At 68.4% G+C, this 57671-nt stretch carries 47 protein-coding genes and 1 pseudogene (2 of these 48 running past the window's edge); 26 read left to right on the top strand and 22 right to left on the bottom strand.

Features of this window, described 5'->3' with window-relative positions:
• On the top strand, nt 1-1461 hold the 3' portion of the coding sequence (locus ACFYO0_RS36150; RefSeq protein WP_388684773.1) for an ABC transporter permease. The gene continues 153 nt to the left of window position 1, outside the view; the window shows 1461 of its 1614 coding nt (coding positions 154-1614); its start codon lies off the left edge, out of view; its stop codon occupies nt 1459-1461.
• A gap of 236 nt (nt 1462-1697) precedes the next feature.
• Nucleotides 1698-1868, top strand: coding sequence for a hypothetical protein (locus ACFYO0_RS36145; RefSeq protein WP_388684770.1), 171 nt, complete (start codon nt 1698-1700; stop codon nt 1866-1868).
• Here the strand turns inward: ACFYO0_RS36145 and ACFYO0_RS36140 are convergent.
• The 7 genes from ACFYO0_RS36140 to ACFYO0_RS36110 all read right to left on the bottom strand — a co-directional run bounded on the left by ACFYO0_RS36140 (nt 1851) and on the right by ACFYO0_RS36110 (nt 9934).
• Nucleotides 1851-3083: a cytochrome P450 gene (locus ACFYO0_RS36140; protein WP_388684768.1), complete on the bottom strand. Its 1233-nt coding sequence runs from the start codon at nt 3081-3083 to the stop codon at nt 1851-1853. The two genes, ACFYO0_RS36145 and ACFYO0_RS36140, sit on opposite strands and share 18 nt — an antisense overlap.
• A 104-nt stretch (nt 3084-3187) precedes the next feature.
• Nucleotides 3188-3853, bottom strand: a complete 666-nt coding sequence (locus ACFYO0_RS36135) for a response regulator (RefSeq protein WP_388684766.1) — start codon at nt 3851-3853, stop codon at nt 3188-3190.
• On the bottom strand, nt 3850-5229 hold the full coding sequence (locus ACFYO0_RS36130; RefSeq protein WP_388684764.1) for a sensor histidine kinase: 1380 nt from the start codon (nt 5227-5229) through the stop codon (nt 3850-3852). Before ACFYO0_RS36130 ends, ACFYO0_RS36135 begins: the two co-directional genes overlap by 4 nt.
• A gap of 102 nt (nt 5230-5331) precedes the next feature.
• Nucleotides 5332-6006: a response regulator gene (locus tag ACFYO0_RS36125; protein ID WP_388684762.1), complete on the bottom strand. Its 675-nt coding sequence runs from the start codon at nt 6004-6006 to the stop codon at nt 5332-5334.
• The gene (locus tag ACFYO0_RS36120; protein WP_388684760.1) at nt 6003-7385 is read right to left on the bottom strand and encodes a sensor histidine kinase; all 1383 of its coding nucleotides are present in this window, start codon (nt 7383-7385) and stop codon (nt 6003-6005) included. The genes ACFYO0_RS36125 and ACFYO0_RS36120 overlap by 4 nt, the downstream gene beginning before the upstream one ends.
• 10 nt (nt 7386-7395) lie before the next feature.
• On the bottom strand, nt 7396-8544 hold the full coding sequence (locus ACFYO0_RS36115) for an acyltransferase (RefSeq protein WP_388684886.1): 1149 nt from the start codon (nt 8542-8544) through the stop codon (nt 7396-7398).
• Between the two features lie 148 nt (nt 8545-8692).
• A complete protein-coding gene (locus ACFYO0_RS36110; RefSeq protein WP_388684757.1) occupies nt 8693-9934 on the bottom strand; it encodes an alpha/beta hydrolase in 1242 nt (413 codons plus the stop codon).
• Between the two features lie 313 nt (nt 9935-10247).
• On the opposite strand from ACFYO0_RS36110, the gene ACFYO0_RS36105 reads away from it, so the two are divergent.
• The gene (locus ACFYO0_RS36105) at nt 10248-11153 is read left to right on the top strand and encodes an alpha/beta hydrolase family protein (protein WP_388684755.1); all 906 of its coding nucleotides are present in this window, start codon (nt 10248-10250) and stop codon (nt 11151-11153) included.
• 309 nt (nt 11154-11462) lie between these two features.
• A complete protein-coding gene (locus ACFYO0_RS36100; RefSeq protein ID WP_388684752.1) occupies nt 11463-11789 on the top strand; it encodes an SCO4225 family membrane protein in 327 nt (108 codons plus the stop codon).
• A gap of 100 nt (nt 11790-11889) precedes the next feature.
• Here ACFYO0_RS36100 and kynU read toward each other — a convergent pair whose 3' ends face one another.
• A complete protein-coding gene (gene kynU, locus ACFYO0_RS36095) occupies nt 11890-13101 on the bottom strand; it encodes a kynureninase (protein ID WP_388684749.1) in 1212 nt (403 codons plus the stop codon).
• Nucleotides 13094-13924: a tryptophan 2,3-dioxygenase family protein gene (locus tag ACFYO0_RS36090; protein WP_388684747.1), complete on the bottom strand. Its 831-nt coding sequence runs from the start codon at nt 13922-13924 to the stop codon at nt 13094-13096. Before ACFYO0_RS36090 ends, kynU begins: the two co-directional genes overlap by 8 nt.
• Before the next feature lie 266 nt (nt 13925-14190).
• Between ACFYO0_RS36090 and ACFYO0_RS36085 the strand changes: the two genes are divergently transcribed.
• The gene (locus tag ACFYO0_RS36085; RefSeq protein WP_388684745.1) at nt 14191-15162 is read left to right on the top strand and encodes a hypothetical protein; all 972 of its coding nucleotides are present in this window, start codon (nt 14191-14193) and stop codon (nt 15160-15162) included.
• Complete coding sequence (locus ACFYO0_RS36080) at nt 15128-15547, top strand: DUF3151 domain-containing protein (protein ID WP_388684742.1); 420 nt, start codon at nt 15128-15130, stop codon at nt 15545-15547. Before ACFYO0_RS36085 ends, ACFYO0_RS36080 begins: the two co-directional genes overlap by 35 nt.
• A gap of 227 nt (nt 15548-15774) precedes the next feature.
• Here the strand turns inward: ACFYO0_RS36080 and ACFYO0_RS36075 are convergent, their stop codons facing one another.
• The 8 genes from ACFYO0_RS36075 to ACFYO0_RS36040 form a co-directional block, all read right to left on the bottom strand.
• Nucleotides 15775-17292 carry an MFS transporter gene (locus tag ACFYO0_RS36075; protein ID WP_388684739.1) on the bottom strand — a complete coding sequence of 506 codons (1518 nt, stop codon included), beginning with the start codon at nt 17290-17292 and terminating at the stop codon, nt 15775-15777.
• 102 nt (nt 17293-17394) lie between these two features.
• The gene (gene fbaA, locus ACFYO0_RS36070; protein WP_388684736.1) at nt 17395-18417 is read right to left on the bottom strand and encodes a class II fructose-bisphosphate aldolase; all 1023 of its coding nucleotides are present in this window, start codon (nt 18415-18417) and stop codon (nt 17395-17397) included.
• A gap of 184 nt (nt 18418-18601) precedes the next feature.
• Entirely contained in the window at nt 18602-19150 is a 549-nt protein-coding gene (gene pyrE, locus ACFYO0_RS36065) for an orotate phosphoribosyltransferase (protein WP_388684734.1), read from the bottom strand.
• Between the two features lie 46 nt (nt 19151-19196).
• On the bottom strand, nt 19197-19985 hold the full coding sequence (locus ACFYO0_RS36060) for an aldose 1-epimerase (protein WP_388684733.1): 789 nt from the start codon (nt 19983-19985) through the stop codon (nt 19197-19199).
• A gap of 229 nt (nt 19986-20214) precedes the next feature.
• On the bottom strand, nt 20215-21180 hold the full coding sequence (locus ACFYO0_RS36055) for an SRPBCC domain-containing protein (RefSeq protein ID WP_388684730.1): 966 nt from the start codon (nt 21178-21180) through the stop codon (nt 20215-20217).
• A 57-nt stretch (nt 21181-21237) separates the two neighbouring features.
• Nucleotides 21238-22842 carry a polyamine aminopropyltransferase gene (locus ACFYO0_RS36050; RefSeq protein WP_388684727.1) on the bottom strand — a complete coding sequence of 535 codons (1605 nt, stop codon included), beginning with the start codon at nt 22840-22842 and terminating at the stop codon, nt 21238-21240.
• A 74-nt stretch (nt 22843-22916) separates the two neighbouring features.
• Nucleotides 22917-23435 (bottom strand): DUF2617 family protein, encoded by a 519-nt coding sequence (locus ACFYO0_RS36045; protein ID WP_388684724.1) that lies wholly within the window; start codon nt 23433-23435, stop codon nt 22917-22919.
• Nucleotides 23436-23846: 411 nt separating this feature from the next.
• Entirely contained in the window at nt 23847-24083 is a 237-nt protein-coding gene (locus ACFYO0_RS36040) for a hypothetical protein (RefSeq protein ID WP_388684723.1), read from the bottom strand.
• A 184-nt stretch (nt 24084-24267) separates the two neighbouring features.
• Here ACFYO0_RS36040 and ACFYO0_RS36035 point away from each other — a divergent pair.
• The 10 genes and pseudogenes from ACFYO0_RS36035 to ACFYO0_RS35990 all read left to right on the top strand — a co-directional run.
• Nucleotides 24268-25056 (top strand): annotated as a pseudogene (locus ACFYO0_RS36035) (aminotransferase class I/II-fold pyridoxal phosphate-dependent enzyme); the annotation flags it as partial.
• Between the two features lie 275 nt (nt 25057-25331).
• Entirely contained in the window at nt 25332-25502 is a 171-nt protein-coding gene (locus ACFYO0_RS36030) for a hypothetical protein (protein ID WP_388684721.1), read from the top strand.
• Between the two features lie 317 nt (nt 25503-25819).
• Nucleotides 25820-27004, top strand: a complete 1185-nt coding sequence (locus ACFYO0_RS36025) for an N-6 DNA methylase (RefSeq protein WP_388684719.1) — start codon at nt 25820-25822, stop codon at nt 27002-27004.
• Nucleotides 27004-28248, top strand: a complete 1245-nt coding sequence (locus ACFYO0_RS36020; protein ID WP_388684716.1) for a hypothetical protein — start codon at nt 27004-27006, stop codon at nt 28246-28248. The genes ACFYO0_RS36025 and ACFYO0_RS36020 overlap by 1 nt, the downstream gene beginning before the upstream one ends.
• A 65-nt stretch (nt 28249-28313) precedes the next feature.
• On the top strand, nt 28314-29480 hold the full coding sequence (locus tag ACFYO0_RS36015; protein ID WP_388684714.1) for a pyridoxal phosphate-dependent aminotransferase: 1167 nt from the start codon (nt 28314-28316) through the stop codon (nt 29478-29480).
• A 522-nt stretch (nt 29481-30002) separates the two neighbouring features.
• Nucleotides 30003-34724 carry a sacsin N-terminal ATP-binding-like domain-containing protein gene (locus tag ACFYO0_RS36010; RefSeq protein ID WP_388684712.1) on the top strand — a complete coding sequence of 1574 codons (4722 nt, stop codon included), beginning with the start codon at nt 30003-30005 and terminating at the stop codon, nt 34722-34724.
• Nucleotides 34721-36238 (top strand): NERD domain-containing protein, encoded by a 1518-nt coding sequence (locus ACFYO0_RS36005; protein WP_388684709.1) that lies wholly within the window; start codon nt 34721-34723, stop codon nt 36236-36238. Before ACFYO0_RS36010 ends, ACFYO0_RS36005 begins: the two co-directional genes overlap by 4 nt.
• Complete coding sequence (locus tag ACFYO0_RS36000; protein WP_388684706.1) at nt 36235-39408, top strand: helicase-related protein; 3174 nt, start codon at nt 36235-36237, stop codon at nt 39406-39408. Before ACFYO0_RS36005 ends, ACFYO0_RS36000 begins: the two co-directional genes overlap by 4 nt.
• Entirely contained in the window at nt 39389-41191 is a 1803-nt protein-coding gene (drmB, locus tag ACFYO0_RS35995; protein WP_388684703.1) for a DrmB family protein, read from the top strand. The genes ACFYO0_RS36000 and drmB overlap by 20 nt, the downstream gene beginning before the upstream one ends.
• Nucleotides 41192-41363: 172 nt before the next feature.
• On the top strand, nt 41364-41552 hold the full coding sequence (locus ACFYO0_RS35990; RefSeq protein ID WP_266682749.1) for a hypothetical protein: 189 nt from the start codon (nt 41364-41366) through the stop codon (nt 41550-41552).
• Here ACFYO0_RS35990 and ACFYO0_RS35985 read toward each other — a convergent pair.
• Complete coding sequence (locus ACFYO0_RS35985) at nt 41533-42261, bottom strand: very short patch repair endonuclease (RefSeq protein WP_388684700.1); 729 nt, start codon at nt 42259-42261, stop codon at nt 41533-41535. The two genes, ACFYO0_RS35990 and ACFYO0_RS35985, sit on opposite strands and share 20 nt — an antisense overlap.
• Before the next feature lie 237 nt (nt 42262-42498).
• On the opposite strand from ACFYO0_RS35985, the gene ACFYO0_RS35980 reads away from it, so the two are divergent.
• The 6 genes from ACFYO0_RS35980 (at nt 42499) to ACFYO0_RS35955 (ending at nt 51185) form a co-directional block, all read left to right on the top strand.
• Nucleotides 42499-43782, top strand: coding sequence for a DNA cytosine methyltransferase (locus ACFYO0_RS35980; RefSeq protein ID WP_388684698.1), 1284 nt, complete (start codon nt 42499-42501; stop codon nt 43780-43782).
• A gap of 270 nt (nt 43783-44052) precedes the next feature.
• A complete protein-coding gene (locus ACFYO0_RS35975) occupies nt 44053-46635 on the top strand; it encodes a Z1 domain-containing protein (protein ID WP_388684696.1) in 2583 nt (860 codons plus the stop codon).
• The gene (locus tag ACFYO0_RS35970; RefSeq protein WP_388684695.1) at nt 46632-47648 is read left to right on the top strand and encodes a PD-(D/E)XK motif protein; all 1017 of its coding nucleotides are present in this window, start codon (nt 46632-46634) and stop codon (nt 47646-47648) included. Before ACFYO0_RS35975 ends, ACFYO0_RS35970 begins: the two co-directional genes overlap by 4 nt.
• Before the next feature lie 2 nt (nt 47649-47650).
• On the top strand, nt 47651-49525 hold the full coding sequence (locus tag ACFYO0_RS35965) for a hypothetical protein (RefSeq protein WP_388684693.1): 1875 nt from the start codon (nt 47651-47653) through the stop codon (nt 49523-49525).
• The gene (locus tag ACFYO0_RS35960; protein ID WP_388684690.1) at nt 49522-50424 is read left to right on the top strand and encodes a hypothetical protein; all 903 of its coding nucleotides are present in this window, start codon (nt 49522-49524) and stop codon (nt 50422-50424) included. The genes ACFYO0_RS35965 and ACFYO0_RS35960 overlap by 4 nt, the downstream gene beginning before the upstream one ends.
• On the top strand, nt 50424-51185 hold the full coding sequence (locus tag ACFYO0_RS35955) for a DUF6339 family protein (RefSeq protein ID WP_388684689.1): 762 nt from the start codon (nt 50424-50426) through the stop codon (nt 51183-51185). Before ACFYO0_RS35960 ends, ACFYO0_RS35955 begins: the two co-directional genes overlap by 1 nt.
• A 79-nt stretch (nt 51186-51264) precedes the next feature.
• Here the strand turns inward: ACFYO0_RS35955 and ACFYO0_RS35950 are convergent, their stop codons facing one another.
• The 3 genes from ACFYO0_RS35950 to ACFYO0_RS35940 form a co-directional block, all read right to left on the bottom strand.
• On the bottom strand, nt 51265-52476 hold the full coding sequence (locus tag ACFYO0_RS35950; RefSeq protein ID WP_388684688.1) for a restriction endonuclease: 1212 nt from the start codon (nt 52474-52476) through the stop codon (nt 51265-51267).
• A 560-nt stretch (nt 52477-53036) separates the two neighbouring features.
• Nucleotides 53037-53294 (bottom strand): DUF397 domain-containing protein, encoded by a 258-nt coding sequence (locus ACFYO0_RS35945; RefSeq protein WP_388684687.1) that lies wholly within the window; start codon nt 53292-53294, stop codon nt 53037-53039.
• On the bottom strand, nt 53291-54172 hold the full coding sequence (locus ACFYO0_RS35940) for a helix-turn-helix domain-containing protein (RefSeq protein WP_388684686.1): 882 nt from the start codon (nt 54170-54172) through the stop codon (nt 53291-53293). The genes ACFYO0_RS35945 and ACFYO0_RS35940 overlap by 4 nt, the downstream gene beginning before the upstream one ends.
• A gap of 221 nt (nt 54173-54393) precedes the next feature.
• Here ACFYO0_RS35940 and ACFYO0_RS35935 point away from each other — a divergent pair, with 221 nt between their 5' ends.
• Together ACFYO0_RS35935 and ACFYO0_RS35930 are read left to right on the top strand one after the other, a co-directional pair.
• Nucleotides 54394-55734: a tetratricopeptide repeat protein gene (locus ACFYO0_RS35935; protein WP_388684684.1), complete on the top strand. Its 1341-nt coding sequence runs from the start codon at nt 54394-54396 to the stop codon at nt 55732-55734.
• 55 nt (nt 55735-55789) lie between these two features.
• Nucleotides 55790-56494 carry a 2'-5' RNA ligase family protein gene (locus ACFYO0_RS35930; RefSeq protein ID WP_388684681.1) on the top strand — a complete coding sequence of 235 codons (705 nt, stop codon included), beginning with the start codon at nt 55790-55792 and terminating at the stop codon, nt 56492-56494.
• Here ACFYO0_RS35930 and ACFYO0_RS35925 read toward each other — a convergent pair.
• On the bottom strand, nt 56375-56935 hold the full coding sequence (locus ACFYO0_RS35925; RefSeq protein ID WP_388684680.1) for an ATP-binding protein: 561 nt from the start codon (nt 56933-56935) through the stop codon (nt 56375-56377). The genes ACFYO0_RS35930 and ACFYO0_RS35925 overlap by 120 nt on opposite strands.
• Before the next feature lie 212 nt (nt 56936-57147).
• Here ACFYO0_RS35925 and ACFYO0_RS35920 point away from each other — a divergent pair, with 212 nt between their 5' ends.
• Both ACFYO0_RS35920 and ACFYO0_RS35915 read left to right on the top strand, forming a co-directional pair.
• On the top strand, nt 57148-57555 hold the full coding sequence (locus tag ACFYO0_RS35920) for a hypothetical protein (protein ID WP_388684678.1): 408 nt from the start codon (nt 57148-57150) through the stop codon (nt 57553-57555).
• An 8-nt stretch (nt 57556-57563) separates the two neighbouring features.
• Nucleotides 57564-57671, top strand: the 5' portion of a protein-coding gene (locus tag ACFYO0_RS35915; RefSeq protein ID WP_167526229.1) for a hypothetical protein. Its footprint extends 60 nt past the window's final position; only the first 108 of its 168 coding nucleotides appear in the window; the start codon lies at nt 57564-57566; its stop codon lies beyond the right edge, outside the window.

Raw genomic sequence — 57671 nt, 5'->3', positions numbered from 1 at the left:
CCGAACACCCTGAAGGGCTTGTACGGCACGGCGGCCGAACGGGCCGATCTGGTCCGGCAGATGGAGACGAACACCTCGCTGCGCGCCATGGTCGGGCCGATCTTCGACGACTCGATCGGCGGGCTCACCGCCTGGCGCGTCGGCGTCTTCGCCGGGCTGCTCGCGGCGGTCATGAGCCTGCTCGTCGTCGTACGGCACACCCGCGACGAGGAGGAGAGCGGGCGCCAGGAACTCATCTCGTCGGCGATGGTGGGGCGGCGCGCCCCGCTGACGGCGGCCCTGCTGGCGGCGGCGGTCGCCAATGGCGTGCTCGCCGTGATCGTCGCGGGCGGGCTCGCGGGCCAAGGGGGCGTCGGGGCGCTGGTGTTCGGGCTCGGGATCGCCGGGGTCGGGATGGTGTTCGCCACGATGGCCGCGATCGTCGTCCAGTTGACGGAGAGCGCACGGCTGGCACGGGGGCTGACCTCGGCGGTGCTCGGCGCGGCGTTCGTGCTGCGCGCGGCGGGCGACTCCGCGGCGGACGACGGTTCGTCGGTGCTCACCTGGCTCTCGCCGAGCGGCTGGCTGGAGAACCTGCGCCCGTACGGGCAGGAGCGGTGGTGGGTGCTGCTGCTGTTCGCGGGGGCCGCGCTGATCCAGGGCGCGATCGCGTACGAGCTGGCCGGGCGGCGTGACGTCGGTATGAGCTTCCTGCCGACCCGGCCGGGACCGGCGGAAGGCAGGCTCGCGACGGCCGGCGCGCTGGCGTGGCGGCTTCAGCGCGGCAGCGTGTTCGGCTGGAGCATCGGCTTCTTCCTCGCCGGAGTCGTCTACGGCGCGATGACGGAGGGAGCGGCCGACCTGGTCGGCGACAACGCCGACGCCCGCGAGATCTTCCAGCGGATGGGCGGGCAGTCCGGTCTGACCGACGCGTTCCTCGCCTCGATGATCGGCATCATGGGGCTGATCGCCGCCCTCTACATCGTCGCATCGGTGCTGCGGCTGCACGGCGAGGAGACCTCGCAGCGGGCCGAACCGATCCTGGCGAACGCGGTCGGCCGGCTGCGCTGGGCCTCGGGCCACCTGTTGATCGCCTTCGGCGGAGCCGCCCTGATCATGCTCCTCAGCGGCCTCGGCTTCGCCGTCGGCTACGGCCAGGAGCTCGGCCCCATCCTCGTCGCCTGCCTGATCCAACTCCCCGCGATCTGGACCATCGGCGGCCTCGCGGTCCTCCTGCACGGCGTCTCGGCGCGGGCAGCCGTGGCGGCCTGGGCGGTCGCGGGTGCGGCCCTCCTCATCGGCTGGATCGGCCCGGCGCTCGATCTTCCTCCAGCTGTGCTGGACATGTCTCCCTTCGGACACCTCCCGAAGCTGCCGGGAGGCGAGATGGCCTGGACACCGGTACTGGTCCTGACGGCGATCGCGGTCGCGCTGGTCGCGGGAGGGCTGGCGGCGCTGCGGCGACGGGACATGAGTACGTGACGGTGGTCGGCAGGGACGTACGGATCCCCGGGCTCATGACTTGGCCCGGGGATCCGTACGGGATCCCGTTGCACCGGGATCCCCTTGCACCGGGAACCCGTGGCTCGCGTGGCGCGTCCCTTGCGGGCATGGAGCGAGGGGAAAGCGCGGCGTCCTGTGGGGGATGTGTGCTTGCGGCGGCCGGGGCGTCGGTGGCCGTGCTGGTCTGGGCCTCATCGGAACGTACGCAACGGCACATGGGCGGCGGATTCGAGGGCGAGGGCACGGACTACAGCGTGCTGCTCACCGAGCTGCCGCTCGTCGTGGCAGCCGGAGCCGCCCTCCCTTCGCTCGCCTGTGCGTTGCTGATACGCCTGGTGCGCAGACGCCGCCGGGCCACGGCCACGGAGTCAGAGCTCCACGAGTAGCTCCTCCAGGCCGCGGATGACGAAGTTCGGCTTGCGCTCGGGCTCGGCGGACAGGCGGAGTGTCGGTGCCCGGTCGAGCAACGCGCCCAGGGAGGCGGCCAGTTCGATACGGGCCAGGGGAGCGCCGATGCAGTAGTGGATCCCCGCGCTGAACGAGATGTGCGGGTTCTCCTGCCGGGCGAGATCGAGTTCCTCGGGCCGGGTGAACACCGCCGGGTCGTGGTTGGCGGAACCGAAGAGCAGAGCCACCTCGCTCCCCCGCGGGATCACCGTGCCGTCGATCTCGATCTCGTCCAGCACCCAGCGCTCGAAGAGCTGGAGCGGGGTGTCGTAGCGCATCAGCTCTTCCACAGCTGTGGACAACAGTCCGCGGTCGGCGCGCAGAGCGGCCAGCTGGTCGGGGTTGCGGAACAGCGCCCACCAGCCGTTTACCGTGGCGTTCACCGTCGCCTCGTGCCCCGCGTTGAGGAGCAGGACGCAGGTGGAGATCATCTCCTGCTCCGTCAGCCGGTCGCCCTCCTCGTACGCCACGATCAGGCCGGAGATCAGATCGTCCCCCGGCTCCTTGCGCCGAACCGCGATCAACTCCCGCAGATACTCGGTGAATTCGACCGACGCCCGAACCGCCTTCGCCGCCGTCTCCTGCGAGGGGTTCAGCTCGTACATCCCGCAGATGTCCGCCGACCAGGGCCGCAGCGGCGCCCGGTCGGACTCCGGGATACCCAGCATTTCGGCGATCACAGCGACCGGCAGCGGCTCGGCGACCGCCGTCAGCAGATCGCCCCCGCCGTCCGCGACAAGGCCCGCGACCAGCTCGTTCGCCAGCTTGTGGACGTACGGGCGCAGGCCCTCGACGGTACGCGGCGTGAACGCCTTCGACACCAGGCGCCGGATCCGCGTGTGGTCCGGCGGCTCCAGATCGAGCATGCCGTGATCGTTGAGCACGTGAAACGGCTCATGCTCGGCCGGCGGCGCCGTCCGCCCGAAGTCCTCATGCGTGAACCGGTGCTGATACGTCCGCCCCAACCGCCGGTCCCTGAGCAGGGCCGACACATCCGCATGACGCGGCACGAGCCACTGGTTCGTGGGCTCGAAGTAGTTCACCCGCCCGCGGGCACGCAGCTCGGCATACGCGGGGTAGGGATCGGCGACGAACCCGGGATCCCAGGGGTCGAACGCGTCGAGGGCACGGTCGGAGTCGGAAAGGTCTGCCATGTCGGGACGCTAACCTGCCGCGTCTCGGCCCGCCAGAGCCGCCCCCTCCGTCGAACGGCCCGCCCGCCTCTGAACGACACACGCCCTCATCCCCGGATGACTCCTCACCCCGGAGTGACCAGCCTCGCCTCGTACGCGAACACCGCCGCCTGGGTCCGGTCCCGCAGGCCCAGCTTCACCAGGATCCGGCTCACATGGGTCTTGATCGTCGACTCGGCGACCACGAGACGCTCGGCTATCTCACCGTTGGACAGCCCCTGCGCGATAAGCACCAGCACCTCCGTCTCCCGCTCGGTCAGATCGCCGTACGCCGCCCGCGCGGTGGCCGACAGCCGCGGGGCCTCCGACAGCTTCGAGAACTCCGTGATCAACCGCCTGGTGACGGAGGGCGCGAGCAGGGCCTCGCCGGCCGCCACCACCCTTACACCGTCCGCGAGTTGGCGGGCCGAGGCGTCCTTCAGGAGGAAGCCCGACGCCCCGGCGCGCAGCGCCTGGTACACGTACTCGTCGAGATCGAACGTGGTCAGCACCAGCACCTTTGCCCCGTCGTCCGCGGCGACTATCTCCCGGGTCGCCTCGATACCGTTGAGCTCGGGCATACGGATGTCCATCAGGACCACGTCAGGAGCCAGCTCCCGCACCCGGTCCACCGCATCCCGCCCGTTGACCGCCTCGCCGACGACCTCGATGTCCGGCATCGCGCCGAGCAGCACCGAGAACCCTTCGCGGACCATCATCTGGTCATCGGCGATCAACACCCGGATGGTCATGCGGAGCCCTCCGAGTTCCCGGCGTTCTCAGCCTTCTCAGCGGTCCCCGTGTCGGAGACGGGCACCGGCAGGAAGACCGTCACCTCGTGCCCCCCGTCGTCCGTCGCGCCCGCCGTCATCTCGCCGTTCAGCATCGACACCCGCTCCCGCATGCCCGTGATCCCGTGCCCAGCGCCGGGCGATGGCTTCACCAGCCCCGTGGCCGGTCCGTTGACGATCCTGAGCCCGAGGCCGCCCAACACATAGCCGATCTCGACGCGGGCCGAGGCGCCCGGCGCATGCCGCAGGCTGTTGCTGAGCGCCTCCTGGACTATCCGGTACGCGGACAGCTCGATGCCCTGCGGGAGTTCACGCACCGCGCCGGTGACCACCTTCTCGACGGTCAGGCCCGCGTCCCGCACATTGGCAAGCAGCCCGTCCAGGTCGGCGAGGGTCGGCTGCGGGGCGTCGGGAGCCTCGTAGTCCTCCGCACGTACGACGCCGAGAACCCGGCGCAGTTCGGAGAGTGCGATCACCGCGTTCTCCCGTATCACCGCGAACGCGTGCTCCAGCTCCGGCGGCGGGTTCTCCACCCGGTACGGCGCGGCCTCCGCCTGGATCGCGACCACCGACATGTGATGGGCGACCACGTCGTGCAACTCGCGGGCGATGGTGGTGCGCTCTTCGAGGAGAGTGCGCTTGGAACGTTCGTGCGCTGTGACGGTCTGCTGGGCGGTGACCTCCCGCTCGGCCGCGTTGCGTATCTGGCGGACGGCCACGACCAGGAGGATCATGCCTGAGGTCACCAGCATCGCCGGAGTGTTGCTGCCGCCGTAGCCACCCCCGAAGAGACCCACGGCGAAGATCCCGTAGACCCCGGTCAGAGCCCACATCCACAAGGCGGTGCGGGGCCGCGTGCGGATCGCCACGACCGTGAGGACCACCAGGTGAGTCGCGAAAGCGCCGGGCAGCCACGGCCACTCGCCCCAGGTGCTGCCGAGCGCCGCGGTGATCGGTGTCACCGCGCAGGAGACCCAGAAGGCGCCGGCCGGCCTGACGAGGGTCAGCAGGACCGCGGTCAGCGAGAGGAGGCCGGTGAGCAGTCCCCCGAAATCCCCTGCGTCGTTCTTGGTGTCCGCGACGAGCCACGCCAGGACGCCGGCGAACGCCACCCCGGCGTGCGGGGCCCACCCCGCGTACTCCCGCAGGCGCCCGGGCAGCCGCCGGGCGATCCGGCCGTCCACGCTCATGCGCGGCAGCGGGCGATAGGCGAACGCGTCCTGGAACAGGTCCTGCCGCAGCCCGCGCAGGGCGTCCACGGCCAGCCGGTACTCAGGACTGTGCGGCTTGTCTCCGCCCTGCGAGGGCGTCGAGTGCGTCTGGGTCGTCTCGGTCACGTACAAAACGGTAAGTGGGCACCAGGGTCGCGGTCGTCACCAGTGAGATGGGTTCTTCGGCATCCGCCTCAGGTACTACGGGTAGCTCCCTGACCTCCACGATCAGTACCCGGAGGGCCGTACCAGACCCGACTCGTACGCGAACACCGCCGCCTGCGTCCGGTCCCGCAGCCCCAACTTCACCAGGATCCGGCCCACATGGGTCTTCACCGTCTGCTCGGCGACCACCAGCCGCTCGGCGATCTCGGCGTTCGACAGACCCTGCGCGATCAGGGCGAGGACCTCCGTCTCGCGCTCCGTCAGCTCACCGACGCGCTCCTTGAGCGGGGCGCGGGGAGCCCCGTCGAGCTGGGAGAACCGGGCGATCAGGCGTCTCGTGATCCCGGGCGCGAGCAGCGCGTCCCCCGCGGCGACCACCCTGATCGCCTCCGCCAGCTTGTCCGCGGACGCGTCCTTCAGCAGAAACCCGGAGGCACCCGCGCGCAGCGCGTCATACACGTACTCGTCGAGATCGAACGTGGTCAGCACCAGCACCTTGATCTGCGGATTCTTGCCGACGATGCGGCGGGTGGCCTCGATGCCGCCGAGTTCTGGCATGCGGATGTCCATCAGGACGACGTCCGGGGCGAGTTCGGCGACCTGGGCGACCGCGTCCAGGCCGTCGACCGCCTGGCCGATCACATCGATGTCGGGCTGGGTGTTGAGCAGCACCGAGAAGCCCTGCCGGACCATCTGCTGGTCGTCGGCGATGAGTACGCGGATGGTGCCGCTCGTCATGGTCGTTCTCCTGGGGAGTCTGTGGAGTTGTCGGAGGTGAGGTGGTCGGGCGTGGGGTCGTCGTGAGCGGAGGCGTCGAGGATGGCGGTTCCGGCGCGGGGCAGGAAGGCCGCCACCGTGAAGCCGCCGCAGGGCGTCTCCGTCGCCATGAGGGTGCCACCGAGCATCGCCGCGCGCTCCCGCATACCGAGAAGACCGTGTCCCGCGCCCGGGGACGGCGGAGCGGGGCGCCGGGGCGCGGAGTTGACGACCCGGATCTGCAGACCGCGCGGGGAGTGCGTGAGTTCCACACGCACCTCCGAACCGGGCGCGTGCCGCAGCGCGTTGCTCAGCCCCTCCTGGATGATCCGGTACGCGGACAGCTCCACACCCGGTGGCAACGGAAGCGCCTCGCCGCTGATCTCGGTGTTCACCTTCAGACCTGCGGCACGCGTGTTCTCGACGAGCACGTCGAGGCGGTCGAGGGTGGGCTGCGGGGCGTCAGGGGCCGCTCCGGTACCGGGAGCGCCGAGGCCGTACGGGTCCTCGGGGTTCTCCGAGCGCAGTACGCCAAGGACGCGGCGCAGTTCGGTGAGCGCCTCCAGTGCGTTCTGCCGGATGCCGTCGAGGTTCTCCTTGAGCTCGTCGGAAGGGTTCTCGACCAGGTGAGGGGCGACTTGCGCCTGGATGGAGATGACCGACATGTGGTGGGCGACCACGTCGTGCAGCTCGCGGGCTATGCGGTTGCGCTCCTCCAGGACCGTACGGCGGGCGCGCTCCTCGGCGGTGATACCGGCCTGCTCGACGAGCTGGGTGCGGGCTTCACGGCGACCGCGCTGGGCGCTGCCGAGGAGGACGACTCCGCCGAACACGGCCACGGCCAGCGTGCCCGTCGAGGAGTAGTTCGCTGCACCAATGAGGCCCTGCACCACCCACGTGACCAGCGCGGTCACGACCAGGACCTGGGCGGCGACGCGGGTGGGTACCCGCAGCGCGAGCAGGAACAGCACCATGGCGTGCGCGACCAGACCGGGCGGGCCCCACGGCCAGGGGCTGTCGAAGGCAGTGTGATCGGCGAGCAGTTGGGTACGGGCCCCCATGGCCACCACGACCGTGGCCACCATCGACAGCTGCCACGCCGGGACCGGCCACCGCAGCGCCATCGCCACCGCGGCACCCTGGGCCAGCGCGCACACCAGGGCGTACTCCGTACCCAGGTTGTAGCCGTCACCGAACTGGTCCGTGTTGGCGAGGGTCGTGCCGATCGCGACCAGAACCACGAGCCCATGCGGCAGCCGGCGCAACCACACCGAGGGCGGCAACGGATCCGCCTTCCCGGTCCACAGATCCTCGCGCAGCACCCGCAGTCCCCGGGCCAGCCGCTTCTCCACCGCGCTCATCGGGACAACCCTAAACACGGCGAACCCCCTTGGACCCCGCCCTGCCACGGTGTATGTGAACCACGCGTGACAGGCGCCCACCGCGGCGGCGGTGTCCCTGTTCGTAGGAGCGAAAGGCGGCCCAGCACACCATGAGGGCGAGGGCGAAGACCGGGAGCCAGGCGAGGCGGGCCAGGACCCACGCGAGATTGTCGGGGCTCGTGTGCAGTCCCGGGAGACGGCCCGCGAACAGGCCCGTCGCGGTGACCGACATCAGCGCCGTCTGGTGCCACAGGAAGATCGTCATCGCGGAGAGGTTGACGAACGCCACCGCCGCCCACGCCGCGGGCCGCCGCATCGCCCGGCGCAACGACTCCCGGAGCAGCAACGCCAGACCGCACTGGGCCAGACCGAAGGTGACGGCCGCCAGGGTCGGCGGGTTGAGGTTGGAGACCGCGGAGCCGGGGACGCCGACCATCGACGCCGGGTAACCGGCCCACGCGATGAGCACCGCGGTCGTCGCCGCACCGCCGATCAGCAGCACCCACCCGGAACGCCGGGTCAGCTCACCCCGCATCCAGGCCGCGCCCAGCGTGTACGGGACGAGCCAGCCCGCCGCCACATTGATCCAGCCCAGGCAGGCCGGACCGCCGAACCCGAAGCGTATGAGGTCCACATGGAGGACGACGGCCAGCGGCCACAGCGGGTTGACCCGCGCCACCAGCGGGGTCAGCGCCGTCAGCACCGCGAAGACCAGCAGGAACCACAAGGGCGACAGGACGAGCTTCAGCAACGCATGCACCGTCGACATGCCCGTCCCCGTCAGGAGCAGACAGACCGCGGCCACCGTCCACAGGGCCGGCACGGCGGCCACCGGCCCGAAGAGGCGCGACAGCCGCGTACGCAGCCACTTCCCGTATGTCGTGCCACGAGCCCGCGCGGACTCGTAACTCCTGCACGCCACATGCCCGCCCACCAGGAAGAACACCGCGAGCGTCTGGAAGACCCAGGAGACCGGGGCCAGCCATGGCATGTACGCCAGTGGGCTCGACGTACGGAGCGCGCCGCCGTCCGCGACCAGCGCCGTGACCAGCCAGTGGCCCAGCACTATGCCCAATATCGCGAAGGCGCGCAGGGCGTCGAGGGAGCGGTCGCGGTGGGGCGGGGTGGCGGCGTCGATCTGGTGGGTGGCTCGGCGGAGGTGGCGGAGGCCTTCCTGGAGGAGCGGGTGTGGGCTGGTGCTCGGCGAGCTGCCGGGCTGGGCAGCGTTCCGCGTGGAACCCTTCGGGGGGCCCTCCCCCTCCCCCACCCTCCCCCTCAACTTCAGCTCACGCACGGGTCACCTCCGAAGTCTCGCCGAGGACGATCCGGGCGAGGTTGTCCAGGGACACCGAGCCCGGCTTGAGGTAGTCGCTGTGGCCGCCTTCGCCCGCCGCGAAGACGCGCGCGCCGAAGTCCGGCGACACGGGGTCGGTACCGAAACCGACGGTGGTGCCGAAGAGGTCGGCCTTGGCGTGCGGGATGTCCGCGATCCAGTCGCCGGCGCCTCGGCCCGCCCAGACGCGGGCGTCCGTGTGCAGCCCGGCGACGGAGTCGGCGCCGGTTCCGGGGCTGCCGAAGAGCGCGATGTCGGAGACGTCGAGGTCGCCTTCGCCGCCCTCGCCGCCCTCGCCGCTCTCGCCGCTCTCGCCGCTTGCGGCACGCGCGGCACGCGCGGCACCGGCGGCTCCTGACGAACTGGCGGACTCGGCAGACCCGACGGACCCGACGGACCGTACGGAACCGGCGGCCCGGAAGGCGCTCTCGGCCGCCTCTGCACACACGACGGTTCCGTACGAGTGGCACAGGAGGGAGACCTGGGCCCGCGGGTTCAAGGCCTCCAACTCCCGTATGAAATCTCTCAGTTCAGGCGCCGCGTCCGTCGCCCGCCCCGTGGTGAGGACCTCGGGGCTCATGGTTCCGGGCGTCTCATAGCCGAGCCAGGCGACGACCGCGCCACGTATGCCGAGCCGTTTGTGCAGGGCGTCTGCACCTGCGCGGAAGCGTTCGTACGTGTCCAGGTTCGTGTCGGAGCCGGGTACGAGTACGGCCACGCGCTCGGCTTTCGCCAGGTCGCCGAAGATCTCGACGGCTCGGCCGGAGCCGCGGGCGTCGAAGGAGAGGAAGTGCCGATCGGGGTCCGCCATGGAGCGAACCGCTGCCGCGCGGCCGTGGTCGCCATGGTCGGCGGCCATACGCGCCGCCTCGGCGGCGTTCGCCCGGTTCGCGGCGTACGCCTCATCCAGGTTGGCCGGGGGCACCGCCGTGAGGCGGGCCGGTGCGGGGGCCGGGATCTCCGGGTGTGCGGCAGCGGCCGATATGGGAACGACGACGGCGGCGGTGACCAGCGCGGCGAGCAGACCGCGCGACAGCCGGGCGCGCCGCCCGAGCCGCCCCGGCCAACCCGCCCTGGCAGAACCAGCATCCGGACCAGCCGAACGAGCCGACCCAGTCGCCTCCTCCTCCGCCCCCGCCGCCGAATCCGGCCTCGCTCCAGGCTCCGGCAGCCTCAGCCTCCCCCGCACCCCCATGACGCCCGTGCCCCCACTCCCAGCTCGTCGACCCGCTCATCGGGCCTTACGGGAAAGGAAGTTACGGACGCGGCCTCGTGGTCGGCGTCCCGCCAGGGAGCTCACCTGGGACGTAGCTCTCAGGTATTACGGGTATCACCGGGCGGCTGGATCGGAGCAAGGCAATGTGACCGGGATGGCTGCTGTGCTCGTACATGGACTGGCCGGTCACCGTTCGCTGCCGCCCGCAACAGCGCGACAGCCCCGTGTCGGCCCACGTCACGGGGCTGGTACCGTCCCGGCCAACGGTCGAACAGCGCTGAGAGGTTGGAGCATGCCGGAGGACGACGCAGCACGCCCAGCCGCGGAACCGGACGCCGTCGCTGCCCGTGCCGCGGCCGAGGAGCAGTCGGCTTTCTCGCATCCGCCTGTCGATCCCGACATCACCGCCGCATACGGTGACCATCCCGACCAGGTGATCGACTTCTATGCGCCGCACGGGGGCGAGGAGTCGGCCCCGTTCGTCGTCGTTCTGCACGGGGGAGCCTGGCGGGCCGCGTACGACCGTCGGCACATCACCCCGTTCGCGGACTTCCTGGCCCGACGCGGTTTCGCCGTGGCCAATGTCGAGTACCGGCGTGGCGGTGGCGGGTCGGGAGAGGACGCTGACGGTTCCGTCGCGGGTCGTTGGCCGGACACCTTCGACGACGTCGCCGCCGCGCTCGACGCGCTCCCCGGTCTCGTACGGGAGGCCCTGCCGCAGGCCGATGCGCGCCGTACGGTGATCACCGGGCACTCGGCGGGCGGGCAGCTCGCCCTGTGGGCCGCCGCCCGGCATCTGCTGCCGGCAGACGCACCCTGGCGAACGGAGCGGCCGGCGCCGCTGCGGGGCGTCGTCGCGCTCGCACCGATCGCGGACTTCGCCGTCGCCGAGAAGCTGGACGTATGCGCCGGCGCGGCTCTTCAGCTCCTGGGTGGGGAGGGGCAGTTCGCGGAGCGGCAGCCGTACGCCGATCCCGCTCTTCTGCTGCCGACCGGAATTGCCACGACCTTGGTGCAGGGCCGGACCGATGTCGTCGTGCCTCAGGCTGTCGCCGAGTCGTACGCGGACGCGGCGGCGAAGGCCGGGGAGGTGGTGGGGCTTACCCTCCTCGAGGACGTGGGGCACTTCCCGCTGATCGATCCGGCCGCGGACGCGTGTGCGGTGGTGGCGGAGGAGATCGCGCAGCTGGGTTGGTGAGCCGGGTGGGCGACGGCGGACGTCCACGGCCTCGGTCTGGGTCAGCCGGGCCGCGTCCGCAAGTGGGCCGGGCGTCTCGTCGGCGTCGACATGGGCGACGTGTGCGCCCAGGCGCACAACGCGGTCGACTCCATCGCCGTGCGGCTCAACCGGGACACGGGTAGCGGGCGCGAGTGGCAACGACCACACGAAACACGTCCGATCGCGGAGACAACGTAGGTACGGCTACTCAGGTGGCAGCCGCTCCCGAACGACATGGTTGACCTCAACAAGCCAAGCAACACCGTGTCGTCTCGAAGGAGTTCGGAAATGGCTGCCTCTTCGCTTTCCCTGGCCCAGACCCTTCGCCACAACCTGGCGAACCCTGCCGCCCTCGGCTATCTGGCCGTCGTGGCCGCCGTCGGTGTCTGGGTCGGGGTGGACGCACTGTTCGTCGAGCACGCGGACGCCAGTCTCGCGGCGGTCTGGCTGTTCGTCGTCACCGCTCCGACCTCCTTCCTGTTCCTGGCCCTTCCTGGCGCGCTGTCCTTCGTCGGAGTCGCTGTCGGAGCTGTCGCCCAGGCATTCGTGCTCGGCGCCGCGTACCGCTGGTTCCGTAACCGGCCCACGCAGCGTGCGGGCATCAGCAACGCCTGAGGACCATCAACTTCGGACATGGCTGTGCGCGCAGCCACAGGCCGACGGCGGAGCCACACGGATGCGGCCCCGCCGTCCCTGCAGGCGCAGGCAGTACGACTCAGCCCACCAGCCCCGCCAACACCCGCGCCGCCCTCTCCACATCCCCGAACCCCACGTACAACGGCGTGAAGCCGAAGCGCAGGATGTCCGGTTCGCGGAAGTCGCCGACCACGCCCTGTGCGATCAGGCGGCGCATCACCTCGCGCGCGTCATCGCAGCGCAGCGCGACCTGGCTCCCCCGGTCCGCATGGGCCGACGGAGTCACGGACTGCACGCGGCCCTCGGGGACGTACGCCGCGACGCAGTCCAGGAAGAAATCCGTGAGCGCGAGGGACTTGGTGCGGACCTTCTCGATCGACACCTCTTCCCACACCTCCAGGGCCGCCTCCAGGGCCAGCATGGAGAGGATGTCCGGGGTGCCGACGCGGCCTCGCGGTGCGCCTCCCGCCGGTTCGTACTCCGACCGCATGCCGAAGGGGTCCACGTGGGAGTTCCAGCCGGGGAGTGGGGAGTCGAAGCGGTCCTGGAGGTCGCGGCGTACGTACAAGAAGGCCGGTGAACCGGGGCCGCCGTTCAGGTACTTGTACGTGCAGCCGACCGCCAGATCCACTCCGTGCTCGTCGAGCCCCACCGGCAGGGCGCCCGCGCTGTGGCACAGGTCCCAGACGGCGACCGCTCCCGCCTCGTGGATCGCCGATGTCAGGGACGGGAGGTCGTGCAGGCGGCCCGTGCGGTAGTCGACGTGGTTCAGAAGCACCGCCGCGGTACGCGGGCCGAGTGCCGACGGTACGTCGCGGGGGGTCACCGCACGCACCGTACAGCCGGTCATACGCGCCGCCGACTGGGCGATGTAACCGTCCGTGGGGAAGGTCGTGGCATCCACCAGGATCTCGTCCCGGCCTTCTCCGGCCAGCCGCACCGCCCCGACAACCGCCTTGAAGACGTTGACGCTTGTCGAGTCGCCCACCACGATCTGCCCGGCCGCCGCGCCCACCAGCGGAGCGATCCGGTCGCCGATCCGTTCGGGGGCCGTCCACCAGCCGCTCTCGTCCCAGGAGCGGATCCGCAGCTCACCCCACTGCCGCCGTACGACGTCCTCGACCCGGCCGGGCACGGCCGCCGGCAGCGCGCCGAGCGAGTTCCCGTCCAGGTACACGACGTCGTCCAGCACGAACTGCGAACGCAGCTTGGCCAGTTCGTCCGCCGCGTCCGACTCCGCGGCCCTGATGCTCAGTTCAGACCGTTCAAACCGTTCAGTCAGTTCAGACATAGGACCGCGCCGTCCACAGCTCGGGGAACACGTTCTTCCGCGCCCGCTTCTCCAGCCAGGCCACACCCGCCGAACCCCCGGTCCCGGCCTTCGCGCCCATCGCGCGCCGCGTCGCGACCAGGTGATCGTTGCGCCATCGCCACACCAGCTCGGCGACGTCGGTCAACGCCTCGCCGAGGCGGGCCAGGTCGGAGGTGTCGTCGCCCGCGTACAGGGACGCCCACACCTGCTCGACCTCGGTCGACGGCTCGTACCTGAGCGAGACGTCGCGCTCGAGCACGGCGGCGGGAATCGCGTACCCGCGCCGGGCCAGGAGCCTCAGCACCTCGTCGTACAGGCTCGGTTCATGCAGCGCCTTCTCCAGCTCGGCGTGTACGCGAGGCGCACCCCGGTGCGGTACGAGCATGGACGAGGACTTCTCGCCGAGCAGGAACTCCATCCGCCGGTACATCGCGGACTGGAAGCCAGAGCCTTCCCCGAGGGCGTTGCGGTACGAGTTGAACTGGGCCGGGGTCAGCTGGCCCAGGGGCTTCCAGGAGGCGTTCAGCGCCTCCAGCTCCCGTACGGACCGCTTCAGCGCCGCCACCGCGACCGGCACGTCGTCCTCGCGCAGCGCCTTTGTCGCGGTCTCCCACTCGTGGACGATGACCGTGAACCACAGCTCCATCACCTGGGTCGTGACCAGGAAGACCATCTCTCCGGGATCGTCGGAGAGGGTGTGCTGGAGGTGGGTGAGCACATCCGCCTGTACGTAGTCCTCGTACGGGGTCGTGCCCTGGAAGTCGAGATGCGGGGTCTCGGGCTCTTCAGCCTCGTGGGACATCGCTGTCTCCTGTTGTGTACTCCGGGTAGCGGTCCGCCCCTGCCGTTTTCGACACGGTGGCCCCGGTCCCCACCTCGCATCTTCCGGGTCGCGTCGCGGGTCCGCAAGGGCGACCTGGTCACACCGGTAGGTGCGCAGGGTCTTCAACTGTTGGCGGTTTTGCTGCGTTTTTCTGCGCGAATCGGGTGTTGTCGCCGGGTGCGTGTCTTTGTGCGGGGGTCGGTCGTTAGGTCGATCGGAGGCGGGGATGTGCCTGGTTCGGGGCCATGGGGGTGGTGGGTGTGGGCCGGTTGGTGGCGACGGCCACGTGTAGCGCCTTTCGTGGTGTGGTCGAGGGCAGCGGTGAACAGGTGGGTCAGCGGCTGCTGTTGGAGCGGGTGTCCTTCCTGGCCTCCTTGTGCCAGGAGCTGACCTGGTCTCTGGTGGCTTCCCGGTGGGACGAGGCATCGCTGGATGTGCTGGCCGCCGGTGTCGACGGGCGGGGTGAGAAGCTGCCGTCCAAGGGGTGGATGGCCCTGCGCCGCCTGGGCTGGGCGGGGGCTGCCGCGCCTGCCGAGGGGGTGTATGTGTCGGACCGGGTGCGCCGGGCGGCCGAGGAGTACGCGGCACGCACCCGCGCCTGCTGGCTGCTCGGCTTCGCCCACCAGGACGGTTCGCTGGACGCGCTGCGCGCCCGCAGCGTGTGCGCGGCCTCGGCCCTGCTGCTGGCGGCCGGCGGCTGGTTCACGTTCACGCACCCCACGGACGAGGGTTACGACCTGGGCTCGATCCCGCTCGGCCAGGCCCTGTGGTCGCTGGGCTTCGTCCTCCTCCTGATGCGGTTCCGGCCGCGCTCGCTGCCCCGATGGCCGTGGCTCGACGGACTGGTCCGGCTCTTCAACGCCCGTGCCGTCACGATCTACCTGTGGCACGAGGTGGCGCTGATCCTCGCCGTGGCGCTGACCGACCGCATGTGGCAGGTGCCGTTCCTGGAGCAGTATCTGCCGCTGGGCTCGGACTGGTTCCTGTTCCTGCTGGTCTGGCCGCTGATCGCGGCGGCGATCCTGGCGGTCGGCTGGACCGAGGATCTCGCCTCCCGGAAACGGCCCCACCCTTGGCCCACAAAACCACCGAAGAAGGCCCCGGTCGCCGCCCCCGTGCGATCGTCGGCCGCCGCAGAGAACGCTGCCCGAACGCCTGCCCGCAAAGTGGCAGACTGCATGCATGACGACTCACAAGAACCTGCTCGGCGGCCCTGAACCGACGCACCTGCCGGAGAACGAAGACGCGTACCGCATGCTGGGCGAGGAGTCCCTGGCGCCCGCCGAAGTCGCGGCGAAGCACCCCACGTTCTCACTGGCCTGGGCCATGCTCGCCGATGACGCCTTCGAGGCGGGACGCGTGGTCGAGTCGTACGCGTACGCACGCACCGGCTACCACCGCGGCCTCGACCAACTCCGCCGCTCCGGCTGGAAGGGCCACGGCCCCATCCCCTGGGACCACCGCGCCAATCGCGGTTTCCTGCGGTGCCTGGCCGCGCTGGCCCGCGCGGCAGGCGAGATCAACGAGAAGGACGAGGCGGAGAGGTGCTGGCAGTTCCTGCAGGACAGCAGCACTGAGGCGTACGCCGCGCTCAGGCGGTAACAGTCGCTTGAAGGTGCCCTTTGCCTGCCTGGTCACCCGGCGTCGGTGCGGACGTCGCTGAGGGTTGCGCCCCCGAACCCCTTGGGGGGGGCGTACCTCGGCCGCGGGTCGTTTGTGGCTGGTCGCTCCCCCACTCTCGGCTCCGCTCGAGCGGGGGACCCCCATCGCGGCGGAGCCGCAAATTTACTCAGCCCCGCGCCCCTGAAAGGGCGCGGTTGGCGCCGTCCTCATGCAGCGGAGCCGAACGTGCCGGAACCCCGCTCCCCCTCCAGCGGCGGAGCCGTCACGCTCCCGTGCGTCCGGCACTCGGGCCGTCGGCAGTGCGGCGTCGGCCGCCGCACGGTCGTGAACGCGACGACCGCGCCCACCACGAGGATCCCGGCGCACAGTGGCATCGCCCGTGTGAAGGCGTCGTCGAAGGCGCTCGCCGAGCGGTAGGCCTCCGATCCCATCCCCGCGAGCAGCGGTAGCGCGGCGACCGCGACGAGGCCGGCCGCGCGGGCCGCCGCGTTGTTGATGCCGCTGGCCAGACCCGCCCGCGAGTTGTCCACGGAGGCGAGCACGGTGGCGGTGAGCGGTGCGACCAGGGTGACCATGCCCAGGCCCAGCACGAGGAGTGCGGGCAGGACGTCCAGAACGTACGACGCGTCCATGCCCACCCGCAGCATCAGCAGCATTCCGGCCGCGCACAGCAGCGGGCCGACGGTGAGGGGGATGCGGGGGCCGATGCGCCGGGCCAGGTCGCCGGAGCGGGCCGAGAGCAGCAGCATGAGGGCGGTGGTGGGGAGCAGGGCCGTACCAGCCTCCAACGCCGAGTAGCCGGAGACGACCTGGAGCTGGAGCGCGGCAAGGAAGAAGAAGCCGCTGAAGGCCGCGTACACGCACAGGGTCACCACATTGACCGCCGTGAACTGGCGGGACGCGAAGATGTCGAGCGGCATCATCGGATCGGCCCGTCGCCGCTCGACGTACACGAAGGCGATGCCCGCAACCACACCGACGCCGGCCGTCACGGTGACGACCAGCGTGCCGCTCCGGGCCTCGATCAGGGCGTACGTCACCAGGGCGAGGGCGAGCGCGCCGAGGGCAGCACCGAGTACGTCGAAGCCGCGGCCGTGCTCCCGCCCGTCCTTCGACTCCGGTACGTGGCGCAGGGCGATCGGCGCGCACAGCAGGGCGAGCGGGACGTTGAGCAGGAACACCCAGCGCCAGCCGGGGCCGTCCACCAGCCAGCCGCCGACGAAGGGGCCGATCGCGGCGCCGATACCGCCGAACCCCGACCACAGGCCGACGGCCTTTCCCCGGTCGTCGGGATGGAAGGAGGCCTGGATGAGGGCGAGCGAGCCGGGGGTGAGCAGCGCGCCGCCGATGCCCTGGAGGGCGCGGGCCGCGATGAGCACGGGGGCGTTCGGTGCGATGCCGCAGAGCAGGGACGCCGCCGCGAACCAGATCACGCCGACGACGAAGACCTTCCGCCGCCCGAAGCGGTCGCCCAGGGCGCCGCCCAGGAGGATCAGACCCGCGAGGGTCACCATGTACGCGTTGACGGTCCACTGGAGGGCGGCGAGATCGGCGTCCAGGTCACGGCCGATGCGCGGCAGCGCGACGTTCACCACCGTCGAGTCCAGCAAGGCCATGCTCGAACCGAGCACCGTGGTCAGCAGGATCCATCGCCCCGTGGGGGTGCCGATCCTGACGCCCGGACCCTGCTGGTTCTCCTGGTTCTCCTGCTCAAGGGCAGTCATACCCCGGAGCATACGGAACGGCCCGGCGCCCCACAGGGTGCCGGACCGTCCGAGAAGGGCGCCTACTTGGCCGACGCGCGCCCTACTTGATCTCCGTGCGCCTTACTTGATCTTCGTGCCGGTCGACCGGAGGTTGTTGCAGGCCTCCAGCACACGCGCCGCCATCGACGCCTCGGCGGCCTTGCCCCACGTCCGCGGGTCGTACAGCTTCTTGGAGCCGACCTCGCCGTCGACCTTCAGGACGCCGTCGTAGTTCCTGAACATGTGGTCGGCGACGGGGCGCGTGAAGGCGTACTGCGTGTCCGTGTCGATGTTCATCTTGACCACGCCGTTCTCCAGCGCGGTCGCGATCTCCTGCTCCGTGGAGCCGGAACCGCCGTGGAAGACGAAGTCGAACGGGGAGGCCTTGCCGTACTTGGCGCCGACGCCCTCGTTCAGCTCCTTCAGGAGCTCGGGACGCAGCACGACATTGCCCGGCTTGTACACGCCGTGCACGTTGCCGAACGACGCGGCCAGCAGGTAACGGCCCTTCTCGCCCAGGCCCAGGGCCTCGGCCGTACGGATCGCGTCGTCGACCGTCGTGTACAGGGAGTCGTTGATCTCGTGCGAGACGCCGTCCTCCTCGCCGCCCGTCGGGGTGATCTCCACCTCGAGGATGATCTTGGCGGCGCGGGCGCGCTCCAGGAGCTCCTGGCCGATCGTGAGGTTGTCGGCGAGGGTCTCGGCCGAGCCGTCCCACATGTGGGACTGGAACAGCGGGTTCTCGCCGCGTGCCACGCGCTCCTCGGAGACGGCCAGCAGCGGGCGTACGTACCCGTCGAGCTTGTCCTTCGGGCAGTGGTCCGTGTGCAGGGCGACCGTGATGTCGTACTTCTTGGCGACGATGTGCGCGAACTCGGCCAGCGCGACCGCGCCGGTGACCATGTCCTTGCTGTGCTGGCCGCCCAGGAACTCCGCACCACCCGTGGACATCTGGATGATGCCGTCGCTCTCGGCCTCCGCGAAGCCGCGCAGCGCAGCGTGCAGGGTCTGCGACGAGGTCACGTTGATGGCCGGGTAGGCGAACTTGCCTGCCTTCGCCCGGTCGAGCATCTCGTTATAGACCTCGGGGGTTGCGATGGGCATTATCCGCTCCTTGTATGTGCGGGTGGAGTTCTGCTTTACGGCCCTGACCTAGGGGGCGACGTCATCGTCGTCCCCATCTTTCCAGACTTGGCCGGACGATCCAGCCACGCCGCCCCAGCATGTGGACAACTCCTGACGCGGGCCTCGGGAACCTGTGGACAACTCCCCGTGGACACCTCTCAGTTCAGTCCAGGCCCAGTTCGTCCTTCGAGTACGCGAAGAGATACGGCACCCCGGCGCCCTCCTGGATCTTCTCGGCGGCGCCCGTGGCCCGGTCGACGATCGTCGCGACGGCGACCACCTCGGCCCCGGCCTCCCGCACCGCCTCGACGGCGGTCAGCGGGGAGCCGCCGGTGGTGGAGGTGTCCTCGACGACCAGCACCCGCCGGCCCTTGATGTCCGGCCCTTCCACCCGCCGCTGAAGACCGTGCGCCTTGGCCGCCTTCCGTACGACGTAGGCGTCCAGCCGCCTGCCGCGCGCGGCGGCGGCGTGCAGCATCGCGGCCGCGACCGGGTCGGCACCCATGGTCAGCCCGCCCACGGCGTCGAACTCGAGGCCGTCGGTGAGGTCGAGCAGCACCTGACCCACCAGCGGGGCGGCCTCCCCGTCGAGGGTGACGCGTCGCAGGTCGACGTAGTAGTCGGCCTCCAGACCCGAGGAGAGGGTCACCCTGCCGTGCACCACGGCCTTGTCCTTGATCTGCTGCAGCAGTGCGCCGCGTACGTCCGTCATGCCCGCCAGCTTAGAGCCGCCCGCCACCGGGTCCGGATGCCCTGGCTCAGAGCCGCCGCCAGGACCACGTGGTCGTGGCTTCCAGGGGCTCGATCGGCGTGACCAGGCGGGGCAGGGTGTTGAGCCCGTTGGGCGGACCGGTCTGCGGCTCCACGCACACGGCCGCCTCCTGCTCGTCGTACACGACGACCCACTCCTCGCGGCTGGCCACCTTCAGCTCCAGCTGCCCCGGCCAGGTCAGGGTCACGTCGACGCCACCCGGCATCCCGAAGCAGTCGTCCCACGGCCCCGGCTTCGGGTCGAGCCGCCGCCCCGTGGGCAGATGGTCGTCACCACGCTCCTCCTGCCAGGCGGCCGAGAAGTCGACACGTACGTCGTCACCGCGCAGGTTCCGGTTGAACCACGGATGCCACCCGATCTGCGCCGGAAAGGAGTCGTCGTACGTCTCCACGGACATGGTCAGCGTCAGCGCGTCCTCGCCCAGCGAGAAGACCTGCGTGACGCGTCCCGCGTAAGGCCAGGGTTCGACGAGGTCGTACGTGATGACGGCCTCGTCCGCGCTCGTACGAGCCGTCCGCCAGGCCGCGTCGCGGGTGGTCCCGTGGATGGCGTGCGGCGGGGAGTTGAGAGGCAGTTGATGCACGGTGGCCCCGTTGAGGAACCGCCCGTCCCTCAGGCGTCCACACCAGGGCACCATCGGAAAGCTCCCGAACTTCCCGCCCTGGCGCAGCAGTTCAAGCCCGCCGACCCGCAGCCCACCGACCCGCCCGCCGTTCCCCGGCCGCACGGTCACCTCCGCGTCACCCGCGGTCAGCGTGATGTCTTCGTTATGCACGGCATGACCTTACTGGCAGGAGGATCAGCGGAGGGGGCGGGGAGGTCCCGGGAGCGCAGCCCGCAGGGGCGCGGGGCCGTATCGATTTGTGGCTCCGCCGCGCGGGCGCGACCAGCCACATCGCACCCGCGGCCGAAACCGACCTGTCAAGGGGGCGGCTGGGGGCGCGGCCCCCGGGAACGCCCACACCCCACCGGGTGACGAGGTACCCAACGGCCACACCCGGTGATCAGCGCCGCCTGCGCAGCACTCGGCGGCCCAGCACGATGGCCGAGGCCACCACAAGCGCGGCAGCCGGCGCGGCCCAGCGCAGCGCCGCGCTGCCGGACACCGCCTCAGGCGCCGGCACCGGCGCGTACCGCCCACGCGGGGGCGCGTGATCGACCTCCTCCGCGCTCCGCCCGATCATCGTCCGTCGTGCATGCGCGGCCTCGGCCGGAGGCTCCCCGTCCTCCTCCTCGAACCCACCCTCGAAGTCGTCCTCGGCGAACGGGGCGAGCGAGGGCGGCGGAACGTCTGTCTCGAAGACGGAGGGTTCCTCGGCAGCCGCTGCCTCGTCATCCTGGGCCCCGTCGGGCGGAGCGATCGGTGAGTCGGAGCCGGCGGCCGGCTCGGCGTCCGCGTCCGGCGTGCCAGACGCGGACGCCCCCTCCGTCTCACCAGGAGCCTCCGGCTCAGCAGAAGCCTCGGCACCACCACTTGCCGCGGCGTCTGCAGAAGCCTCAGCGCCACCAGACGGCTCAGCATCACCAGTAGCAGCACCCGCTGAACTCCCGGACGCCTGCGCCAGGTTCTCCGCGAAGCGGCTCAGCAACCGCGCCCCCGCCGACGCCACCGCATCCGAAGGCAACTCCGTAACCCGCCCGTCCCCCGAAGCCGTCCCCCCGAAGGCAAGCACCGAGCCCCCCTCGGCCGAGCGGAGCGACAGCGTGAGCGCGAGTTTCACCGAGCCGCTCCCGCGGGCCTCGGTGGCGTCGCCTTCGACGGCGTACGAACCGTCGTCCTGTCCGGCGACCCGGAGCGTCCCGCGATAGGTGATGCTGTGACTGCCGACGCGTACCTTCAGGCGCCCGGAGACGGGCTCCGTCCCCGCGTCCTGCTGGAGCCCGGGCACCGCCCGGGCCACCCGCGCGGGATCGGCGAGCGCCTCCCGGAGACGTTCGACGGGAACCGGAACGAACACCTCATGCTCCATGTCGGCCGAGCCTACCCAGCGTGGCCCGTTCCGCACCCACGTATCAGCGCATTCGGTTCAGCGGGCGTACCGCGGATGCACCAGCGTCGACGCGGGCAGGCCCGACAGCCGGGTGCGTTCCGCCGCCCGCGCCGCCCCGGGCAGGGACAGCACCGGTGTCGTACGGGACGCGAGGACGAAGCCCCAGTCGCGCGGCGCCCCCGCAGGGCCCCTCGCACGGTCGGGCCCCGCCGCGAAGCCGGAGTCGCGACCGCCCACCCGGTACGGCACGGTCCGCAGCCCCGCAGCCCGCAGTGTCGCGTCGACCGTCCAGAACACGCGTGGGCGGGACTCGACAGGTCCCGCGTGCACGACGAGCCGTCCGCGCTCGGCGAGCACCCGCCGCGCGAGCCCGTAGAACTCCTGTGAGTACAGCTTCGTACTGGCCGTGATCCCAGGATCCGGCAGATCCGAGATCACGACGTCGTACGTGTCCCGGGTCTCGCGCAGCCTCACGAACGCGTCGGTGTTGACGACGCGCACCCGCGGATCCCCGAACGCGTCCTTGTTCAGCGCGGACAGCGCCGGGTCGGTGCGCGCCAAGTGCACAATGCCCGCGTCGAGTTCGGCCACATCGACCTGCCGTACGCCCGTGTGGCGCAGTACTTCGCGTACGGCGAGCCCGTCCCCGCCGCCGAGGACGAGCACGCGCGCGTGCGGGCCGTCGTGCATCACCGGGTGCACCAACGCCTCGTGATAGCGCCGCTCGTCACGACCGCTGACCCGCAGCCACCCGTCGAGGAACAGGCTGAGCGGACGCCCGTCGGAGCCGCCGGTGAGGACGATCTCCTGTACGTCCGTCTGCAGCGACACCCGTACGCCGTGGCCGTACACCGCCTGCCGCGCGGCCCGTTCGAAGTCGTCGACGTGGACGGCGGCGGAGGCGAGCAGCCCCAGGACGACGAGGTTGGCGACGACGAGCAGCCGGCGCCCGCGGCGGGTCAGGTCCTGCCGGAACAGGCCGAGTACGAGGGCTCCGCCCGCGATCGCGTTGACGGTTCCGGTGATCAGTGCGCCCGTCAACTGGCCCAGGAGAGGCAGGAGAAGGAAGGGGAAGGCGAGTCCTCCGACCAGCGCGCCCACGTAGTCCGCGGCGAACAGGTCCGCGACCGCGCCGCCCGCGTCCTGCCGCCTGATCCGCTGGATCAGCTCCATCAGCAGGGGCACTTCGGCGCCGATGAGGAGTCCGATCACCAGCGAGAAGACGACGAGCAGATGGCGGGAGCCGCCCTCCCACAACCCACCCCAGTGGCCGGTCCAGGCGAAGGCGGCGTACAGGGCCATGGCGCTGCATCCGCCGATGAGCGCGAGCAGCGCCTCGATCGCGCCGAAACCGGCCGCGGCGTGGGAGCGCAGGCGTTTGGCCATGAGTGAGCCGAGGCCCATCGCGAAGACCATCACGGACAGCACGACGGAGGCCTGGGTGACGGAGTCGCCGATCAAGTACGAGGCGAGGGCGACGAGTTCCAGTTCGTATACGAGTCCGCAGGCCGCGCAGACGAAGACGCCCGCCAGGACCAGGAACCGGCCTGTGGCTGCCCTGACGGGCAGCCGTGGCCGTTCGCCCGGACCGCCGTCCAGGGGCGGCGCGCCGGGCGGGGCCGGGGCGTGCGGGTCGATCACCCCGGTCACAGTACGTCACGCCTCCGGCGGGCTGGGTCACTCACAAGTGTGGAACTTGTCGGGAGTGCGCATACTTATGCCGGAGCCGCCACCCGTACCCCAACTCTTGTGCGCGTCGCCACCAGTTGACCGTCCTGGGGATATGCGTGCCAGGTTCGCCAGTGGACTGCGCCCTCGTGGTGTTGGGCCAGTAGAGCTGTGAAGGCGTGGGGGTTGCCGGGGAAGACTCCCGCCAGACCGTGGGGGTGGTCGGAGACCAGGGCCAGGAGTTCCTGGGCGCGGCCTGCGAAGGAGCCCTGTGACAACGTTTCGACTCGGGCCGCGAACTCGTATTCCCACTCGCCCACGCGCTTGGCTACGCCCAGCGGCAGGGGTGTGCTGCTGCCGGGGATGCAGGCGACGGTCTCCGAGCAAGTGCCGCTTCGCTCTTCCAGGAGGACCTGGTGGGACGCGCCGAGCAATCTCAACTGGAGCTTCGCGCCGGACAGTTCGAGGTCGAGGGTCGCGAGCGCGGGGAGCGGCTCGCGCCCCAGGGCCCAGGCGAGATCGGCCGCACGCGTGTCGGTATAGGCGGTGTTGAGGTTCGTGAGCATGGGTCGGCTCCGCTGGCACGCAAAGGGTGAGTGGGTCCGTCGCACCCCGGGCCGGCGCCGGGAAATCGCCCGGTCTGCCTGCTCAGAAGGATGTGTCGGGGGCTGCGTCGGATTAGCAGGGAATCATGAAAAGCGCTTCTGCCAAAGCAGTTTTACCCATGTCCGTGCGGTTTCCATCCATCCGAGGGCTCCCCAGCTCACCAGTTCAAATGGGTAGTGCGCCCCCGGCTCCCGAGTGCGCCGCGAGCGCCCCAACTGCCAAGCACCCGGCGGCAGATGCCCCGCGGATATCCCTACAGCGAGGCGTCCGCCGAAATGTGAAACTCTCGCGGAGAGTTGTCACATTTCGGCGAACGCCTCATGGTGCCGGACGGCCCGGATGCGGTTCCCCCGCGGACCAGCTGCCCCGTGTCAGCTGCCTCCGCCGCCGCATCCTCCCCCGCCGCCCCCGCAGGACGACCCGCCTCCGCAGGACGAGCCACCGCTGCACGAACTGCCCCCGTAGCCGCCCCCGCCGGAGGTCCACAAGCCGCCGCCGCTCCTGGAGTGGCTGCGCGAGCGCGACCTCCTGCTGTCGCTCTTCGCGGCGATCACAACACCGATGACGACCACTGCTGCGATTACCGCCAGGATGATGCCGATGTTCATGGCGTCACCCTCCTTTCGTTCCCCCGAAGCGACCCCCGTGGGCGTTGCTTCTCGCTTGTTTTTCCGTCTGCTTCCTTGCTGTCCCCGCTTGCTTCTTTCCGGCTTCCTTCTTGCGTGAAAGGGGGATGCCCCCGGCCGTCGGAGCTCAAAGCAGAGTTGAGCTAATCCAGAGGTTGCGCGCAGGATGGCCGCCATGACCTCCACCGCGCGCCCGCTCCTCAACCGCCGTCTCGCCGAGTTCGGGACGACGATCTTCGCCGAGATGTCGGCCCTGGCCGTGAGCACCGGCTCCATCAACCTCGGCCAGGGTTTTCCCGACACCGACGGCCCCGAAGAGGTCCGCGAGGCGGCCGTACGGGCGCTGCGCGACGGCCACGGCAACCAGTACCCGCCGGGCCCCGGCATCCCGGAGCTGCGCACGGCGATCGCCGCGCATCAGGAGCGGCGGTACGGGCTCACGTACGACCCCGACACCGAGGTCCTCGTCACGGCGGGCGCGACGGAGGCGATCGCGGCCGCGCTGCTCGCCCTGCTGGAGCCCGGCGACGAGGTGATCGCGCTCGAGCCGTACTACGACTCGTACGCGGCCTGTATCGCGATGGCGGGCGGCACCCGCGTTCCCGTGACACTGCGCCCGCACGAGGCCCGCGGCGGAGCCGCCGATGCACGCGGCTTTCGGCTGGACCTGGACGAGTTGCGCGACGCGGTCACCGACCGCACCCGTCTCCTGTTGATCAACACCCCGCACAACCCCACGGGTACGGTCCTCACCCGCGAGGAACTGACCGCGATCGCGGCACTCGCCGTCGAACGCGACCTCCTCGTGGTCACCGACGAGGTCTACGAGCACCTGGTCTTCGACGAGGCCGAACACATCCCGCTCGCGACACTGCCGGGCATGCGCGACCGCACGGTCACCATCGGATCGGCCGGGAAGAGCTTCTCCTTCACCGGGTGGAAGGTCGGCTGGGTCAAGCCTCTTTCACCTGCCTATTTCAGTCAGACCGCAGGACCCGAGCACGCTGGGCAAGCAGGCTCTCCCCTTGAACCCCAAATCCTGTGCTCTGCCTAACTGACCGTCAAACACCCGCGAGTTCCTAACGAAATCCCAAACGCCGTGCTCCCCGTGGCGCGTGGGCCGTGTCTTCTACTGTCCTACCTGACGCAGGGGATCGCGTGACTCACGTCGCGCTCCTACAGATCCCTTTGATCTCAGGAAGGAAGCCAGTGGAGCAAAGGTCGTTGTACGTGATCATCGCGGTCCTCACGGCCCTGGTGGCCGCCCTCGCCGGCAGCCTTGTGGCCGTCGTCGAAGGCGGCAGGCCCACGGTGGCCTTCAAGACGGGAGTAGTAGCCTTCGCCGCCGCTCTGACGCTGGCCCTCGGGGTCATGGCTTCTCTTGGTGTGGTGGGCCCGTGAAGAACGGAAGAGTTCCTCGCCCAGGTGCCCGCCACGCGGCGGGCGCTACGTGGGACGCGTCGGCGGAGGTCGATCAACTAACCGCCGGCCTCTCCCGTCTGCTGAACACCCAGGACGCCGCTCGGCTCGTTCTCGGACTCCTTTACTTGAGCCGGATGGCACACGTCGATTCCCGCTTCTCTGATGCTCCTACCTGGCCATGGCTGCTGCACCAGACCACCAGGGCGGAAGTGCCAATCAGACCCGCCGTGAGCCAGTGCATTGCCCACTGGCTCCCTACCGACTTCGAGGGCTATGAGACAGGAATGGGAGATGCCATGCCTTCTCTGCCCCCCAACATCGACATGCCCCTGCGGAAGCTCATCCAGGCGATCGGCGCCGTACGACAGGTTGGGGGCCTGCTCGACCAGTGTCTGCGGAAGCTCTCGGATGCCCAGGCACGTGGAAGCCACTACTTCACACCTCACGACATCGCCCGTCTCATGGTCGGCGTCGCGGTTCCTCAGGACGGGCACAAGGTGCTCGACCCCGTCTGCGGTTCGGCGGGTCTGCTGGTCGAGAGTCACCGCTACGTTCGCGAGCGCGTCGGGCTACATCCGACCATGTCGCTGCTGGGGAAGGAGCAGCACGCCCACACCTCACAGGTCGCCCGCATGAATCTCGCCGTACGAGGCATCGAGGCGCTCATCTTCCCACCCGGAGACAGCCTCGCCGAGCCGGAGACAGAGACGTACGACATTGTCTTGGCCAACCTTCCCTTCAATCAGCCCGCCTGGGCAGCAGAGGACCGGAAAGATCGGCCCTCTGGTGAGGGGCCGCAGGGCCGGGCCTCCGTCGATCCCCGATGGCCGGATGAGCCACCGCCCAAAGGGTCCGCCAACTTTGCCTGGATTCTGCACATCGCGCATGCGCTCGCTCCGCAGGGTCGGGCAGCTTTCCTGATGGCCGACATCGCTGCCAAGAGCCCTCAGCCCGCCGCCCGAAAACTCAGGGAGCGACTGGTACGGGACGACCTCGTCGAGTGCGTGATCGCGCTGCCACCCCGCGTATTCGGTCACACCGATACAACCGCCTGCCTGTGGGTGCTGAACCGGGACAAGAGCGCGCGCTCCGATTGGGGATCCACTGACCGGCGCGGACAAGTGCTGTTCATCAACGCGCGGCGGGCTTTCGAAAACGTTCCGGGATCGAGGGCGCGGCGGTTGGGAGACCGGCACGCAGACCGGATCCTGACGACCCTGGCGAGATGGAGGGGTATCGCGAAGGACGACTCAGCAGACGTGCTCCACCGTGATGAACCCGACTGGTCCCGAAGCTGCTCGACCGACGAGATCACCGATCGCCGCTACGACCTCATGCCGACTACGTACGCAGCGGAGCCGCCCGGGCACGAAAGCTCCACACGTAGCCGGGTCGACGAGTTGAAGCGCGAGCTGATCGAGAAGCTCGACCAGGTCCACGCGCTCGAGCCTCAGCTGCTGGACGCCCTGGAGGAGATCTGATGGAAGCCGCGGTCGACAGCACCGGCCCCGAAGGGTGGCAGAAGACCTCCATTGCCGAGTTTGGGAGTCAGGCCATCTTCACCACCTTCGGTGTCCTTGATGACGACACCTCCGAACAGCGGGGCGTCGTGAGCTCGACCCATGTCAGAGACGGACGAATCTGTTCGACTCGGATCGACAACGCCGGCCGACCGGACGTGCGCCCCAGCCGGGCGACCCTTCAGGAGGGTGACCTGGCAGTCGTCCTCGTCCGCCGAACGGGCGATGCCGCACTCGTCACCGCCCAGCACGCGGGATGGACCGCGACCAGATCGGTCGGCATCATTCGCGCGGATACGCACATCGTGCGGTGGCTTCGTGTCTGGCTTCAGACACCCACGGCCAAGACGTGGATCGACGAGGAGGTGACGGCACACGTCGAGCCGACGCTGAGCCTCGACTCACTCCGTCGCATGCCCTTCGCGCTCCCTCCAACGGAGGTGATCACGAAGTTCGACAGAGCGATCAGTCTCGTGGAGGAGAAGATCGACCTCAACCGGGAAACAGCGCTCAAGACACTGGAGTTGGCCGACGCCATCCACGCCGAATGGTCCTCCGAAGGAGCGATGTGGGAAACGCGACAACTCGGCGCGCTCACCAGGGCGAGGACGGGCAAAGGTTCCGCACGCTCCCTCCTCCCCCGGGCCGACAGTCCCGGCATCGACGGGATCACCCCGACCGATCTCTTCGACCTCTCGGTGCCCTACCTCGAGAGCAGCCGCTTGACCTGCCCTGCGGACGCCTCAGACGTGTGGGCTCCGGGCACGCTCATGCTGGCCACTCGTCCGGATGGCGCGCATATCGCGATGACGCAGCGCCCCGCGTCCCCCACCAGAGGCGTCCTCGCAGTGAGCCCCCTGGACACCGCGGACGGCTGGTGGCTACTGCACGAACTGAGAAGCCGAAGCAGCGCCCTCGCAGGAGTCGCGCAAGGCCAGAACGCCCGGGAGATCTCCGCACGCGCCTTCTCGCGCCTGAGTGTCGCATGGCCTGACGCGAGCACACGCGCCCGCTTTCATGAGGTGGCTGGTCCACTTCACGCCATGGCGAGGAAGCTGACCGCAGAGAGCAGCACGCTGTACGACCTGAAGGACGCTCTCCTGCGCGACATCTCGGCGAGGGCCAGTGCGCTCTTGGAGGAGCTCCCAAGTCGGGATGATCCCGATCCCGCACTACTGAGAGCTGGCTCGGCCAGCCTGGTGTGACAAGCATGACCACGTGCTCCACTATGGCTGCCCGTACCGCACGAGCAGCCAGGACGGTGGAAACGATGAGTAGCAGGCCCCTGTTGAACAGCAGGCTGAGCGGAATGGGCACGACCATCTTCGCCGAGATGTCCGCGCTCGCCGTCCGCACCGGTGCCATCAACCTCGGCCAGGGCTTCCCCGACACCGACGGACCCGAGGAGATCCGCGAAGCCGCCGTCCGCGCCCTGCGGGAGGGGAAAGGTAACCAGTACCCGCCCGGCCCAGGCGTCCCGGAACTACGCGCCGCGATCTCCGACCACCAACGGCGCTTCTACGACCTCTCCTTCGATCCCGACACCGAGGTCCTGGTCACCGCCGGTGCCACCGAGGCCATCGCCGCCACCATGCTGGCGCTCCTGGAGCCGGGCGACGAGGTCATCGCCTTCGAGCCCTTCTACGACTCCTACGCCGCCTGCATCGCCATGGCCGGGGCGAAGCGTGTACCGCTCACCCTGCGCGCCCCGTCCTTCCGCCCGGAGCTGGACGAGCTGCGGTCCAAGATCACCCCGCGGACCCGCCTCCTTCTCCTCAACACCCCCCACAACCCGACCGGAATGGTCCTCACCGCCGAAGAGCAGAGAACCATCGCCGCACTCGCCGTCGAACACGACCTGCTCGTGGTCACCGACGAGGTGTACGAACACTTGGTCTACGAAGGCGCACACCGCCCCATCGCGGCCCTGCCGGGCATGCGTGAGCGCACCGTCTCCATCTCCTCCGCCGGCAAGACCTTCTCCTTCACCGGTTGGAAGGTTGGCTGGGTCATGGCTGACGGCCCGATCGTCTCCGCCGTCCGGACGGCCAAGCAGTACCTGACCTACGTCAGCGCGGGCCCCTTCCAGTACGCGATCGCCGAAGCGCTGCGCCTGCCGGACGCGTACTTCGTCGGCTTCCGCGCCGACCTCCGCCGCAAGCGCGACCTGCTCGGCGACGGCCTGCGCGCGGCAGGGTTCGAGGTCTACCAGCCCCAGGGCACGTACTTCATCACCACCGACATCACGCCCTTCGGTGAGAAGGACGCCTACGCCTTCTGCCGCACTCTCCCCGAACGCTGCGGCGTCGTCGCCATCCCCAACTCCGTCTTCTACGACGACCCCGACGCCGGCCGCAGCCAGGTGCGCTTCACCTTCTGCAAGAGAGACGACGTTCTCGACGATGCTGCCAGTCGGCTGCGACACCTGGCGTCCTGAACTCACGCCCTCTTCGTTCCCAAGCAGTCGGTGGCTGATCTCGCCAGGGGGGTTGGCATTTTCGCTGGTCAAGGGTTGGGCTGGCGTGGTGTCGCGTGGCCTCGAAGGAGCTCGGGGAGCGAGTTGGCTCCCAGATGGCTCCACAAGCCCTGTGCTGCTCGCACGGCTCTCCCTGCCCGGGCCGCACGGCAGGCTGCCCCTACCCGTCGCAGCGCCACGACTCGCCCGGTCATCGGTACGGCCGATCTTCACCGGCCGAGTGTGACCTTCGATGCCATTCCTCGATCCACTTATGTCGAACGGAATGCCAGCCTTCGTCGTGGGTTCCTACCTCCTGCCTCGAAGGACCGATCTGGTGATATGTAGTTGATGTGTCGGTGGCTCGGTCTAAAGTCCGTGGCAGGTCGATGGTGTGCGACGTGACGCGCTGTCGAGGCACGTGGGCGTTCGATGCTCAGGGGGCACGTAGGTGCAGGTTTGGCAAGGGAGCATTGCCGTGTCGGCAGCCAAGGCGGTGCAGTCGTGACTACGAAGCGGGCCGAGTGGGTCCCCGACGCGGGATTGGTTCGCGAGGTCGACGCCCTCTTCGAGCGGGCGATCAATTCGTATCGTGCGAATTCGAACCTGATCGCGGAGCACGCCAACCAGGAGGAATCCATCCGGGTCGGCGGTTACTCGAACCGCACGCTCCTGGAGTTGGTGCAGAACGCAGCCGATGCGATGTCGGGAGCCGCCGAGCACGAGGAGGGAGCCGGACGGGTCGAGATCGTCCTCGACCTCGACCGCCAGACCTTGTACTGCGCGAACGCCGGCCGTCCGTTCTCGCGCAGCGGTCTCACCGCGCTCGCCCATGCGCACCTCAGCGGCAAGAGAGGCGACGAGATCGGGCGGTTCGGGCTCGGCTTCAAGTCGGTGCTCGCGGTCACCGACGCTCCGCAGGTGTTCAGTCGATCGATCGCCTTCGAGTTCAACTCCCCCAGGGCGAAGGCTGAGATCGCGGCGATCGCTCCTACGTCCAGGAGGCTCCCGGTCCTGAGGACCCTGACTCGGATCGATGCCGAGGCCGAGTTCGACGAGGACCCCATCCTGGCGGAGCTGGCGGAGTGGGCGGTGACGATCGTCAGGCTGCCGCACGCGTCGAGGCTGGAGAGCCTCAAGAAGGAGATCGAGGAGTTTCGCTCCGAGTTCCTGCTCTTCGTCAATTCGGTGCGCGAGGTCCGGCTCCGGGTCGTCGGAGCCGACGCGGACTTCGTGACGAGCCATGTGTCGCGTGACCTCGGCGACGGCAGGTTCCGGATCGAGCGTCCCGACGGCGACCACGACGAGTGGTACGTCGAGAATCGGATGCATGCACCCAGCCCCGAGGCTCGGATCGAGGTCGGTGAAGCGGTGTCGCGTGACCGGATGAAGGTCACGGTCGCCATGCCGGCGCGCTTCGCCCAGCTGAGGACGGGCGAGTTCTGGTCGTACTTCCCGCTCCAGGACAGGACGTCGACGTCCGCCCTCTTCAATGCCCCCTGGAGCGTCAACGACGATCGCACCACGCTGCTCGAGAACACCTACAACCGAGAGATCCTCGTGACTCTCTCCGGGATGTTCCTCGACATGTTGCCGAAGGTCTCGTCCGTCGACGATCCTGCGGCGCACCTGGACTACATGCCGGCACGTGGTCGTGAGACCCACTCGTTCGGCGACGAGATCCTCTGTGCCCATGTCCCGCAGCTCGGATGCGAGAGGGCTCTGATCCCCGACGCGGCCGGTGCAATGCGCACGCCGCCGGAGCTCCGTCCTCTCGACTTCGGCGTCAGCGACGCCTCGGAGCGCGACCACGAAGAGTGGATCAAGTCGCCGCACACGGGCGGTGACGTGCCGCACTGGCGTTGCTATGCCAGCAATCAGCGTATGACCCGCTTGCGAACGCTCTACGTGTGCAGCGTCTCCTCCGCTTTCACCGACTCACGGCCCAGGGACGAGGCGAAGGCACTGGAGAGGATACGCAAGAGGGGCGTTCTGTCGTGGCTGCGTGAGTGGGCGGAGGGGACCGACGCGGCCTCTGCCGCGAAGGCGCTCGACTTCGTGCTGCGGAATCCCAGGGTCGACGGCATCGGCTCCGCGAAGGTCATACCCACGACCGACGGCATGAAGTCCATCAAGGATCGCGGCCAGGTCTTCCTCCATCGCGTGGAGGACATCGACGTCGAAGGATCGTGCTTCGTCGATCCGGATTTCCTCGCCATTCCCGGCATCGAGAAGAAGCTCAGTGACAGGGGATTCCGGGACCTGGATCCGCTCGCGATGTTCGAGGCCAGGATGGCCAAGCTGTCGCCGGAGTCGGAGGACGACGAGCTCCCGAAGTTCTGGGATGCAGCCACCGACGTGCCCATGGCGCAGGCGCAGAAGGTCGTGGCGGCCAACAAGGCGGGTGTTCTCAAGGTCCCGACACGCGACGGCGGCTGGGCATTGCCCGAGTATGTGCTGGACATCGACGGCCTCGGTGACGGCGCCCCTGATCGGGTGTTGGACCGGACGAAGTGCGTTCCCCAACTCGCCCATGCAGCAGGCGTCATCACCGAACCGGTGGCTTCGTATTCGGTCGAGGACGAGATTCATTTCGAGGACTACTGCCAGTACGTGCTGGACGAGCTGAACCGGAGGCTGGGGCCCGGAGAGCGTCCCGTCGAGCAGGTCGAGTTCGACAGGGGCGACGGTCCGGGTCCGTTTTCGGCGCTCCTCATGCTGAAGGAGGCGGAGGCGCCCGAGGGCATCCGCGAGCATTGGACGGAGCGTCTGCTCAGGCTTGACGAGGCGGGCCACTGGCTCTGCACGGACGTCGACACCGAGCTCACCCACCGAGTCGCCTCCCCCGTTCGATGGGCGGTGAACCGAGCCGGGCTGCTGAAGTCGACCCGCGGCTACAGAGCTCCGGGCCGTGTTGTCTCGGCATCGCTCGTCGAGTACGAGGCCCTGCTGCCTCTCTTCCGCGGACCGCGCCACGTCGAAGACGCTCTGGCGCTGCCGAAGGAATTGGACGAGGCCCCGGCGGAAGTCATGCGCGAAGCGCTCCAGGCGGAGGTCACCACGCCGATCAAGAACGGGGCGTTGACGGGGTTCGTCCTCACCGCCGCCAGGGTCGCGTTCCCGGAGGGGCGTCCGGCACACATCCCCGCCAGGGTGGGACGCGTCATCGAGGCGAGGCGGCCCGACGCGGTGTACTTGGCCACGACGGAGGAAGAACGTGCGTTCCTCAGCGTCAGGCAAAAGCCGTACCTCAGGGCGGACCCGGACGAAGCGGAGCTGCTCGTCGAAGCAGTCGGCTGCCGCAAGTTCGAGGACAGCTTCTCCTTCTCGCTGCTGGTCGACGGCCGGCAGGGCGAGGAGCGCGTCATCGACTTGTACACCGGGCTGCGTGCGACTTTCGTCGAGGACAAGGTCGTGAACGCGACCGTGGCGAAGGCCGTCCAGATCACGAAGCGCGTGACCACCGAGGACGGCGTCGAGGACCAAACGCTCGAGTGGCATCTCGAGGGGCTGACCCTCGTGGTCCGTGCGGACCTCGACGAAGAACGCGTTCTGCAGATCCTCAACGGCGCGTTCGACTTGCGCCTGTCGAACGCCGAGCTGAGCGACATCCTCCGAGCACGTGACGACCAACGTCTGGAGACACAGAGGCAAGCCGCCCGAGCCGCATCCGGTGATGCGGAGCGTCTTGAGATCTTCTTCGGTGACGACACGTTGAAGGAGACCCTGCCGAAAGGGCTCTGGCAGGCCCTCGAGAGTCAGGGCCTGGTGAACGACTCCACGTCCGTCGCGAAGCTCTTCCTAACCGTCTACGGCAGCGACTCGATCAGATTTCTTAAAGATCAGTTCAGCGCCGAGGGGTACACGGACGTTCCCACGACGTGGGCGGGGGGAGCGTCGACCGTCGCCTGGCTCCGGAAGATGGGGTTCGGCACGCAGTACGCCGGGCGTCGCAGTCGGCACCAGGACGAGGAGTTCGTCGTACCCGGTGCCGTGAAGCTCAACCCTCTGCACGACTTCCAGAAGGAGATCAGCCGGGAACTGAAGGAGGTTCTGACGTCCCGGGAAGCGGACGGTCGCGCACGCAAGGGCATGGTGGAGCTTCCGACGGGAGCCGGGAAGACCCGCGTCGCCACCGAAACCGTATTGCGACTCTTCGTCGACGGCGACATGAATGGAACCGTGCTCTGGATCGCGCAGTCGGAGGAGCTCTGCGAGCAGGCGGTGCAGACGTTCGACACCGTCTGGCGTTGGCTCGGCGACGAGCGTCCGTTGGCTATCGGCAGGCTCTGGAACTCCAACGTGGTCCACGAACCCGACACCGAGTTCAGCGTGATCGTGGCCACCGACGCCAAGCTCGACCGGGTGGCCGGCACCCCCGAGTACGAGTGGCTCAGTCGCGCGTCCGCGGTGTTCATCGACGAGGCGCACCGGGCGGGTGGGTCGAAGATGTACACGAAGATCCTCAGGTGGCTTGGAGTCGACGGTCGTGGCTGGGAACGGCCCCTGGTGGGCGTCTCGGCGACCCCGTTCAAGGGGAAGAGCGACGTCGTCACCAAGCCGACGGAGGATCTGGCGGCCCGCTTCGATCACCACATCATGAGGGCCTTCGGCGGTAACGCCTACGAAGAGCTATCGAAGAGGGGAGTCCTCGCCCGGGTCCGACACGAGGTATTGCCGGGCGTGGATGTCGCACTGAAGCCGGATGAACTCGAGCATGTGCAGGCGTGGCGCAAGCTCGAGCCCAAGGTTCTCGACCGCATCGGTCGGGACCAGGCCCGCATGCGGATTCTCGTGGAGCACATTCTGCTACAGGACCCGAAATGGCCGATCCTGGTGTTCACGCCGAACGTCCTGTCTGCCCAGGTCCTGGCCGCGACGCTTCGATACCGGAAGGTCACGGCAGAGGCGGTTAGCGGTCAGACCGGACGGCAGGCGCGCCGTGACGTCATCGAGAAGTTCAAGAGGGAAGAGATCCGGGTTCTGGCTAACTGCGATCTGTTGATCCAGGGCTTCGACGCACCGGGTGTCCGGGCCCTGTACATCGCGAGGCCGACGTTCAGTCCCAGCGCGTACATCCAGATGGCCGGCCGCGGTCTTCGCGGCCCCGCGAACGGCGGCAAGCCGGAGTGTCTCATCGTGGACGTCGAAGACAACTTCGGGGCGGTCAACGGCTTCCTCGGATACCGCGACTACGAAGACCTCTGGCGGAAGCAGGGAGCATGATCCTCGTACCGGACCTCGCCGACGTCGAGACCACGACCACCAGCACCGCCGAACGGCGGGTGGCCCGACTGCTGCGGGCGATCGACGGCCCCCACGACGCGGTCGCCTTCCACTCCGTGAAGCTGCGGAGTCACGCGACCAAGCAGCAGGGGGAAGCGGACTTCGTCGTGCTCTGGGACGGCGTCGTCATCATCATCGAGGTCAAGGGCGGGGGCGTCAGGAAGTACGACGGCGTCTGGTACTCCATCGACCGCCACGGCGACTGGAAGAAGTTGCGCGAGTCGCCGATGGACCAGGCGCAGTCGGCGATGTACGCGTTGCGCGACATCCTTCAGGAGGAAGGGGTCGGTTGGTTCGCGACCGAGGCCGTCGCCCTCACCCCCGACATCGACGCCCCTCCCGCTGCGGTCGAGTGGAAGGGAAGCCACTGGTGGGCCAAGGACCAGATGAGCATCGCAGCGATGACGGAAGCCTTCGAGAAGGTCGCCGGCGAGGCCAGGACAGCACCTTTCGGGATCAGGATTGCTCGGCCCGAGACGCTGCGGGCTCGCCTTTTCGGCGAGTTCACGCGGATGCCCGTCATCGATGCACAGCGAGGCGCCGTCATTGAGGAGCAGAACCGGGCGACCGAGGGCCAGGCACGGGTCCTCGCCGCGCTCTCCCGGAACCCGCGGATGCTCGTCTTCGGAGGTGCGGGCACCGGGAAGTCTTTGGTGCTGGCGGAAGGCGCGAAGCAGGAGGCGGGCGAGGGGAAGTCGGTCCTCATCACCTTTCACTCGCCCGCCCTCGTCGACTTCTTCGGCCCGCGGATCGAGGGCAGAGACATCGATCTTCTTCCGTTCGCAGACCTGTCCGGTGACAAGCAGTACGACGTCGTCTTCGTCGACGAGGCACAGGACCTCATGAACGCCGAGGGCATGGACGCACTGGACGCCGTGATCCGCGGAGGTCGCGAAGGCGGTCGGTGGAGGATGTTCCTCGACCCCAACAATCAGGCGCGCGTCGACGGGGAATTCGACCCGGACGTCTGCGAGCTGGTCAAGCAGGAGGCGCTCCAGTACGACCTGGACCGGAATGTTCGCAACACCCGGGCGATCGTCCACGTCGTGCAGGAGTACCTCGGCGCCGACGTCGGGGACCCGGGCATCGTCCACGGCGACCGAGTGGAATGGCGGTGGTCCGACGGGACGGCCGACGTCGCCGCGGCCGAAGTCGTGGCCCGGGACCTCATCACGAACGGTGCCCGCCGCCAGGACATCTGGATCATCAATGTCTCCAAGGACGCCGAGCCGCGAAGGAGCGAGGCCGGGTTTCTCGTGACGAACCCGCGGTTCGCTAAAGGGCTGGAAGCTGAGCACGTCATCGTCTGCGGTCTGCCCCGGGAATACGACGATCGGGGACTGGCCGCGTTCTACGTGGCAGTCACGAGGGCACGGGTCACGCTCCACGTGGTCGCGTCCAAAGAGGACAAGAAGCGGCTCCAGGATCTTCTTCGAAAGCAGGTCGGCAAGTGAACCTCACGGTGGCCCAGAAGGAGGCCCTGCAACACCTCCGAGCCTCCTACGTGGGGCCCGAGGCGGGAGACGAGGAGACCACGGCGAACCTGCCTCACCGGCAGTACGCCGTCGGCATGCTGTTCCCGGTCGAGGTCGAGGCTCGCGGGCCTCGCGGCGACGGGGACACGGATGAAGACGTCTCGGCCGACGTACCCGATGGAGAAGTCGAGGAGAACGGTGCCGGGGTCCCCCTGGCCGAGGACTGGAGGCCCTCGTCCGTCGCGATCTCCTTCGTCACCGACGGCGACTCCGTCGAGGTCGACTTCTCGTGCGGCACGTACGCCGTCGTCGACGGGGACGGGCCGCCCAGATGGCGACGTACCCCGTTCTCCGCCGGCGGCATCGAGCTCCGCCAGGAGAAGAAGGTTAAGCGCCTGTCCGTGTGCGGTGTTTTGGTCGAGATCGGGTCGCGTTGGCGCGACTTCCAGGGGCACTCGTTGGTCACCGTCCACGTACGGGTCCTGACCGAGTCCACGGGTGATGACCGACTCGACATCCCTGGGATGCTGTTCCAGGTCCGCCTAGCCGTCACTCCTTCCGCCGGTGCGGAAATTCGGGAGTACGACACGACGCGTTCGTTCGACGCCGACCCGGAAGCTGCCGAGCTGCGTCTGCGATACCGCAACCGAAAGGTCTACGCGGTCGGGCACGGAATGGCCGCGGGCTGGGAGTTCACGGCGGATCGTTGCTCCAGGGTTTACCTCGATCCCGTACCGGCCTTCGTGGTACCCGCCGTCGAGACCACGGGGTTCGACGAGGGGACGGCGGAGGCCCGCGCCTTGGAGTTGAGGCACCTCCAGCGGATCGACGAAGACCCCGAAGCGGTCCTTCGATCGCTGGACGCCTTCGTCGAGGCGTTCGCCGGCTGGGCATCCCTGCAGATGGAACGGGCGGAAGCGTTCGGCGACGACAGGACAGTGGCCGTACGAATCGCCGGACGTTCGCAGGAGGCGGTCGGCAGAATGAGGAAAGGCGTCGCCCTCCTCCGGGCACCGGAGCGGCAACACCTTCGAACGGCTTTCTCACTCGGCATGGCCGCCATGCGCCTTCAGCTGCAACAGGGGGCAATCAACCGAGAAAAGCTGGCAGATCAGGCTCCGGAGCCGCAGTGGCGACCGTTCCAACTCGGCTTCCTACTCGTATCGTTGGCTTCTACTGTCGACGAGAAGCACGAGGACCGAGATCTCGTCGACCTCATCTGGTTCCCGACCGGTGGCGGTAAGACCGAGGCATACCTGGGTCTCGCCGCGATCGAAATCTTCCGTCGACGGCTCGCCCATGGTGTGGCCGGAGGGGGAACCGCCGTCATCACCCGCTACACCTTGCGGCTCCTGACCGCTCAGCAATTCCAGCGGGCCGCGGCATTGGTCTGTGCGATGGAGAGGCTGCGGGCCACGGACGATCGGGCGAGGGGGATGGCGCCGTTCTCGATCGGTCTGTGGGTGGGCAACGAAGTCACCCCCGGTACGCGTGGCGAGGCGCGTGACGCGCTCAAGCGTCTTCAGAAGGCCGCACGTCCGGAAGAGGCGAACGAGTTCCAGGTCGAGAGCTGCCCGTGGTGTTTGACGCCGATGGTGCCGAAGCTCAGGAGCGACAAACCGCAGGACTACGGCATGCGCCTGGTGGGCCCGGACGTCGTACTCCATTGCGTCGACGAATCGTGCGAGTTCGCCGGTGAGCTTCCGCTCGCGGTCGTCGACGAGGTGCTGTACGAGGAACCGCCCACGATCCTGCTGGCCACCGTCGACAAGTTCGCGCGTCTGCAGTTCAGGCCGGAAGCCGGCAGGCTGCTCGGTCTCGGGACCACCTTCAAGCAACCGTCCATGATCATTCAGGACGAGCTGCACCTGCTTTCGGGACCGCTCGGGACCACCGTCGCCGTTTTCGATGCGGTGATCCAGCTCCTGTTGAGTCGGTCGGGATCCAGCCCCAAGATCGTGGCTTCGACGGCCACCATCCGCGCGTCCGAGGAGCAGGTGGAAGGTCTGTACGGGCGTGAAGTCGCCCTGTACCCACCGTCGGGACTCGACGACGACCGGACATTCTTCTCCCGCCCCGTGGAGAGCGGAGAAGGACGTCTCTACGTCGGCCTGATGCCACAGTCGGTCTCGCAGCCGTCGGCCGTCATCGCTGCCGTCACTCCCATGGTGGAGATGCCGGAGGCGCTTGCCGCCCGCGCTCCGTCCGCCGCGCCACGGGACGCGTACTGGACGCTGGTCATGTACCACAACAGTCTTCGTGAGCTCGGACGAACCGGAACGCTGGTCGTCGACGACGTCAACGGCCGCCTGGAGCCCCGCGCCGAGAGGCTCGGCTTTCCGCTGCGGCCCGTGGGGAAGGTCCTGGAACTGACGAGCCGCCGCGGAGCCGAGGAGCTGCCGAACGATCTGCGTGCGCTCCGGGTCAAGGCCGACGAGTCGGCGGATGCCGTTGACGTGGTTCTCTCGTCGAACATGCTCTCCGTGGGCATCGACATTCCGAGGCTCGCGCTGATGCTCATGGTGGGGCAGCCGAAGACCACGGCCGAGTACATCCAGGCCACCAGCCGTGTCGGGCGTGGAGACACGAAGGGCGTCGTCGTCACCCTGTTCCGGTCGAGCAGGGCCCGTGACCGGTCGCATTTCGAGACCTTCCGCGGCTATCACGAGGCTCTTTATCGGAGCGTGGAGCCCACGAGCGTCACGCCGTGGTCGTTGGCCTCCCGTGACCGGTCGCTCGCCGGCGCACTCGTGGCGCTGCTGAGGCAGTCGTTCACCGCACTCGCCCCGAACGACGCGGCGGGTCGGCTCGACCTCAAAGACGACAGGATCCGCGAAGCCCTCGATCGACTCGTCGACCGGTTCCTCGGTTATGTGACCCGCGCCGATGGTCTCGAAGCGGCGGAGACGCGCTCTGCGGTGTGGAGCCTTCTAAGGGATTGGGACCGACGGGCGGCGCAGGCACGCGAGGCGGACGAGCCCCTGTACTACCAGCGCACGAAGAACGATCAAGCAGCTCTTTTGAAGAGGTTCGGTCAGCCCGGTGAAGGGTGGCTCGTCGGAGACTCGATGAGGTCCGTGGAGCCCAACGTGGCGGTCGAGGTCCAGGAGCCGCAGGAGGAGGTGCACCGTGGAGAAGATCAGGCATGACCTGCGGCTCTCCGAGACGATCTCGCCGTTCGGTGTGGGAGCGATCGTCGATGTCCGAGGCGAGTCGCTCATGGCGCCGGACACGTCCTGGTGGGACAAGAGATTTGCCCATGAGATCAGCTGTGAACGTCTGATGGCACGCCTCGGTGCCGGCGTTTTGAGGCAACCGCCGGAACATGCGGGCCGCGCCGGCAAGGACACTCCCTCGCTGCCGTACTGGCGCTTTCCTGCTTGGCGGTTCTGCGAGCGCTGCGACAAGCTCTCGAAGCTGACGGGGAAGAAAAAGGGCAAGTGGAGCAACACCTGCGAGTGCGGCGGCGCGCTCGTGCCGATGCGGTACATCGCCGTCTGTCAGAAGGGCAGCCACGCCCAGGACGTCAACTGGTTCAAGTGGGCGCATCGTGGACGCGCGGCGAGTCTGAACGAAGCGGTCCGTTTCTGCCGTGATTACAAGTCGCTCAGGTTCCACAAGCTGGCCACCCGTGGCGAAGGTCTCGCGGCACTGGTGGTGAAGTGCTACGGATGCGGGAACGAGCGCAGGCTTGCGGAACTCGTGACGAAGGGGGCTCTACACCGGGACGGGATCCGTTGCAGGGGGCGGCAGCCCTGGGAGCCGGAGGACTCCGGGAAGAAGCCCTGCCCGTACGAGTTGGTGGCCGTGCAGCGCGGTGCCACGGGCAACTACATCGCCGAGAGGATCTCGGCTCTCGACATACCGGAAGAACGTCCACAGTCTGCGGAAGCGGCCGACAAGATCCGCGGACACGTGTTCTTCGAGAAGGTGGTGACGGACAACGGCGGACCCTTGTCGGAGCAAGTGGCGCAGTGGATCGCCGACGATCTCGGAGTGACGCCGGAAACCGTCCTCGCCGTGGCGGCGGGGGAGGAGACCGCGCCGGACGAGATGCTGCTCGACCTCAAGGACGGTGAGTGGGCGGCTTTCCTCAAGAAACTGGACGGTGGGCGCGACGGCTCGGGAAGCGACTTCGTCGTCGACGGGCGAAGCCTCGAAGGTGTCGCAGGACCGCAGAGCCTGCTCGGCAAGATCAGCGGTATCGGGCAGGTGCGCAGGGTCCGTGAGGTCCGTGCTCTGCGAGGATTCCGGCGTCACGATGCGGAAGCGGCGATGATCAGCGCCGATCTGGGGCCGGACCAACGGCGTTGGCCCACTTACCCGGCGATCGAGCTGTTCGGAGAGGGGATCTTCCTGCGGTTCGACGAGCGGAAGCTCGCCGCATGGGAGGCACAGCCGGAGGTGCAGGCGCGCGCCGGCATCCTCAAGGAGCGCAGGGCCGACTCTCCCTGGGCGGGCCGCCTCGACTTGCCGGAACCCAGGTACATCGCCCTGCACACTCTGGCGCACCTGCTCATCCGGCGGCTGGCGTTCGCAAGCGGCTATGCGTCCGCCGCGCTGCAGGAGCGGATCTACGCGAACTCCGACCGTACGGACAAGACCGCCGGAATCCTGATCTATACCGCGGCGGGGGACGCTCAGGGGACCCTCGGCGGCCTCGTCAGGCTCGGGGATCCAAAGAAGTTGGTCCCGCTCCTGGTGGCCGCCCTGGACGACGCGGACTTCTGTTCCAACGACCCGGTCTGCATCGAGAGCGACCGGCAAGGAGCCTCGCAGTTGAACCTCTCGGCCTGCCACGGTTGCTCCCTGGTGAGCGAAACCTCCTGCGAGACCGGCAACCGACTTCTGGATCGACAGCTAGTTCTGGGCGGAAGCGATGTGAGGGGACTGCTGGACGATGTTCTGCAGGAGGTCAGGCAGTCAGGGTGACGTGAGGTTCAAGGCCGCTCGGCTACGTGGAACGCAGACAGGGTTGCGAACCCGGACAGGGCGACACGAGATCCGCTCCGTTTGACGGCCCGCCCTCGCCGCAGGCTCGGTTCGGCCCGGACCGTGTTCCAGGCGAACGACAGGAGCCGGAGCCGCGTGCGATCCTGACGGAATGATCCGAGAACCAGCCGAGGTCGTGGTGCGTGAGGACGGCTCCGTAGAACTCCCCATGGGGATCCTCGTCGAGGCCGGCCTGGCCCCCGGCGCCCGACTTCTCGCCTACAGCGAAGGAGACGGGCGGATCGTGCTGCGAAGGGAGGCGGACGCCCTGGAGGACCTACTCAACGGGCGTCCGCTCTGAACACACGGGGGGCACGGTGGGCCTCCGCCTCGGCCAATCCGAGTCGCACGAGTGCCACCGCATCGTCGATCGGTGTGTGTTCCCAAACTCGGACCACGAACCAGCCGTGTTCCACCAGAAGTCTGTCCGTCTCCCTGTCACGGCTCTTGTTGCCCTCGATCTTCGGGGCCCAGAAGTCCCTGTTCGTTGCCGGGATATTCCTGTGAGTGGTGCAGCCGTGCCAGAAACAGCCATCCACGAACACCGCGACTTTGGCCTTGGTGAAGACCACGTCCGCGGTCCGGCGCAGCGTGGCCACCGGCCTGGCATTCACCCTGAAACGCCGCCCTTCCCGATGTAGCAACGAGCGGAGCCTTAGCTCGGGCTTGGTGTCGCGTCCCCGATTGGAACGCATAGAAGTCCGGGTACTCTTCGATGAGGCCCAGGAGTCCCCGGCGTCCTCCTCCACGAGGAGCCCGGCCTCGTCGGCTAGACGCCATGCAGCGCGGAGGTTCGTACTCCGGGTGCGATGGTCGACCTCGCCGAGGGGATGTCGGCGCCTACGTCCCGCGGTCGTCCACTCGAGCCTGGCGACGACGCGCCCCGTCCTTCGGGACGCGGTGAGCACGACGGTGGCGGGCACCTTAGTGCCGTCCTCGCCGCTTACGAGCCGCTTCGTGCGGCCTCCGGCGGCCCGGTCCTGCTCACGTGCGCGGTCGGTCCTCGTCATTCCGTCCCTGGGGCGCCAAGCGCGTGGGGGCGGAAGCTCGGGAGAAGCACGCCGTCGGCTACCGGGGCCGCCGGATGATCCGCTCGGATGGTGTCCAAGGTCCACTCCTCGAGCCTAAAGGGCTTGTGACCGGATGGAGTCGTTCGAATGGACCTGATCGGGGGCCGGCGCGAAACGTTGCTGAGCTGTAGAGTCACAAGATTGCCCTCGGGCCGGCCAGCCGGCTACAGTGCGCCAATGAGCCAACCACAACCCGAAGTCGGCGCCTCCACGGAAGAGGCTGGCGGCGATACCGGTCTCCCCCCGCTTAGGACGATCGACCTTTTCGCGGGCTGCGGCGGGCTGACCCAGGGTTTCGTGGACGCTAGGCACGGCGGCTGTACGGTGTACCGCCCCGTGGCGGCCGTCGAGCTTGATCGAGCGGCGGCGGCGACCTACGCGGTGAACTTCGCCGAGAAGTTCGGGGCACACATCCACCAGGGGGACATCGCCGAGTGGGTCGACGGAACCGGAGTGCTCCCGAAGGCCGACATCGTGTTGGGTGGGCCGCCTTGCCAGGGTTTCTCGAGGCTTGGCAATCAGGATCCGAACGATGTGCGCAACCAGCTTTGGCGCCATTACCTGAAAGTCGTCTCGACCGTCCGGCCGATGGCGTTCGTCATGGAGAACGTCGACGCCTTCAGGAAGTCTCCGGAGTTCGGACTTCTACTCGAGGAAACCCGCGATGGGGGTGTCCTCTCCGATTACCTCATCTACGACGATCTCCTCAACGCCGCAGATTACGGTGTGCCGCAGCGGCGCTTCCGCACGATTGCCGTCGGTATCCGTAAGGATCTGCGGGCCGATGTGGGCTCGAGCCGTCTGATCAAAGACCTGACGGACATGGAGCTGCAGGCCGCGCTTATCCCGGCTCCGTCGTCCGTTCCCGAGCGCACCGTATGGCAGACGATCTCCGACCTCGTACTTCGTAAGCTCTCTTCCGAGCTCCCCTCCCTGCAGGTGACCGTGAACGGACGTGAGATCGCCGGTTCCTTCTCTATGGACGAACTGCATTTGCGTCGAAACGGCATAAAGCCCATTTCTATGGCACGCTACCGATCCATTCCCGAAGGCGGGAACCGGTTCAACATCCCCTTCGAGCTGCTTTCACCCTGCTGGAAGAAGCACACGAGCGGTTCTGCGGACGTCATGGGGCGACTTCACCGCGACAAGCCGTCGGTCACCATCCGAACGGAATTCTTCAAACCGGAGAAAGGTCGCTACCTGCACCCGTGGCTACATCGCCCTATCACTCATCTGGAGGCGGCCAGACTGCAGGGCTTCCCGGAAACTTTCCGGTGGTGTGGAAGCAGGAGTGATATCGCACGACAGATCGGCAATGCCGTGCCCGTCGGGCTGGGGCACGCCATCGCCGAGCACCTTGCCCCGCTGCTACTCGCCCAGAGGGAACCGGAGTCGGGGAGTACGGTGAGGGCCCCCCGTGTGAAGAAGCCTCGGCGCAAGCTGGCGGCAGCCGCTTGACCGGTTGTGGGAAGCACCTTCGGTAACTCTCGTACGGGAAACATCTCGCAGCCGGTCCTGACCGTCGGCGTGACCGGATATAGAGTTGTTTCACTGGACACTGAGGTAGGGGTTGCAACCGCTGTTCTACACCTGGGGGTGAGGCGCGGTTGCGGCCCGGCCGACCTGACGTCCGCGGCCGACAGGGGCGCGGCACCGACCCCTTCGCACGGCGGCCGGACCGTAGGCCATCCCCCGATCGCGGAACGCCGTGGATCCGAGGGGTGGGACTTGCACGAGTTCGAGGATCAGTACGAGGCGTTCAAGCGCCTAATCAAGACCCACACGCCTGAGCAGGCGTTGGCGACGATCAAGCTCTTCGGCATGTCCGACGAGCTCGCCAAGCGAATAGCGGAGCGTCACCAGCGGGAAACCATCGCCATCCGCGAGAAGCGGGAACCGGGTTCCGTCGTCCGGAACAACCGTGAAACCTGGTACCTCGGCCCGCAGGAGGGCGACAGGTGCTGGCCGGCTCTCAGGAACCTGCTGGCGAGGCAGCGTTGGAATGAGGACGGCCTGGGGGATCTCGACTCCGCCTCCACAAAGGTAGTCTCCATGCTCGACCATCCGCTGGAGAGCTCCTTCTCTACCAGGGGCCTCGTGGTCGGCTACGTGCAGTCGGGGAAGACGAGTAACTTCACGGCGCTGATCGCGAAGGCGGCCGACGCCGGATACAAGTTCTTCATCGTCCTCGCAGGCATCCACAACGGCCTACGGCTGCAGACCCAGATGCGTCTGGAGCGGCAGCTCGTGGAACCGGTGATAGACCAGTGGCACCCGCTCACCGGGCGGCTCGGCGATTTCGAACCGCCTGCCGGTAACCCGGCTGCTTTCTTCGGCGACAGAAGCCAGCAGCATGTGCTCTGCGTGATCAAGAAGAACGTGCCTCGGTTGCGAAAGCTCAAAGCGTGGCTTGAGAAGGCGCCCGACTACCTGAGCAACTGCCCGACCTTGATCATCGACGACGAGGCGGATCAGGCCAGCGTCGCCTCGCGGAGTACCAACCCCCTCATCCGGGAGATCATCGATCTGTTCCCTCGTGGCGGGTACGTCGGCTACACCGCCACGCCCTTCGCCAATCTGTTGATCGATCCTGCCGCCAAGGACCTCTATCCCGAGGACTTCGTCGTCAACCTGCCGAAGCCGAAGGGGCACTTCGGAACCGAGGTCCTCTTCGGGCGGGAAGCTTTGGACGGCGAGGACCCGCAGGACGTACCGGACGGCTACGACATGATCCGCACGGTGCCCGAGGAGGAGGTGCCCCTCGTTCGCCCGGCGCGGGACGAGATCGAAGACTTCGTACCCGAAATTAGCGGTGCCCTGAGGACGGCGGTGCTGTACTTCTGGCTCGTCACCGCCGCACGAAGGGTACGCGGGACAGGTGTGCCCCACTCGACGATGCTCATCCACACCAGCGTCAGCACCCAGGTCCACGAGAGCTTCGAGTGGCCTCTGGAGAGGTTTCGTACCGACACGGCGGCGAACCTCGAGGCAGCCGACAAGGAACTCCTCGACGAGCTGCGGCAACTGTGGGAGACCGAACTCGCTCGGGTCCCCGGAAACGAGCCCGACTTCGGAGAGACACCCGTACCCTTTGACACCCTTCTGCCCAGGTTGGCCGGTGTCGTAGACGACTGTCGCATCGTCCTGGACAACTCGAAGAGTGTGAAGCGGTTGGATTACGAGACCGGACCGGTCGTCGCCATCGCGGTGGGGGGCAACACCCTGTCCCGCGGCCTGACTCTCGAGGGCCTCGCCGTTAGCTACTTCGTACGGAACGCCTCTACGTACGACTCCTTGCTCCAGATGGGCCGTTGGTTCGGATTCCGCGACGGGTACGCCGACCTGCCACGCATCTGGATGACGGACGCGATGCGCGACTGGTTCCGGCACATCGCCACCGTCGAGTCGGAGATGCGCCGCGACGTCGACGTGTACATGATTGAGGACAAGACGCCGACGACCTTCGCCGTCCGCATGCGCACTCACCCGTCACTCCGCATCACCGCGACCGGCAAGATGCGGGACGCGGTGAAGGCGAGCGCAGCGTACGGAGGCCAGCGGGTGCAGACCCGTTACTTCCGTACGCAGGACGCCGAGTGGTTGAAAACCAATCGACGGGCCGCCCACGATCTCGTCGACCGTTCCCTGCGTCTGGCGGGAGCCCGACACGAGGACAGGGGACCACAGGGCCGCCACGTTCTCCGAGGTGTGCCCTACGACATCGTCCTGGACTTCCTCGACGAGTACCACTTCCACGACAAGTCGTTGGAATGCGACGCGGGCCTGTTGCGCAGTTACGTCGAGCGCAGGGTGCGATCCGGTGGCGGTGGTGCGCTCAAGCGCTGGAACGTAGCGATCATCGGAAACCCGCTCGGCGGCGATCCGGACAAGCGGCACGAGTTCGCCCCCGGGATCGCCGTCGACCGCGTCATCCGAGCGAAGCTCGGGGAGAGCGGGAGCGATGCCGCCGACATCAAGACACTGATGAGCCGTCGCGACGCCGGCGTCGACCTCGACCTCAGCGCGTTGACGGAAATCAACGAGGCGGCTCTCAAAAACGCCAGGCGCGAGCAGGCACCGGACACCGCGCTGTTGACGCTTTACCCGATCGACGCACTCTCGCCGTCACCGACGAATCGCGAGAGTCGTGCCCCGCTCGACGCCGTCGACCACGTCATAGGTGTCGGCTTGGTCTTTCCGATGCCTCGGGGAGAGGACAGCGAGGTGGAGTACTACAGCGCCGACCTTTCCCGCGTACAGGACGACGAGGAGGAGGACCTCTCGTTGCTCTTCGAGGAGGACGACAGTTGAGCGGCGGCGCCGATCTGCGGCGAGTGCTCGATCGACACTGGGCCGAGTTGGGCCTGGCCCCGCTTGGTCGCGGGGCCGCCCTCAGGACCTCCCCGCTTCCCGTCGTCACCGAGCATGGGCCGGTCTCGGCGGCCACCGACGGCAACTCGTTGCGCCACCTGTTGATCCCCCTTCAGGGGCGTCGAAGGATCCCCACCGGGCGGATCGGCGGAACGCTGCGTGTCACCGAGCGGGCGTTGGAGGACGACGAGACCTACGGCCGTTTCGCGGACATCGTCTGCACCCGGAGGGACCTCGACGACGTCTTCACGGGCCTGTGCGCCGATGTCCTCGTGGCCCTTGAGGCGGACGGACGGCACCCCTATCGCACGACGTTGGCGGTTGTGAACCGATGGCGGCAGCTCTTCAGCGGTGTGCCCCGGACGTTCACCGAGGCACAGGAGATCGGCCTCGCCGGTGAGTTGTTGGTTCTGCTTCGCCTGCTCGATAAGGATCCGGGCGCCGTGCGGTTCTGGGCCGGTCCCGAAGGCGGACGCCACGACTTCTCCGACGGCCTCCACGCCGTCGAGGTGAAGAGCACCTACACGACGTCCGAACGCAGGACGTTCGACGTCCATGGGCTCGACCAGTTAGAAGCGCCGCAGGGCGGCCGCCTGGTGCTGGCCTGGCGCCGGTTCGAACGGACACCGCGAGGGCGCACCGTCGGCGAGCTCGCTGCAGAGGCCGCACGGCTGTGTGTCGATGAATCGGAGCTGTGGCTCCGACTGGCACATGTCGGTTACCGGCACGCACAGACGGACGACGAAGGGGCGCTGCGTGTGTCACCCGTCGAAGAACGTTGGTACGAGGTCGACGAGGTCTTCCCCCGATTCACGACGGCGTCATTGAAGGAACCGGTACCCGACGGTCTATTGGACGTCCGCTACACCGTCGATCTGGCGGGCGTCCACTCGCCGATGCTGGACGATGCGACCGTGGGCGCGTTTTTGAACGAAGTGGGGCGGACGTCATAACCATGGAATCCCCACGTTGGTTGTCCGAGCCCTACGCCCCCGGCGGCGGAGGGACGGCCGAGGGCGCTCTGAAGAATCTCGACGGCACCGAGCTCGACCCGCTGACGCTCCTCGTGAGGGAGTCGGCCCAGAACAGCTGGGACGCGCGGACAGGGGACGGCCCTGTGGACTACGGGGTGGCACTGCGTACCCTCGGGCCCAGTGAGGCGCCGGTCTGGCGTGACCTCTTCGCCGTAGGCGCACCTCAGCTTCGACACCTCAATCTCAGGGCCTCGCTGGCACGCCCCGCCCTACGCGTCCTGACCGTGACCGACACGGGCACGAGGGGTTTGGGCGGACCAACCCGTGCCGACGTAGCGGTCCCCGGGAAATCCGACTTCGCATCATTCGTCCGCAAGACCGGCAGCTCGAGCAAGGACGCCGGTCGTGGTGGTACCTACGGCTTCGGAAAGGCGGTATTCCACCTCCTCTCCGCATCGCACACGGTGGTCGTGCACACCCGCTGTCGGGTGGGCGACCGGTTGGAGACCCGTCTCATCGGGTGGGCGGTGCACGAGAGCTACACCGTGGAAGGCGACGGCGGTACGAAGACGTTCACCGGCCGCCACTTCTGGGGAAGGGTCCGGCACGGTTATGTCGAGCCGCTGGTCGGGGCGGAGGCAGACGAGGTGGCCGGAAGCCTCGGCCTGGACTCCCTTCCCGACGGCGAGACGGGGACCTCCGTTGCGATCCTCGACCCCGTCTTCGGCGACCGCGACGACGCCGAGGCCATGCGGTGGATCGTCGACGCAATGGTCTGGAACCTTTGGCCGAAGATGCTCCCGGAGGGGGGCGACGCGCCCATGCGCTTCTCCGCAAGTCACGAGGGCCGGAACGTTCCCGTTCCCAGGCCGTCGGAAGTACCCCACCTGCGCCCGTTCGTCTGGGCCTACGACGACATGAATAGCCTCGTCGAGCACAAGTCTTTGGGGCGTGTCCTCGGCCGACTCGGCATGCGGAAGTTCATCTCCCCCCAAGGGAGTCCCCCTCGGGTGGCGCAGGAGGTGGGCATCGGGGAGCGGCTTCACCACACGTGTCTCATGAGACCGGTCGATCTGGTGGTGAAGTACCTCGAGGGACCTTCCTTCTTCGAAGAGAGCGGGGGCTATGCGGCGGTCTTCCGCGCCGACGCAGGCATGGACCGGGTCTTCGCGGCAGCGGAGCCCGCGTCGCATGACGCCTGGTTGGTGGACAAGCTCAGCGGGGACGACCATCGCCTGGCCAAGCAGGCCCTCCGCAGAATCAACGACGCCATGAAGGAGGCTTCCGGGCCCGCCCCCGTGTCGAACGAGGCGGGCGAGGGCGTCTCGCTCGCAGGGATGAGTCGACTCATGGCAGGGCTCATGGCGGGTACGGCGGGGGAAGGCGCGGAAGCCGTTTTCGCCACTGGTACGACGTCCCCCGGAGGCATCGCGGGTACCGGACGGGGCTCCGCGGGGACGGCCGGAGCCGGCGGGGCCGCCGGCGCCAGAGGAGGATCGAGCGGTCCCTCCGGTCGCCGGCGCGTCGTGTACGACGGGACCCCGGAACACGACGTCGTCGACGGTGCAGCCGTCCTCGTCCAGCGATTCACGTTGCCCGACACGGGTTCCTGCGTCGTACACGGTCGTCCCGTGGTCGCGTTGGGCGACGGTCGTGGTGTCGAGACGGAGCCGCCCATCGGGGCTTCGATTCCCACGGTATTGGGATGGCGTGCGGGGAACGGGCCCATAACGCCCGGCGCCTCATTGCATGCCGTCGGCGGTGACGGCACGGTCTGGTCTCTGATCATCAGGCCGGCCCCCGACACCATGACCGAGTTGACGGTCGTGGCGGAGGCGGGGGGTGAGGGCCGGTGAACCGTCGCGCCTACCCCTATCGCAGAGCGGCCGTCGGATCGGTGACGATGGCCGAGTGGTCCCTCAAGTCCGAGGACGGGGAAGCCGTGCCGTTGCCCGCCTTCATACCTGATTGGGATTTTCAGAGAGACCTGTCCCTCGAGACGGTGGTCGGTGTCGACCTCGACGCGGTCAGGGCTTCGGCCGGACTTCCGCACGAGGCCGAGCTCGCCCTCTCCGTGATCTGGAGCGCTACGGGCAGCGGCCTTCGACGGCTGGCCGACCGGATCACACTGCACGGTGGAGGCACTCGCTCGGCACAGCTTTCGTTCACCGTGATCGGCCGTGACAGCGGTGGCCTGCTGTCCGTCGACACCCAACTGATCCTCGCGAAGGCTCTGGACAACCCGGATCCGATAGGCCCTCGGCGTGCTGGATCCGTGCTCTGGCATCACCGGGCCGGGGTGCGGCTGCAGGGCGACGCGTCGCAGTTTCCCATGGCGGTGGTCGACTTCAAGAGTGCCGGCTACCCGGAGAAAGCCCCGTGGTACCTCGACATCGGTCCGAACCTGGAGGCGGCGACGATGGGAGCCGTCGTGCTGCTCGTGAACAGCGGCACGCCGATCGTGCTCAACGCGCTTCGCCGCGCGGATAAGGCGTCGTACGCGGAACGGCTCATCCAGTCCGCCGTCAGACAGGACGTCGTCCGTTTGATGATCGAGCGGGCCGTTGCGGACGAGGAGCTGACGGATACGTCTCGGTTCGAGCCGGACACACTCGGTCACACGCTGCTCGGCCTTCTGCGCACCTTCCTCCCAGGTACATCCCTTACCTCCCTACGCATGACACGTCGCACGGATCCGGCGCTCTTCTCTGCGAAGATTCAGCACGCCGTCGGTCTCTTTGCCAAGGAGACGTGATGGTCCACCTCTATCCGCGTCTTCTTCCCGCAGCCGCGACCGGCCTTCGGGAGGAGTACCTGCAACGTTCGGTCGACTACCTCCGTGATCGTTCAGCTCTCTCCCATCCGGCCAGGTACTACGCGGCCACCGGTGGTGCTCGTCTTCCCGAGCAGAGACTCGGCTCTCTACGCGAGGCGGTACTCGCATGCGCCATCGAACGCGGCTATCCCATCAAGCCCGGCAGGAAGCAGGCGGCGGGTTTCGACATAGAGGTGGCGACGATCCTCCACCGGGACTCGGGCATCGTTCCGGCGGAAGCGGTTGCGGGTGATCTCTGGGCCTTCCTCTCCCTCGTCGTTCTGCCGGACGTGTCCGCATGGCGGTTCGCCGACCTGCACCGTGACCGGGTGCTGGGAACCGACGTCACACGCCACGTCTTCGGTCGGCTGTGGTGGCGAGCGCACCTTCTGTACGACGAGGACGGCGGAAGAGAGGATCTCTACGCCTCGCTGTCCGTCCTCAACGAGTCGGACTTCGACCAGATCTACGCCCGACGCACCTCGATCGGCGGAAGCCCTCATCTGGTGCGGGCGATCGTCAGGGTCTGGCAGACGCTCGACATCCCGCCCAATGCGGAGAGGCGAGTACTCCGGGATTTCCTCATGCGGGTGCTCAGGCTCAACGCCTTCATCTCCTTCGACTCACTGCCGGCGGAAGTACTCGACGAGGAGTTGGAAGGCGTCTTCCGGGAATCGCTGTCCGTGGTGGTCGGAGCGTAAACCCTCGTTGCCTCGGGCGATGCCGTGGAAGGGGGCGTCGCTGCAGGTTCACCGTCACCGCGGGTGGGTCGGTGAATGGTTACTGCAGCAGGATCTCCTCGGGGCGTCGGTTGGTGATCGCGGTCTCCCGACCGTCGAGGACATGCTCGATGCACGCCGTCAGGTCGCCGCCGTGGTCGTCCCTGGCCATGCTCCGCAGTTCCGCGACCAGACTCATGCCGTTGATGAGGATGATGGGGTACTGGTCCTCCACCATCTCGGTCTGTGCCGACTCGGAGTAGGCGCCGGTGGTGACGTAGACACCGATCCACCCGCGTCGGAGCCGGGCGACTACTCGGGCGATCTGCTCCGCGGTGATGAGGGTGTCGGGTTTGACGCACTTCGCCTGTCCCAGCACGACGAGACTCGTGCCCGCCAGGCCGCTTCCGCCGCCGAGGTCGAGACGTCCGACGAAATCGGCTCCGCCGTCGCCCGACCGACGCGTAAGCCAGCCGTCGACATATCTGTGCCCGGCTCCGCGCAGCACGCGGGCCGCCACCGCGGCGGCCAACGCCTCGAAGTCGTGTTTGCGGCCGTCGAAGTACTTGTAGACCGTTTCCAGGTCCGCCGCCTCACTACCACCGGGCTTCGGGCGCTGATCACGCACTTTGGTGACCCGTGCTCTGGCGACCCTGCGACGGAGGCCGGGCAGGGCCGACGAACCGTGCTTGACCCACTCACGCCATGCCCGTGGTGCGAGGTCGAGGGTTTGAACGCGGGACACTTCCTTGTCCCTGCGGGCTTCGATCCATCCCCAGTCGACCGTGTCGTCCTCGGCAGTCAGGTCGATGATGGCTATGTCGTAGACGTAGTTCACGAACGGCGTGTGCTCGCGGCCTCCCCATTGCACCAACCGCTCGGTCCGTTCAATGACGCCGAGTCCGCAGAACGCCACATGCCCCTTCGGCTTGCCGTTCCGGGGAACGGCGCGGAACAGCAGTAGAGGGGTGGCGGCGGCCCGGTCGTCGGGAGTATGGCCCTGGTGGTCCGTGAAGGCGTCGAGTAGTGCGGCGTTGCCGGTGGTGGTGCCAGGCGGGACGCTCAGACCGGCTTTGTGGTCGCCGAAGTAACGGACGTGGCCGTTATCCATCTCGAAGACGTCGTGCCAAGGCGTCTGCTCGGTGCCGGCCTTCCACGGACTAGACCGGATGAGGATCGCCGGGCGTCGGACGCCGTCGGGGGCCGCCACCTTGGCTATCCCGTTGATGCCGGCCTCCAGCAAGGCGCGCTTGTGACCCAACGAGCTGGTCACGTGGTGGAAGTTGGGCAAGCCGTCGAGTAACGCCGGTTTCGGATCTTTGCCGCTCGCATAGCGATACACCTGCCCCACCTGCAGCTTCCCGCCCACAGTTGGCCCTCTCCCTAGAGTCGCTCCCCCGATGCTTCATCACGACAGTAGACGGAGGTACTGACAGCGCGGGGTGCGCCAATCTCAAGGTCTGACGCGGCTGATGGCCCTGCGCCGTCGGCAACTGCTGCCTGAAGGCCATGTCGTCTCACAGATCCGATGCTCTCGCATTGAGGTGCGAGATGTGCAGCACCTCTGGCGCAGACGGCCAGGACGCTCGAAGCATGGGGTGTCCAGGTCGAGGTCGTTGGGATCGCCTCCCCTCCACCTACCGCCGCCCCGGCAGGGAACCGGCTGGTGGCGGCGTAGCCACAGCGCATCGCCGCGCTGCATCGGATCGCTTGAAGGCCGGGCGGACTCACGGAGCCGACCCTCGCGCAGCGCCACGCCCGTCGTGAGACCGGAGACTCCTGCGCCCACCGCGACGACTATCAGGGCTCTCTCCTCACGCCCCAGCTCTCTTCTTAGCCCCAACGCTCACTGAACGGCCCGCGGGCGATCCCGCTGACCAGCGCGCGCATCGCCGCCTTCGAGAACAGCAACGGACGACGCTCGATGTCCTTAGAGTCGCGCACTGCTGCGTGTTCGCCCAGTTCCGCGACTTCCACGCAGTCGTTCGCGCCCCCGCTGTACGAGCTCTTCCGCCACCGCGCGTGCGCGAGATCGGCGTCGTACGGAGTTGTCGTGACATCGTGCGGGGCGGCCATGCGGGGCGTGCTCACTCTTCGAGCTCCTTGCTGATGCGTGCGATGCGGGTGCGGGTCTCCAACGGGTCGAGGGCGGTGTTCCTCAACTGGTCGAAGATGTCCGTGTAGTTCTCCACATCCTCTGAGGACTCGAGATACACGGAGTTCTTGGGGTTCTCCAGCCACACCAAGTCCGGCGTGGGGGCCGGGAAGGTCAGGACGACGAACGGACCGTACAGCCCGGGATGCGCTCCGAGCGAGAACGGCAGCAACTGCACGGTGATGTTGGGCTGCTCGCTCGCCTCCGCCAGCTTCCGCATCTGGTCGCGCATCACCTCGACGGAGCCGACCGTCCTGCGCAGCACGGCTTCGTCGAGAATCGCCCAGAGTCTGGCCGGGGCCTCACCACCCAGGCGGCTGTTCTGCCGCTCCATGCGGACCCTGACCAGGGACTCGACCTGCGGCGGAGACAGGTCCTTCCTCATCTGGGAGATCACGGCACGCGCGTAGTCCTCGGTCTGGAGCAGCCCCGGCACGAGCATCGGCTGGTAGCTGGCGAGGTGCGTCGCGCCGGCCTCCAGCGCGAGGTACCCGTCGTAGCGCGTCGGGGTGAGCACCGTCGAGTACTTCCGCCACCAGGGCTTCTGCTGTTCCTTGTCCGCCCGCACGAGGTCGAGCACGTCGGCGCGCCGGTCCTCGTCCTTGACGCCGTACAGGTCCAGCAGTGCCCGGACGAGGACCGGCGTCGTGCCGCGTTCGCCGTTCTCGATCCGGCTCAGCGACCCCTGGTTGACCTCCAGTTGGTCGGCGACCTCGGTGAGGGTGAGCCCGGTCGCGTCACGCAGTTCCTTCAACCGTGCCGCGAGCTGTCGCCGGTACACCGACTGCGGGACCAGGCTTCTCTTCAAGGCCATGCCGGAAGTCTCTCCGTACCGGCGACACCTCTACAACCCATACGGGTCAACTTCACCAGACATATTGCCTAGTTGGTGGTTGCGTCGGCATGCTGTCAGCAGTCACGGCGCGCGTTCGTACGGGCATGCGCCGCAGCCGACCGATGGGCGAGCGGGCCACGACCTCGCCACCGGCACGCGCCTTCGCGTCGGTCCTGCACGCCGCACCAGGAGGGTGGGCCATGCCACGGACAACGCTGCTTCGGCAGCTGCTCCAGCAACGGCACCTGACGACGCACGAGGCTTTCGCCGCCCAGTACGAGCGGGCCGCCGCCCGGCTGGCAGAGCTCGACCGAGACCCCCGCCTGGCGTCCCTCCAGGTCTCTCCACGCCAGTTCGACCGCTGGTACGGCGGGGAGTTGCTGACTCTGCCCCGTCCTGACGCCTGCCGAGTTCTGGAGCACATGATGGGCAGACCCGTGTCCGAGCTGTTCTCCAGGGCGTACGACGGCGACTCCGCGAACGACCGCGACGAGGAGTCGAGCACGGGCCAGCAGGCGACGAGTGCGCCTCCGCCACGCGAGGACGACGAGAACCCACTGGACATCGTCACCCGGACCCGGCAGCTCACGGCCAGCAACGCCGACGACGCGACGCTCGCCTTCCTTGACTCGTCGCTGAGGGGCATCGCCAGCCGGTATGAACAGGACGGGCCGTACATCCTCCGCCCCCAGGCCCGCCAGGTGCGGCAGCTCGCCCACACCCTCCTCGACGGCCGCCAGCCCCCGCGCGCCCGCCGGGAGCTCTTCCGCCTCGCCGCCCGCGCCTCCGGCCTGCTCGGCTACATGGCGGTGAACACGGGCGACTTCGCGCTCTCGGAGGCATACTGCACCGAGGCGCGGGATCTCAGCCGTGAGATCGGCGACCTGGACACAGAGCTCTGGGCGTGCGGCACCCTCTCCTTCGGTCTCTACTACGCCGGCCGGTACGACGAGGCGGACGCCTGCGCCGCCGCGGCCGTTGAGCGCGCCCCACGCCACGCCCAATCCATCCGACTGCTCGCCAACGGCCGGGCCCGGGCTCTCGGCAAGACCGGCGACCGGCGTGCCGTCGAGCGGGCCATCGGACAGGCCCTCCGCCTCTCCGACCTCCACGAGGTGCCCGTCAGCCTGACCTCCTGCATCTCCTTCGAGCCGTACGGACGGGCACGGACGCTGGCCAACGCCGTCACGTCACACGTGGCCCTGCGCAACACGGCCCAGGTACTGCGCGACGCGGAGCACATCGACGATCTGGTGGAGCACTCGACCTCCTCCTGGAGCCGTTCGCTCGTACGCCTCGACGTCGCCACCGCGCTGCTGCAGCAGCGCACGCCCGACGTCGACCACGCGATGGCGCTGGGCCGTGAGGCCCTGCAGCTGTGCGGAGACACCCCGATCAGCTCCGTCTACCAACGCTCCCGCGACCTGCACGAGCAGGCCGGGCCGTGGCGTGAACAGCCGGCGGTACGCGATTATGGCGACGAGTTCCGGACCTGGAGCTCGCAGCCAGCGGCCCTGGCCATGGCGTCATCCGCGTCGTAGGCGCCGTCGGTGTCGTCGTACTCCGGGGCAGTGTGAAGCCGAAGGAGTACGCCGGGTGCCCCTGCTCAGCGCCGATCCCGCCGCGTTCCCCGCCGAGCCTCCCGCCGACACCAATGATCCGGCGGTCACCGCAGCCCACGACTGGGCGGCGTTCAGCGCACTCGACGAGATGACCGACCACTGGGCACGTCCTGGCTGGTCGGACGGCAGCCGGGCGTACTACTGGATGTTGACCTTCCCGAATGATCAGCGGCTCGCGGCTCTCGCCGGGCACTGCCAGGAGGCGCTGGCGCCCCTCGGCCTCGACCCGGTTCCGGCGGACGGACTGCACATCACCCTCGCCCGAGTGGGAACGCCGGACGTCGTCACCCCCGGCCAGCTGGACAGCTTGGCGCGGGACGTCGAGGCGCTGCTGCCCTCTGCGTTCTCCGTACGTGCCATGCCGCTGGCCGGATCCCGAGGCGCCGTTCGCCTGTCCCTCGGCCCCTGGGAACCGCTGCTCCGGCTGCACCACGCGCTGGCCAAGGCAGGGAGCAGCGTAGGTCTGGCCCCGAAGAAGCCGACGTCCGCCTTCCGGCCGCACCTGAGCCTCGCGTACAACAACCGTCGGCGCCCGGCCGCCCCCGTCGTGGAGGCGGTCTCAAGCCTCCGCGCTCTTCCCGCCGTCGAACTCTCCGTGCCCGCCGCCCAGTTGGTGGAGCTCCGCCGTGAGGGGCGAACGTACCGCTGGGATGTGTGGAGGAACGTCACGCTCGGGTAGCCCGCTGGCGCCCAAGGCGAGAACCACGACCACTTCCTTGCCGATCGCGGTCGGCCGGACGGACCACGTGGAGGCCAACTTCCCGACGAGCAGCAGTCCGAGACCACTGCCCGTCAACTCCTCCACCGACTCCTCCACGGAGCGTGCCCGGACCCTGGAGACATCCCGTCCCGCGTCATGGACCCGCAGTACCGCCACGTTCCGGTAGACCTCCACACACATGCAGTCCGGTCCGCCGGCCGTGTGCCTGAGCGCGTTGCCCACGATCTCCGAGGCGATCAGAACGGCGTCGTCGACCCGCTCCGGCGCGGCATGGCCCTCGAGGAGCTCACGTACGTGTCTGCGCGCGAGACCCGAAGGCTCGGCGCAATCGGCCAGCTTCACCCAATGACGCCGTACTGGCGTCCGCCTGCAGAGGCGTTCTTCGTCCACCGCGTCCATCGCCGCTTCTCGTTTCCGCTTGGCACTGGACCGATCAGCCTCGCTACGCCTGAGCCGCGGCGGTACGCCGCGGCTCCGCCTCCTCGCGCGCCGCCGGACGGCGGACGAACGGCGTGCTGACGGCGTACCGCCGCCGACTGCCCCCGACGAGGCTCTTCGTCGAGGCGCCGGACCCTTGGCGTCTCGGCTCACCTGGCTGGAGGTAACGCGGAATGAGCGCCAGTGCGAGGCAGACCGCACCACACGAGGTGCCCCCGGGCACGCGCCTGGTGTTGTACGCCTGTCTGCCCGCGTCACTCGGTGAGGCCGCCGACCACAGCGTGGCCAGCGCACGGCGGTACGTTGCCGATGCCGGCTGGGAGGCGGTCGAGACGTACGTCGACCGGGCGGCACCGTTCGAAAGCCGCGCCCTGTGTGAGGGCTGGCACAACGCTCTGGCCGCGGTCGAGCAGGGGAGGGCGGCCGGGATCGTCACCCCCCTGCTCGTGATGCTGGGTCATCTGGAAGAGGACAGGACGAACCTCGCTGCCTGGGAGGGCCGGACCGGGGCGCTGATCACGACGCCGTGGGCGGTCGTCGATGCCGTCGGCTCCGCGGGCGCACGGATGTCGGCGGCGTGATGGCCCGGATGCGGCAACGGCCGCTCGTGCGGCTGCTCGACCAGGTCGGATGGGTGCTGCGGCATCCGGCGACGTACGTCGGTCGGTTCGGCTTCGGCACCTTCCAGGTTCTGTTC

The sequence above is a fragment of the Streptomyces sp. NPDC006365 genome (assembly GCF_042870755.1).
GTDB classification, from domain to species: Bacteria; Actinomycetota; Actinomycetes; order Streptomycetales; family Streptomycetaceae; genus Streptomyces; species Streptomyces xiangluensis.
The sequence above is the reverse complement of the archived record's forward strand: the minus strand, read 5'-3'. Positions and strand labels throughout refer to the sequence as shown.

Bases quoted from the DNA above. Each gene is read 5' to 3' on its own strand.
- ACFYO0_RS35935 (WP_388684684.1), top strand. From the start codon at position 54,394: ATGCCACGGACAACGCTGCTTCGGCAGCTGCTCCAGCAACGGCACCTG.
- kynU (WP_388684749.1), bottom strand. From the start codon at position 13,101: ATGTCTGAACTGACTGAACGGTTTGAACGGTCTGAACTGAGCATCAGG.
- ACFYO0_RS36085 (WP_388684745.1), top strand. From the start codon at position 14,191: ATGGGGGTGGTGGGTGTGGGCCGGTTGGTGGCGACGGCCACGTGTAGC.
- ACFYO0_RS35920 (WP_388684678.1), top strand. From the start codon at position 57,148: ATGAGCGCCAGTGCGAGGCAGACCGCACCACACGAGGTGCCCCCGGGC.
- ACFYO0_RS36125 (WP_388684762.1), bottom strand. From the start codon at position 6,006: ATGACGAGCGGCACCATCCGCGTACTCATCGCCGACGACCAGCAGATG.
- ACFYO0_RS35990 (WP_266682749.1), top strand. From the start codon at position 41,364: ATGATCCGAGAACCAGCCGAGGTCGTGGTGCGTGAGGACGGCTCCGTA.
- fbaA (WP_388684736.1), bottom strand. From the start codon at position 18,417: ATGCCCATCGCAACCCCCGAGGTCTATAACGAGATGCTCGACCGGGCG.
- ACFYO0_RS36045 (WP_388684724.1), bottom strand. From the start codon at position 23,435: ATGCTCACGAACCTCAACACCGCCTATACCGACACGCGTGCGGCCGAT.
- ACFYO0_RS35955 (WP_388684689.1), top strand. From the start codon at position 50,424: ATGGTCCACCTCTATCCGCGTCTTCTTCCCGCAGCCGCGACCGGCCTT.
- ACFYO0_RS36120 (WP_388684760.1), bottom strand. From the start codon at position 7,385: ATGAGCGCGGTGGAGAAGCGGCTGGCCCGGGGACTGCGGGTGCTGCGC.
- ACFYO0_RS36040 (WP_388684723.1), bottom strand. From the start codon at position 24,083: ATGAACATCGGCATCATCCTGGCGGTAATCGCAGCAGTGGTCGTCATC.
- ACFYO0_RS35985 (WP_388684700.1), bottom strand. From the start codon at position 42,261: ATGACGAGGACCGACCGCGCACGTGAGCAGGACCGGGCCGCCGGAGGC.
- ACFYO0_RS35965 (WP_388684693.1), top strand. From the start codon at position 47,651: ATGGAATCCCCACGTTGGTTGTCCGAGCCCTACGCCCCCGGCGGCGGA.
- ACFYO0_RS36025 (WP_388684719.1), top strand. From the start codon at position 25,820: ATGCCTTCTCTGCCCCCCAACATCGACATGCCCCTGCGGAAGCTCATC.
- pyrE (WP_388684734.1), bottom strand. From the start codon at position 19,150: ATGACGGACGTACGCGGCGCACTGCTGCAGCAGATCAAGGACAAGGCC.
- ACFYO0_RS35940 (WP_388684686.1), bottom strand. From the start codon at position 54,172: ATGGCCTTGAAGAGAAGCCTGGTCCCGCAGTCGGTGTACCGGCGACAG.
- ACFYO0_RS36015 (WP_388684714.1), top strand. From the start codon at position 28,314: ATGAGTAGCAGGCCCCTGTTGAACAGCAGGCTGAGCGGAATGGGCACG.
- ACFYO0_RS36075 (WP_388684739.1), bottom strand. From the start codon at position 17,292: ATGACTGCCCTTGAGCAGGAGAACCAGGAGAACCAGCAGGGTCCGGGC.
- ACFYO0_RS36005 (WP_388684709.1), top strand. From the start codon at position 34,721: ATGATCCTCGTACCGGACCTCGCCGACGTCGAGACCACGACCACCAGC.
- ACFYO0_RS36140 (WP_388684768.1), bottom strand. From the start codon at position 3,083: ATGGCAGACCTTTCCGACTCCGACCGTGCCCTCGACGCGTTCGACCCC.
- ACFYO0_RS36020 (WP_388684716.1), top strand. From the start codon at position 27,004: ATGGAAGCCGCGGTCGACAGCACCGGCCCCGAAGGGTGGCAGAAGACC.
- ACFYO0_RS36055 (WP_388684730.1), bottom strand. From the start codon at position 21,180: ATGGAGCATGAGGTGTTCGTTCCGGTTCCCGTCGAACGTCTCCGGGAG.
- ACFYO0_RS36100 (WP_388684752.1), top strand. From the start codon at position 11,463: ATGGCTGCCTCTTCGCTTTCCCTGGCCCAGACCCTTCGCCACAACCTG.
- ACFYO0_RS36090 (WP_388684747.1), bottom strand. From the start codon at position 13,924: ATGTCCCACGAGGCTGAAGAGCCCGAGACCCCGCATCTCGACTTCCAG.
- ACFYO0_RS35980 (WP_388684698.1), top strand. From the start codon at position 42,499: ATGAGCCAACCACAACCCGAAGTCGGCGCCTCCACGGAAGAGGCTGGC.
- ACFYO0_RS36105 (WP_388684755.1), top strand. From the start codon at position 10,248: ATGCCGGAGGACGACGCAGCACGCCCAGCCGCGGAACCGGACGCCGTC.
- ACFYO0_RS35925 (WP_388684680.1), bottom strand. From the start codon at position 56,935: ATGGACGCGGTGGACGAAGAACGCCTCTGCAGGCGGACGCCAGTACGG.
- ACFYO0_RS36080 (WP_388684742.1), top strand. From the start codon at position 15,128: ATGACGACTCACAAGAACCTGCTCGGCGGCCCTGAACCGACGCACCTG.
- ACFYO0_RS36110 (WP_388684757.1), bottom strand. From the start codon at position 9,934: ATGGGGGTGCGGGGGAGGCTGAGGCTGCCGGAGCCTGGAGCGAGGCCG.
- ACFYO0_RS36145 (WP_388684770.1), top strand. From the start codon at position 1,698: ATGGGCGGCGGATTCGAGGGCGAGGGCACGGACTACAGCGTGCTGCTC.
- ACFYO0_RS36135 (WP_388684766.1), bottom strand. From the start codon at position 3,853: ATGACCATCCGGGTGTTGATCGCCGATGACCAGATGATGGTCCGCGAA.